51 protein-coding genes and 1 pseudogene (1 of these 52 running past the window's edge) are annotated in these 49,066 nt (G+C 69.3%); 17 read left to right on the forward strand and 35 right to left on the reverse strand.

What is annotated here, in order from left to right:
* Both AWQ71_RS10030 and AWQ71_RS10035 read right to left on the reverse strand, forming a co-directional pair.
* Nucleotides 1–753, reverse strand: partial view of a class F sortase gene (locus AWQ71_RS10030; RefSeq protein ID WP_067130151.1) — the 5' portion only. Its footprint begins 282 nt before the window's first position; only the first 753 of its 1,035 coding nucleotides appear in the window; it begins with the start codon at nucleotides 751–753; its stop codon lies beyond the left edge, outside the window.
* A 14-nt stretch (nucleotides 754–767) separates the two neighbouring features.
* Nucleotides 768–2,198, reverse strand: coding sequence for a hypothetical protein (locus AWQ71_RS10035; protein WP_067130154.1), 1,431 nt, complete (start codon nucleotides 2,196–2,198; stop codon nucleotides 768–770).
* Nucleotides 2,199–2,523: 325 nt separating this feature from the next.
* Between AWQ71_RS10035 and AWQ71_RS10040 the strand changes: the two genes are divergently transcribed.
* Entirely contained in the window at nucleotides 2,524–3,669 is a 1,146-nt protein-coding gene (locus AWQ71_RS10040) for an acyl-CoA dehydrogenase family protein (protein ID WP_067130157.1), read from the forward strand.
* A 12-nt stretch (nucleotides 3,670–3,681) separates the two neighbouring features.
* On the opposite strand, the gene AWQ71_RS42590 is transcribed toward AWQ71_RS10040, so the two are convergent.
* From AWQ71_RS42590 to AWQ71_RS10055, 4 genes are all read right to left on the reverse strand, one after another.
* Nucleotides 3,682–3,843 (reverse strand): hypothetical protein, encoded by a 162-nt coding sequence (locus tag AWQ71_RS42590; RefSeq protein WP_169806534.1) that lies wholly within the window; start codon nucleotides 3,841–3,843, stop codon nucleotides 3,682–3,684.
* Nucleotides 3,844–3,950: 107 nt separating this feature from the next.
* Nucleotides 3,951–4,727: an alpha/beta fold hydrolase gene (locus AWQ71_RS10045; RefSeq protein WP_067130160.1), complete on the reverse strand. Its 777-nt coding sequence runs from the start codon at nucleotides 4,725–4,727 to the stop codon at nucleotides 3,951–3,953.
* A gap of 44 nt (nucleotides 4,728–4,771) precedes the next feature.
* The gene (locus AWQ71_RS10050) at nucleotides 4,772–7,009 is read right to left on the reverse strand and encodes an ATP-binding SpoIIE family protein phosphatase (protein WP_067130163.1); all 2,238 of its coding nucleotides are present in this window, start codon (nucleotides 7,007–7,009) and stop codon (nucleotides 4,772–4,774) included.
* Between the two features lie 123 nt (nucleotides 7,010–7,132).
* Nucleotides 7,133–7,837, reverse strand: coding sequence for an iron-dependent transcriptional repressor DtxR (locus AWQ71_RS10055; RefSeq protein WP_067130166.1), 705 nt, complete (start codon nucleotides 7,835–7,837; stop codon nucleotides 7,133–7,135).
* A 116-nt stretch (nucleotides 7,838–7,953) separates the two neighbouring features.
* Here AWQ71_RS10055 and AWQ71_RS10060 point away from each other — a divergent pair, with 116 nt between their 5' ends.
* On the forward strand, nucleotides 7,954–8,526 hold the full coding sequence (locus AWQ71_RS10060) for a UdgX family uracil-DNA binding protein (protein ID WP_245658198.1): 573 nt from the start codon (nucleotides 7,954–7,956) through the stop codon (nucleotides 8,524–8,526).
* Between the two features lie 24 nt (nucleotides 8,527–8,550).
* Here AWQ71_RS10060 and pdxH read toward each other — a convergent pair whose 3' ends face one another.
* Nucleotides 8,551–9,195, reverse strand: coding sequence for a pyridoxamine 5'-phosphate oxidase (pdxH, locus tag AWQ71_RS10065; protein ID WP_067130172.1), 645 nt, complete (start codon nucleotides 9,193–9,195; stop codon nucleotides 8,551–8,553).
* A 170-nt stretch (nucleotides 9,196–9,365) separates the two neighbouring features.
* Between pdxH and AWQ71_RS10070 the strand changes: the two genes are divergently transcribed.
* Nucleotides 9,366–10,472, forward strand: a complete 1,107-nt coding sequence (locus tag AWQ71_RS10070; protein ID WP_067130175.1) for a citrate synthase 2 — start codon at nucleotides 9,366–9,368, stop codon at nucleotides 10,470–10,472.
* 122 nt (nucleotides 10,473–10,594) lie between these two features.
* On the opposite strand, the gene AWQ71_RS10075 is transcribed toward AWQ71_RS10070, so the two are convergent.
* Nucleotides 10,595–13,261: an ABC transporter substrate-binding protein gene (locus tag AWQ71_RS10075; protein ID WP_067130178.1), complete on the reverse strand. Its 2,667-nt coding sequence runs from the start codon at nucleotides 13,259–13,261 to the stop codon at nucleotides 10,595–10,597.
* A 126-nt stretch (nucleotides 13,262–13,387) separates the two neighbouring features.
* On the opposite strand from AWQ71_RS10075, the gene serC reads away from it, so the two are divergent.
* Nucleotides 13,388–14,500, forward strand: a complete 1,113-nt coding sequence (serC, locus tag AWQ71_RS10080; protein WP_067130181.1) for a phosphoserine transaminase — start codon at nucleotides 13,388–13,390, stop codon at nucleotides 14,498–14,500.
* A 150-nt stretch (nucleotides 14,501–14,650) separates the two neighbouring features.
* Nucleotides 14,651–15,202 (forward strand): TIGR00645 family protein, encoded by a 552-nt coding sequence (locus tag AWQ71_RS10085; RefSeq protein WP_067130184.1) that lies wholly within the window; start codon nucleotides 14,651–14,653, stop codon nucleotides 15,200–15,202.
* A gap of 151 nt (nucleotides 15,203–15,353) precedes the next feature.
* Here the strand turns inward: AWQ71_RS10085 and AWQ71_RS10090 are convergent, their stop codons facing one another.
* The 8 genes from AWQ71_RS10090 to AWQ71_RS10125 all read right to left on the reverse strand — a co-directional run bounded on the left by AWQ71_RS10090 (nucleotide 15,354) and on the right by AWQ71_RS10125 (nucleotide 22,780).
* Nucleotides 15,354–15,983, reverse strand: coding sequence for a rhomboid family intramembrane serine protease (locus tag AWQ71_RS10090; protein ID WP_067130187.1), 630 nt, complete (start codon nucleotides 15,981–15,983; stop codon nucleotides 15,354–15,356).
* 358 nt (nucleotides 15,984–16,341) lie between these two features.
* Entirely contained in the window at nucleotides 16,342–17,106 is a 765-nt protein-coding gene (locus AWQ71_RS10095) for a crotonase/enoyl-CoA hydratase family protein (protein ID WP_067130190.1), read from the reverse strand.
* A gap of 13 nt (nucleotides 17,107–17,119) precedes the next feature.
* Complete coding sequence (locus AWQ71_RS10100; RefSeq protein ID WP_067130193.1) at nucleotides 17,120–17,899, reverse strand: SDR family NAD(P)-dependent oxidoreductase; 780 nt, start codon at nucleotides 17,897–17,899, stop codon at nucleotides 17,120–17,122.
* 33 nt (nucleotides 17,900–17,932) lie between these two features.
* Entirely contained in the window at nucleotides 17,933–18,277 is a 345-nt protein-coding gene (locus tag AWQ71_RS10105; protein WP_067130196.1) for an STAS domain-containing protein, read from the reverse strand.
* Between the two features lie 64 nt (nucleotides 18,278–18,341).
* A complete protein-coding gene (locus AWQ71_RS10110; RefSeq protein WP_084258739.1) occupies nucleotides 18,342–19,091 on the reverse strand; it encodes an energy-coupling factor ABC transporter ATP-binding protein in 750 nt (249 codons plus the stop codon).
* The gene (cbiQ, locus tag AWQ71_RS10115; RefSeq protein ID WP_067130197.1) at nucleotides 19,088–19,852 is read right to left on the reverse strand and encodes a cobalt ECF transporter T component CbiQ; all 765 of its coding nucleotides are present in this window, start codon (nucleotides 19,850–19,852) and stop codon (nucleotides 19,088–19,090) included. The genes AWQ71_RS10110 and cbiQ overlap by 4 nt, the downstream gene beginning before the upstream one ends.
* A 37-nt stretch (nucleotides 19,853–19,889) precedes the next feature.
* Nucleotides 19,890–20,912, reverse strand: coding sequence for an energy-coupling factor ABC transporter permease (locus tag AWQ71_RS10120; RefSeq protein ID WP_067130200.1), 1,023 nt, complete (start codon nucleotides 20,910–20,912; stop codon nucleotides 19,890–19,892).
* Between the two features lie 68 nt (nucleotides 20,913–20,980).
* A complete protein-coding gene (locus AWQ71_RS10125) occupies nucleotides 20,981–22,780 on the reverse strand; it encodes a glycosyltransferase family 2 protein (protein ID WP_067130203.1) in 1,800 nt (599 codons plus the stop codon).
* A gap of 169 nt (nucleotides 22,781–22,949) precedes the next feature.
* On the opposite strand from AWQ71_RS10125, the gene AWQ71_RS10130 reads away from it, so the two are divergent.
* Entirely contained in the window at nucleotides 22,950–23,582 is a 633-nt protein-coding gene (locus AWQ71_RS10130; protein ID WP_067130205.1) for a hypothetical protein, read from the forward strand.
* Between the two features lie 35 nt (nucleotides 23,583–23,617).
* Here the strand turns inward: AWQ71_RS10130 and AWQ71_RS10135 are convergent, their stop codons facing one another.
* Nucleotides 23,618–24,556 (reverse strand): MerR family transcriptional regulator, encoded by a 939-nt coding sequence (locus AWQ71_RS10135; RefSeq protein WP_067130207.1) that lies wholly within the window; start codon nucleotides 24,554–24,556, stop codon nucleotides 23,618–23,620.
* A 155-nt stretch (nucleotides 24,557–24,711) separates the two neighbouring features.
* Between AWQ71_RS10135 and AWQ71_RS10140 the strand changes: the two genes are divergently transcribed.
* Nucleotides 24,712–25,503: a class I SAM-dependent methyltransferase gene (locus AWQ71_RS10140; protein ID WP_067130209.1), complete on the forward strand. Its 792-nt coding sequence runs from the start codon at nucleotides 24,712–24,714 to the stop codon at nucleotides 25,501–25,503.
* 63 nt (nucleotides 25,504–25,566) lie between these two features.
* On the opposite strand, the gene AWQ71_RS10145 is transcribed toward AWQ71_RS10140, so the two are convergent.
* The 6 genes from AWQ71_RS10145 to AWQ71_RS10165 form a co-directional block, all read right to left on the reverse strand.
* On the reverse strand, nucleotides 25,567–26,889 hold the full coding sequence (locus tag AWQ71_RS10145; protein WP_067130212.1) for an MFS transporter: 1,323 nt from the start codon (nucleotides 26,887–26,889) through the stop codon (nucleotides 25,567–25,569).
* On the reverse strand, nucleotides 26,886–27,008 hold the full coding sequence (locus tag AWQ71_RS44335; RefSeq protein WP_281195884.1) for a hypothetical protein: 123 nt from the start codon (nucleotides 27,006–27,008) through the stop codon (nucleotides 26,886–26,888). The genes AWQ71_RS10145 and AWQ71_RS44335 overlap by 4 nt, the downstream gene beginning before the upstream one ends.
* Before the next feature lie 50 nt (nucleotides 27,009–27,058).
* Nucleotides 27,059–27,832 (reverse strand): SDR family NAD(P)-dependent oxidoreductase, encoded by a 774-nt coding sequence (locus AWQ71_RS10150; RefSeq protein ID WP_067130215.1) that lies wholly within the window; start codon nucleotides 27,830–27,832, stop codon nucleotides 27,059–27,061.
* A gap of 240 nt (nucleotides 27,833–28,072) precedes the next feature.
* Entirely contained in the window at nucleotides 28,073–28,600 is a 528-nt protein-coding gene (locus tag AWQ71_RS10155) for a hypothetical protein (protein ID WP_067130218.1), read from the reverse strand.
* Nucleotides 28,601–28,737: 137 nt separating this feature from the next.
* Complete coding sequence (locus tag AWQ71_RS10160; protein ID WP_157570265.1) at nucleotides 28,738–29,211, reverse strand: hypothetical protein; 474 nt, start codon at nucleotides 29,209–29,211, stop codon at nucleotides 28,738–28,740.
* A gap of 126 nt (nucleotides 29,212–29,337) precedes the next feature.
* Nucleotides 29,338–30,477: an amidohydrolase family protein gene (locus tag AWQ71_RS10165; protein ID WP_067130224.1), complete on the reverse strand. Its 1,140-nt coding sequence runs from the start codon at nucleotides 30,475–30,477 to the stop codon at nucleotides 29,338–29,340.
* Nucleotides 30,478–30,670: 193 nt separating this feature from the next.
* On the opposite strand from AWQ71_RS10165, the gene sigJ reads away from it, so the two are divergent.
* Entirely contained in the window at nucleotides 30,671–31,606 is a 936-nt protein-coding gene (sigJ, locus tag AWQ71_RS10170; protein ID WP_067130227.1) for an RNA polymerase sigma factor SigJ, read from the forward strand.
* Between the two features lie 216 nt (nucleotides 31,607–31,822).
* Here the strand turns inward: sigJ and AWQ71_RS10175 are convergent, their stop codons facing one another.
* On the reverse strand, nucleotides 31,823–32,749 hold the full coding sequence (locus AWQ71_RS10175; protein ID WP_067130229.1) for a hypothetical protein: 927 nt from the start codon (nucleotides 32,747–32,749) through the stop codon (nucleotides 31,823–31,825).
* The gene (locus AWQ71_RS10180) at nucleotides 32,746–33,285 is read right to left on the reverse strand and encodes an RNA polymerase sigma factor (RefSeq protein ID WP_169806535.1); all 540 of its coding nucleotides are present in this window, start codon (nucleotides 33,283–33,285) and stop codon (nucleotides 32,746–32,748) included. The genes AWQ71_RS10175 and AWQ71_RS10180 overlap by 4 nt, the downstream gene beginning before the upstream one ends.
* A 249-nt stretch (nucleotides 33,286–33,534) precedes the next feature.
* Between AWQ71_RS10180 and AWQ71_RS40035 the strand changes: the two are divergent.
* Nucleotides 33,535–33,750 (forward strand): annotated as a pseudogene (locus AWQ71_RS40035) (hypothetical protein); the annotation flags it as partial.
* Nucleotides 33,751–33,841: 91 nt separating this feature from the next.
* Entirely contained in the window at nucleotides 33,842–34,675 is an 834-nt protein-coding gene (locus AWQ71_RS10185) for a phosphatase PAP2 family protein (RefSeq protein ID WP_084258755.1), read from the forward strand.
* Nucleotides 34,676–34,854: 179 nt separating this feature from the next.
* Here AWQ71_RS10185 and AWQ71_RS10190 read toward each other — a convergent pair whose 3' ends face one another.
* Nucleotides 34,855–35,214, reverse strand: a complete 360-nt coding sequence (locus AWQ71_RS10190; protein WP_218001715.1) for a DoxX family protein — start codon at nucleotides 35,212–35,214, stop codon at nucleotides 34,855–34,857.
* Nucleotides 35,215–35,359: 145 nt separating this feature from the next.
* Here AWQ71_RS10190 and AWQ71_RS10195 point away from each other — a divergent pair, with 145 nt between their 5' ends.
* Nucleotides 35,360–36,277: a sigma-70 family RNA polymerase sigma factor gene (locus tag AWQ71_RS10195; protein ID WP_067130475.1), complete on the forward strand. Its 918-nt coding sequence runs from the start codon at nucleotides 35,360–35,362 to the stop codon at nucleotides 36,275–36,277.
* A 334-nt stretch (nucleotides 36,278–36,611) separates the two neighbouring features.
* Here the strand turns inward: AWQ71_RS10195 and AWQ71_RS10200 are convergent, their stop codons facing one another.
* Nucleotides 36,612–37,598: an NAD-dependent epimerase/dehydratase family protein gene (locus AWQ71_RS10200; protein WP_067130478.1), complete on the reverse strand. Its 987-nt coding sequence runs from the start codon at nucleotides 37,596–37,598 to the stop codon at nucleotides 36,612–36,614.
* A 231-nt stretch (nucleotides 37,599–37,829) separates the two neighbouring features.
* Nucleotides 37,830–38,384: a carboxymuconolactone decarboxylase family protein gene (locus tag AWQ71_RS10205; RefSeq protein WP_067130241.1), complete on the reverse strand. Its 555-nt coding sequence runs from the start codon at nucleotides 38,382–38,384 to the stop codon at nucleotides 37,830–37,832.
* 420 nt (nucleotides 38,385–38,804) lie between these two features.
* On the opposite strand from AWQ71_RS10205, the gene AWQ71_RS10210 reads away from it, so the two are divergent.
* Nucleotides 38,805–39,650, forward strand: coding sequence for a trypsin-like serine protease (locus AWQ71_RS10210; RefSeq protein ID WP_174550695.1), 846 nt, complete (start codon nucleotides 38,805–38,807; stop codon nucleotides 39,648–39,650).
* A 117-nt stretch (nucleotides 39,651–39,767) separates the two neighbouring features.
* Here the strand turns inward: AWQ71_RS10210 and AWQ71_RS10215 are convergent, their stop codons facing one another.
* On the reverse strand, nucleotides 39,768–40,898 hold the full coding sequence (locus tag AWQ71_RS10215) for a WD40/YVTN/BNR-like repeat-containing protein (protein ID WP_067130244.1): 1,131 nt from the start codon (nucleotides 40,896–40,898) through the stop codon (nucleotides 39,768–39,770).
* Between the two features lie 119 nt (nucleotides 40,899–41,017).
* Between AWQ71_RS10215 and AWQ71_RS10220 the strand changes: the two genes are divergently transcribed.
* A complete protein-coding gene (locus AWQ71_RS10220) occupies nucleotides 41,018–42,007 on the forward strand; it encodes a helix-turn-helix transcriptional regulator (RefSeq protein ID WP_067130246.1) in 990 nt (329 codons plus the stop codon).
* A 292-nt stretch (nucleotides 42,008–42,299) separates the two neighbouring features.
* On the opposite strand, the gene AWQ71_RS10225 is transcribed toward AWQ71_RS10220, so the two are convergent.
* Nucleotides 42,300–43,145, reverse strand: coding sequence for an SDR family oxidoreductase (locus AWQ71_RS10225; RefSeq protein ID WP_067130249.1), 846 nt, complete (start codon nucleotides 43,143–43,145; stop codon nucleotides 42,300–42,302).
* Nucleotides 43,142–43,444, reverse strand: coding sequence for a hypothetical protein (locus AWQ71_RS10230; RefSeq protein WP_067130252.1), 303 nt, complete (start codon nucleotides 43,442–43,444; stop codon nucleotides 43,142–43,144). Before AWQ71_RS10230 ends, AWQ71_RS10225 begins: the two co-directional genes overlap by 4 nt.
* A gap of 73 nt (nucleotides 43,445–43,517) precedes the next feature.
* Between AWQ71_RS10230 and AWQ71_RS10235 the strand changes: the two genes are divergently transcribed.
* Both AWQ71_RS10235 and AWQ71_RS44605 read left to right on the forward strand, forming a co-directional pair.
* Complete coding sequence (locus AWQ71_RS10235; RefSeq protein WP_245658201.1) at nucleotides 43,518–44,015, forward strand: MarR family winged helix-turn-helix transcriptional regulator; 498 nt, start codon at nucleotides 43,518–43,520, stop codon at nucleotides 44,013–44,015.
* Between the two features lie 57 nt (nucleotides 44,016–44,072).
* Nucleotides 44,073–44,216, forward strand: a complete 144-nt coding sequence (locus AWQ71_RS44605; RefSeq protein ID WP_169806536.1) for a GntR family transcriptional regulator — start codon at nucleotides 44,073–44,075, stop codon at nucleotides 44,214–44,216.
* Nucleotides 44,217–44,346: 130 nt separating this feature from the next.
* On the opposite strand, the gene AWQ71_RS10240 is transcribed toward AWQ71_RS44605, so the two are convergent.
* Complete coding sequence (locus AWQ71_RS10240) at nucleotides 44,347–45,390, reverse strand: TolB family protein (protein WP_084258742.1); 1,044 nt, start codon at nucleotides 45,388–45,390, stop codon at nucleotides 44,347–44,349.
* Nucleotides 45,391–45,999: 609 nt separating this feature from the next.
* Nucleotides 46,000–46,230: a hypothetical protein gene (locus tag AWQ71_RS10250; RefSeq protein WP_157570266.1), complete on the reverse strand. Its 231-nt coding sequence runs from the start codon at nucleotides 46,228–46,230 to the stop codon at nucleotides 46,000–46,002.
* 211 nt (nucleotides 46,231–46,441) lie between these two features.
* Between AWQ71_RS10250 and AWQ71_RS10255 the strand changes: the two genes are divergently transcribed.
* A complete protein-coding gene (locus AWQ71_RS10255; protein WP_245658202.1) occupies nucleotides 46,442–47,641 on the forward strand; it encodes a sensor histidine kinase in 1,200 nt (399 codons plus the stop codon).
* Nucleotides 47,629–48,291 carry a response regulator gene (locus AWQ71_RS10260; protein ID WP_067130266.1) on the forward strand — a complete coding sequence of 221 codons (663 nt, stop codon included), beginning with the start codon at nucleotides 47,629–47,631 and terminating at the stop codon, nucleotides 48,289–48,291. Before AWQ71_RS10255 ends, AWQ71_RS10260 begins: the two co-directional genes overlap by 13 nt.
* Here AWQ71_RS10260 and AWQ71_RS10265 read toward each other — a convergent pair.
* Both AWQ71_RS10265 and AWQ71_RS10270 read right to left on the reverse strand, forming a co-directional pair.
* Nucleotides 48,258–48,647, reverse strand: a complete 390-nt coding sequence (locus tag AWQ71_RS10265) for a CPBP family intramembrane glutamic endopeptidase (RefSeq protein ID WP_067130269.1) — start codon at nucleotides 48,645–48,647, stop codon at nucleotides 48,258–48,260. The two genes, AWQ71_RS10260 and AWQ71_RS10265, sit on opposite strands and share 34 nt — an antisense overlap.
* An 88-nt stretch (nucleotides 48,648–48,735) precedes the next feature.
* A partial coding sequence (locus AWQ71_RS10270; RefSeq protein WP_067130272.1) for an integrase core domain-containing protein occupies nucleotides 48,736–49,066 on the reverse strand: 331 nt, incomplete at its 5' end.

Here is a 49,066-nt window from a genome sequence, read left to right on the forward strand (position 1 = left end):
CACGTGGCCGAGGATCACCGACGGTCCGAGCTCTCCGGGGGCGGGCCCAAGCCGGTACCACGCGGCGATCTTGGGGCGGCTCAGCGACGGCGTCTGGATCTCGCCCGACTTCAGCACACCCACCGAGCCGAGCGCGGCGTTGACGCCGATCGACGGGATGCGGATCCTGACCGGCTTGGCCGACGCCGCCTTGCCGGTCTTCGCCGGGGACGAGGACGACGACGAGGTCGTGGTCGTCGTGATCGTCAGCGGAGGCAACGGCTGGAGCGCGGGCAGCGGCGGGGGCGCGGTCGGCGCCGCGGCGGTCAGCGACGTCCCCGGACCGCCGGGACCCACGGTCGGCGGCAGGAACGACCCGGCCCCCTGCAGGGCGACCACCTCGCCCGGGACCGGCCTCGCGGTCTCCACCTCCTCCTGCGTGGGCGACAGCACGGCGAGCAGCCCGGCCATGATGGCCGCGATGCCGCCGAACGACCCGCCGACCAGCAGCGTGGCGAGCACGGGCTGGGGCAGCGGCTTGCGCGCCTTCGGAGCCGGAGCGGCCACAGGAGCCGGAGCAGCCGCAGGGGCCGGAGCAGCCGCGGGAGCCGGCATGGCGCCGGGAACCGGTGCCGCCGCGGGCACCGAGGCGGTCACCGCCGCCGGATCGGTCGCACCGCTGTCGGCGGCCGGGTCCGGCTGCCCCGCGCGGGTCTGCGCGGCGTCGCCGTCGGCCTGGGGCGTGTCGTCGTGCGCGTCAGGAGTCGAGTTCATCGCCGTCAATCCCCTCAAACCGTCCGCGACCGGTCATTGGCGTGCGCCGCGCGCCTGCGCAGAAGCACGACACCGCTGAAAACGCCCCCGAAAACCATGGCGCCGCCGGAGCCGATGAGCAGCGCCGCGGGGGAACGCGGCGTCTCCGGCGCCTCTCCGGTCTGGGCTCCGCCCTTCGGCGTGACCTTCACCTGGGGCGAGGTCGGCGTGCTCGCGGGCAGCGTGATCGTCGTGGTGATCGTCGGCGTCGGGCTGCCGATAACGACCACGCTCGTCAGCTTGCTCTGCGAAGGAGTGGGGGAAGAACTGCCGCCCGGACTCTTGCTGGGAGTGGGAGTCGGAGTGGAGCCCCCCGGAGGCGGCGACGTCACCGGCCCCGACGATCCTCCCGACGGGCTGGATGACGGCTCCCCCGACGGGTTGGAGGTGCTGGACGGGTCCCCCGAGCTCGAACCCCCGGGAGACGGCTGCTCCGTCGCGGGGTCACTGATGGTGACGTTCACCGAGACCGGCGCGCTGACCAGGGTGCACTCGGCCCGGTAGTCCTTCGGCGGGTTGACCAGTTCCCTGGTGATCACCCGGAACGCGTCGAGCTGGGTCCACTTGCCGTCCTCGACGCTCCTGATCTCAATCTTGTGCTCGCCGTACGGGAGGCCGCGGAAGCGCCACAGGGTCTGCCCGCCCTTGTTGGCGTCGTTCACCGTGCTTCCGTCGTCGTTCTTCGAGGGATCGATCCGCGGCGGCGACCCGGGCTGGCCGTCGATCAGGATGTCCACCGGCCCCGCGCGCTGGTCCTTCTGGGCGACGTACTCCACGCCCGTGCCGGTGAAGGTGAACTGCGCCCACTTGCCCGCGCTCGTCGTCCGGTGCAGGTCCAGGTGGTGGTCGTTGTTCTGGCTCTTCTGGTCGTTGAGATCCTCCCAGCCGTCGCTGTACAGGATCTCCGGGTCGTCGTCGTTGACCATGACCTCGGACGCCGGCGGCCGGAAGTCCACGAACAGCTTGCGCGGGGTCACCTTGAGGGTCCCCGCGCGGTCGATGTGCGCGAAGTCGGAGATCCCCTCGGGGAGATCGAGCGGGCTGCCCTTGACCATGGCGTCCGGCTGGTCGACGCTGCCCATGGGCCTGAGGACGCCTTCCCACGCGCCCGCGAGCTGGATGTTGCCGGTCACCTCGATCTTGCCGCCCTGGGGGAGCCGCGCGGGCGCCCCGAAGCGGGTGACGTCCCGGTAGTTCAGCTCCCACCCGACGTTGAGCGGGGCTCCGACGTTCACCACGGTCGGAACAGTGACCTTCGTCCGGAGACGCACCGTACCTGAGCCCGACTGCGCGATCCCACCGGCGCAGGCGTAGTCCACGACCAGCTCGGCGGTGCTCGCGCCTGCCGAGAGAGACGGGACCACGATGGCCGCCGCACCCGCCAAGCCCAGGACCGAGGCGGCCACAGTCCTCCGGAGACCCGTTCCCCAGCGATTCACCGCATGCTCCGATCACGAAAGCCGCATTCCGTGCGGCCATAGCAAACCGAGGGTAGATCTTATGGGTTTCACCAATCCCCCAGGAGGGCGAAAAGCGGAAAGGTGGCGTATTTGTAACCCAGCGTTCCCTTTGACCCGCCATCCGCCCGATTTGCGACGCCGTCGGCGCCCCCACGATCGCCCGTACCCCCGCCCGCCGGGTGACCCGGGACACGTCCGGCCGGTATACCTCCGAGTAACAGAATCGTATTCTGGTCGGGCGAGATGTCCCCCGGCCCGGAAGGCGTGTCCGATGCAGCGAGACCTCTTCGAGGACGAGCACCTCCTCTTCCGCCAGACCGTCCGCGAGTTCCTGGCCCGCGAGGTGGTGCCGCACCATCCCCAGTGGGAGAAGGACGGCATCGTCCCGCGCGAGGTCTGGAAGAAGGCGGGCGAGATCGGCATGTTCGGCTTCTCCGTCCCCGAGCAGTACGGCGGATCCGGCATCACCGACTTCCGCTACAACGCCGTGGTCGTCGAGGAGATCATCAGGGCCGGCGCGAGCGGCCTCGGGTTCTCCCTCCACAACGACGTCATGGCGCCGTACTTCGTCGATCTGACCGACGACGAGCAGAAGGAGCGCTGGCTGCCCGGGTTCGTGTCGGGCGAGCTGATCACCGCGGTCGCCATGACCGAGCCGGGCGCGGGCAGCGATCTGCAGGGCATCCGCACCACCGCCGTACGCGACGGCGACCACTACGTGGTCAACGGGCAGAAGACGTTCATCACCAACGGCATCAACTCGGACCTTGTCGTGGTCGTGACCAAGACGGATCCGGCGGCCGGGGCCCGTGGCACCACCCTGTTCGTGGTCGAACGGGGCATGGAGGGCTTCACCCGGGGCCGCAACCTCGACAAGATCGGCATGCACGCGCAGGACACCGCCGAGCTGTTCTTCGACAACGTCCGGGTCCCCGTCGCCAACCGGCTGGGGGACGCGGACGGCCAGGGCTTCGTCCAGCTCATGAACAACCTGCCGCAGGAGCGCCTGTCCATCGCCGTCGCCGCGGTGGCCTCGGCCGAGGCCGTGCTGGAGACCACCGTCGAGTACTGCAAGAACCGCACGGCGTTCGGCCGGAGCATCGGCTCCTTCCAGAACACCCGGTTCGTTCTCGCGGAGCTGGCCACCGAAGTCGAGATCGCCCGCCACTACGTGGACAAGTGCGTCACCGTGCTGAACCGCCGCGAGCTGACGGTCGTGGACGCGGCCAAGGCCAAGTGGTGGACCACCGAGCTGCAGAACAAGGTCGTGGACCGCTGCCTGCAGCTCCACGGCGGCTACGGCTACATGACGGAGTACCCGGTGGCCAAGGCCTGGCTCGACAGCCGAGTGCAGACCATCTACGGCGGCACGACCGAGATCATGAAGGAGATCATCGGCCGGTCCTTCGGCTTCTAGGGGTCCACCGGCTCAGCGCATGTGCTGGCCCCAGATGAGCAGCATGGCGATCACGAACACGATCATCACGCCCGCGTATCCGACTGCGCCGAGCCGGAAGAACCTGCGCACCTTGTTGAGCAACCAGGCGAACAGGAAGGCCAGGAAGACCAGCAGGATGAGTCCGGGGTCCATGCCGACCAGTATGCGGCGGATTCTCCGCGTGTGCGGGGGTAAACCGACGTCGGCCCGGCGGTTCGGGCCATACGCCGAGGTCAGCGGGACTCCGGCCGGGGCAGCGGTCAGCCGCCCGTGGTCTCCAGGATGACCCGGGCGACCAGCGCGGGATCGTCGCTCATCGGCACGTGGCCGCAGCCCGCCAGCAGCTTGGCCCGCTGCTGCGCCCACCGCCCGGCGCGTACGGCCTGACGGCGCGGCAGGAGCCGATCGCGGTCGCCCCAGGCGATCGTGATCGGCGCCTTCGGCGGCGGGGGCGGGGCCAGCCACGCGAAGCAGTTCAGCATCTCGTCGAAACCCGCGGCGTTCCGCAGCGCCTCCGTGCCGAGCAGGATCTCCTCGTCGGGAATCCTGGTCGGGTCGGCCACGAGCAGCCACAAGGAGGCCGCCCGCCCGAGGGCCGACGACATCAACGCCGCGGCCGTCCCCTCCGACGTGCTGCGCGCCGCCTTCCGCAACGCCCGCAACGCCGTGCGCGCGTACAGCAGTTCGGTGCGGGACCAGAACCCGGCGGGAGACAGCGCGACGGCGCTGCGGACGACACCGCGCGAGGCCATGTCGAGCGCCACGTAACCGCCCAGCGAGTTGCCCGCGACATGCGGCTGCGAGATGCCGAGCTTGTCGCAGAACTCCTCGATCGCGAACGCGGCCGTCTCCGCGTTGTACGGCGTTTCCGGCGGGAACGGCGGCGACGCGCCGAACCCGGGAAAGTCGACGGCGATCACATCGTGCCGCTCCGCGAGCAGATCCATGACCGGCAGCCACGCCTGCCAGTGGTGCCCGATGCCGTGCAGCAGGACGAGAGGCGGCCCCGTCCCCCGGCGCTCGTACGTCAGCTCCATACGTGCGAGTCAAGCACCCGAGGGGCGGTGCCGTACAGGACGACTCAGCGACCGCCGACCGGAATCTCGAACCAGACCGCCTTGCCCTCGCGGGTGGGACGCGACCCCCAGCGCTTGGCGAGCTGATCGACGAGGTAGAGGCCGCGGCCGCCCTCGTCGTTCTCCCCGGCGCTGCGGATGCGCGGCAGCCGCAGGTCCTGGTCGAACACCTCGACCCACACGGACTCCTCGCCGCGGCGCAGCCGCAGCGTGAACTCCTTGTCGCCGGCGACCTCGTCCTCGAAGCCGGGGACGTCCCACGACTCGTCCCACGACTCGTCGAACGGCAGCGGCGGACCGTCCATGATCAGGTCACGGCGGGGGACGCTGGCGCTCGCCGCGTGCAGCACCACGTTGGTGACGACCTCGGACACCAGCAGGCAGGCAAGCTCGGCGCGCTCCTCCGGGACCTCCCAGCGCTCGAACGCGTCGGACGCCATGCGCCGCGCCTCACCCACCATGATCGGCTGGGCGGGGAATGTCTGCTCCTCGTACTGGAGCTCGGCGCCGACCGAGCGGATCACGAGGATCGCCATGTCGTCGTCGATCTCTCCGGGGATGGCGCCGGTCGCCGCGTCGGCGATCCGCTCGACGCTGTCCCCGGCGATCTTCGCGACCTTGTCGCAGAGCATCCGCAGCGTCTCGTCCTCGCTCGGCTGCGGCTCCTCCGAGTCACGTGGGGGCCGCCGGTCGACCAAGCCGTCGGTGTAGAGCAGGAGCGCCGCGCCGGGCGGCAGGACCCGGGTCTCCTCCTTGTAGACCAGGTCGGCGTGGACGCCCTTGGCGTGGACGCCGAGCGGCTGACCGACCTCGCTGATGTCGAGCTCGCTGACGTTGCCGTCGACGATCAGCAGCGGCGGCGCGTGCCCGGCGTTGGCGAACGAGAGCTGCCGCGACCAGGCGTCGTAGACGAGGTACTGGCAGGTGACGATCGGCGGGTTGGTGATGTCCTCGCCGAAGTCGTCGCGTTCGGGGGCGGCGACGATCCGGGTCCACTCGTCCAGGCGGGCGAGGATGTCGGCGGGCGGCTTGTCGTCCTGGGCGAAGGCGCGCAGCGCGGCACGGAGCTGCCCCATGACGGCGGCCGCCTTGGCCCCGCGGCCCTCGACGTCGCCGATGACGATGCCGACCCGGCCGGCCGACAGCGGGATCACGTCGTACCAGTCGCCGCCGACCTGTGTCTGGATGCCCTGGCCGTGCGAGGCGAGCGGCGCGGCCGGGCAGTAGCGGACCGCGATCTCCAGACCGTCGAGCGCCGGCAGCTCGCGCGGCAGCAGGTGCTTCTGGAAGGACTCGGCGGTGTGCCGCTCCTCCTCGAACAGCAGCGCGTTGTCGACGGCGATCGCCACCCGGGTGGCGATCGCGCCGACGAAGTCGCGGTCGAACGTGTCGTAGTGCGGGGAGCGCCGGTCGGTGAGGTTGGACAGGCTGAGGTACATCAGGCCGAGCGTCTCGCCGCGGACGCACAGCGGCGCCACGATGGCGGAGGTCATGCCGATCTCGCCGCAGATGCGGACCGACGCCTCGCTCGGCGCGGGATAGCTGACCTGGGAGAAGTCCTCGATGAGGATGGTCTCCTGGCGGCGCAGGGCCGTGTCGGCGTAATGACCGGAGGGATACCTGACCTCGCCGCCGACCGGCAGCCACGACTCCGGCGGCGGCGACCAGCCGTTCACGTGGTGGGAGACCTTGCGGATCAGCCGGTCGCCCTCGACCAGCTCGATGAAGCAGTGGTCCGCGAACTGCGGCACCAGCATCTCCGCGACCCGGTTGAGCGTCTCCTCGACGTACAGCGAGCCGGCCAGCCGTTCGCCGATGCGCTCCAGCAGACCGAAGCGGTCCTTCTCGCGCTCGTTGCTGCGCATGGCCTCGCGTGCGGTGATCACGATGCCGGTGACCGAGCCGGACGGATGCCGCAGCGGGACGGCCTGGGCCCGCACGTAGATCATCGTGCCGTCGGCGCGCACGATGTCGAAGGTGCCCTCCCAGACGCCCCCTCTGAGCACGCTCTTGGCCAGCTCGGCGGTCAGCGGGTGGTCCTTCTCGGTGATGCCGAGAGAGAGGAGCGACTCCTTGCCCTCGTCCCCGCCCGGACGGCCGAACAGCCGCTCGGCGAACGGGTTCCAGTAGAGGACGTTGCTGAACCTGTCGGTGACGACGACGGCCATCTCGGCCTGGTCCAGCACGGAACCGGCGGTGAGGTGGTCCGCGCTGTCCTGCGAGAGGTCCCCCCAACGTTTCATCCGACGATCACCCCTTGGGGGCGGGTGTTCGCAAAGCGGACCACTGGCGCTCCTGCCTGAACAGAGGCTGGGTTCTGACGAGAGAGGAGGGGCTCCCTGTTGTGACTCACCAAACGAATTCGATCATCGTCTCGTGACGAAGACGTGCGCGGCGACGTCGCGCGGAAGTTCCACAAAGTCGATCTCCGCTTCACCGTCACCCGTCACCCGTACACCGTCATCGCTCGCCGCGAGCGTCACCTCGCGTCCGGGTTGTATCCCAACTTGCTTGAGTTTAAGCATCACGACGGGATCGCTTTGCACTTGTTCGCTAATTCGGCGCACTACAGCGGGCACATCCCTGGGTCCGGCCAGATCGACCAGGGACAGAACCTGATCGTCCTTGACCGAACCGGGCTGCTCCACGCCCAGCTCGCCGAGCCCCGGGATGGGGTTGCCGTGCGGGCACGCGGTGGGATTGTCGAGGAGACCCACCAGGCGCGTCTCCACCGATTCCGACATCACGTGCTCCCAGCGGCACGCCTCGATGTGCACCTCCTCCCACGGCAACCCGATCACCTGGGTCAGGAGGCACTCGGCGAGGCGGTGCTTGCGCATGACCCTGATCGCCAGCGTGCGGCCGAGGTCGGTCATGCTCAGATGGCGGTCGCCCTCGACCTTGACCAGCCCGTCGCGTTCCATCCGGGCGACCGTCTGGCTGACAGTGGGGCCGCTCTGCTGAAGCCGCTCCGCGATGCGCGCGCGCAGCGGAACGATGCCCTCCTCCTCCAGCTCGAAGATCGTCCGGAGGTACATCTCGGTGGTATCGATCAGGCCGTGTGCGGTCAACGTTCCTCCCGTCCTGTAATCGATGCTACGAGCTTCCGATGTGTTCGCAGCCGACCCTATTGGGGAAGCGACATGGGATGGCAAACATCGGTGCGGAACGTTTTCTTCCGGGGGAGATGAGCCTCCCCGCGCTACGTGAGGCCGCCCGCCGGTGCCAGGGATGCGACCTCTACCGGAACGCCACACAGACCGTCTTCGGAGCGGGCGTTCCGGACGCCCGCTACATGCTCGTGGGCGAGGAACCGGGAGACCAGGAAGACCGCCAGGGGGCGCCGTTCGTCGGCCCCGCGGGCCATGTGCTGGACCGCGCCCTTGAGGATGCGGGCATCGACCGCGACACCGTCTACGTGACCAACGCCGTCAAACACTTCAAGTTCCAGCCGCGCGGCAAGCGCAGGATCCACCAGAAGCCGACCGCCGCCGAGATCGACGCGTGCCACCCGTGGCTCACCGCGGAGATGAGCCTGGTGAACCCGGAGATCACGGTGGTCCTCGGCGCCACCGCCGCACGCGCGCTGCTCGGTCCCGCGTTCCGGGTGACCCGGGAGCGCGGACGGCCCCTCCCCCGTTCGGAGGGCGGCTTCTACCTCGCCACCGTGCATCCCTCGTCGATCCTCCGGGCGCCGGACAGGGACGCGGCCTACGCCGGTTTCCTCTCCGATCTCCGGGTCGCCGCCGCGCTGCCCTGAACGGCGTCGCGTGGTCCCCGGGGGTCAGGGCGCGAGGCGTTCCAGAACCCATCCCGTGCCGGCCCGCCGGTAGCGAAGCCGGTCATGCATCCGGTCGGTCTGCCCCTGCCAGAACTCCATCTCCTCCGGGATGACCCGGAACCCGCCCCAGAAGTCCGGTGTCGGCGGATCCTCCGGCCAGCGCTCGGCCAGCGCCGCGTACCTTTCGTCCAGCTCCTCGCGGGACCGCACCACCGCCGACTGGCGCGACGCCCACGCCGCGACGCGGGAGCCGTACGGGCGGGAGCGGAAGTAGGCGTCGGAGTCCTCGCGGGACACCCGGACGACGCGGCCCTCGATGCGGACCTGGCGGCGGATGGGGTGCCACGGGAAGAGCAGGCAGGCCCGCGGGTTCTCGGTGAGGTCGCGGCCCTTACGGGACTCGTAGTTGGTGAAGAAGACGAAGCCGCGCTCGTCGAAGCCCTTCAACAGGACAGTGCGCGCGGACGGCCGGCCACCGGCGGAACTGGTGGCCACGATCATGGCGTTGGGCTCGGGCAGCCCGGCCTCGACCGCGTCGGCGAACCACACCGCGAACTGGCCCACCGGGTCGTCGGCGAGGCCGGATTCGAGCAGGGGTTCGCCCTCGTAGCTGTGCCGGAGGCCGGGCAGATGAGAAGCGGTGTCCACGGAACGGTATTGTTGCGCGCTTGACAGAGGACGCCTGCATCAGCCCCTACCAGGGACAACGGCGTTTCATAGGGACCGGCGGGAACCCAGTGGAACCCTGCGGGTTAAATTGACCCGCCGGTATCTCGACATCAAGGCTTTTGACTTCACAAGAGAGGGAGGCGGCCGAAGTGTCCGACTTCAAACCCGGACTCGAAGGCGTGGTGGCTTTCGAGACCGAGATCGCGGAACCGGACAAAGAAGGGGGCGCCCTTCGCTACCGGGGCGTCGACATCGAGGAACTCGTGGGCCGTGTCTCGTACGGACACGTCTGGGGCCTGCTCGTCGACAACGAGTTCCAGCCGGGACTGCCTCCGGCCGAGCCCTACCCCGTTCCTGTCCACTCCGGTGACATCCGCGTCGACGTGCAGAGCGCGCTCGCGATGCTCGCCCCCGCGTACGGTTTCCGCCCGCTTCTCGACATCGACGACGCCCAGGCCCGCGACGACCTCGCCCGCGCCTCGGTGACCGCGCTGTCGTTCGTGGCGCAGTCCTCCCGTGGCCTGGGCCTGCCGATGGTTCCGCAGAAGCGCGTCGACGAGGCGCAGAGCATCGTCGAGCGGTTCATGGTCCGCTGGCGTGGCGAGCCGGATCCCAAGCACGTCAAGGCCATTGACGCGTACTGGACCTCGGCGGCCGAGCACGGCATGAACGCCTCCACGTTCACCGCCCGTGTGATCGCCTCCACCGGCGCCGACGTCGCCGCCGCCCTGTCGGGCGCGGTGGGCGCGATGTCCGGTCCGCTGCACGGTGGCGCCCCCGCCCGCGTGCTGCACATGATCGAGGGCGTCGAGCAGGTCGGCGACGCCAAGAAGTACGTCCAGGCCGAGCTGGACAAGGGCCAGCGGCTCATGGGCTTCGGTCACCGCGTCTACCGGGCCGAGGACCCCCGCGCCCGGGTGCTGCGCCGTACGGCCAAGGAGCTGGGCGCGCCGCGCTACGAGGTCGCCGCCGCTCTGGAGCAGGCCGCTCTGGAGGAGCTGCACGCCCGCAAGCCCGACCGCGTGCTCGCCACCAACGTCGAGTACTGGGCCGCGGTCGTCCTCGACTTCGCCGAGGTTCCCCCCCACATGTTCACCTCCATGTTCACCTGCGCGCGCACGGCCGGCTGGGCCGCGCACATCCTCGAGCAGAAGCGCACGGGCAGGCTGGTCCGCCCCAGCGCCAACTACGTCGGCCCTTCCCAGCGCTCGATCAACGACGTCCCCGGCGCGGCCGAAGTCATCGACAAGATCTGAGCTGAACACGGCCGGCGTCCCGTCGGCTGTCTCCCCGATTCGGCCCGCACATCCGGTGCGGGCCGTTTCCGTTTTCCGGCCTCTCCCGAGAGGCTTCTCCCCCGGACACGCGGACGGCGCGGTCAGGGGCGGCCGGACTGCTCGCTCGGCGGCGCGTCGGGAAGGCCCGCGCAGACCTGGTCGGCGGGCGGCCGCTCGTCCATGTCCAGCAGCCCGCACCGCACCATCGGCACTACGTGCCGCGGCGCGTCGGTCACCTTCATGACGGCGACGACCTTGTTCGCGGGGTCGTGCCGCTCGGTGTCCACGAAGTCGATCACCCCGCTCGACCCGTTCCAGGCGGCCTGTCGCGAGGTGAGGGCGAGTTCGTAGAGGACGTCCCCCTTGCTGGGCAGCGCTCCGCCCCGGTACGCCCGGTTCGCCGCCTGGTAGACCACGCTGATCGCGTCGTACGTGAGGATCAGGTTGTCGTCGGACGCGTTCGGGTGGCCGCCCCGCAGCAGGCCGTAGACGAACGCGGTGGGCGCGGCCGAGCTGCGCCGCCACAGCTCGCGGCCGGCCAGCGCCGCGTGGTAGACCTCGACCCGGCGCAGGCTTGTGATCTCGTCCCCGTGGTCGGCCACGACCTTGATGACGTCGTCGCTGGCGATGACCCGCACCGTCTCCGGCCCGCACGCCTTGCCCTCCAGCGCCCGCAGGAAGTCGAGGAACTCCGGCGCCCGGCCGGCGTAGAGGTACACGTCGGGCCGGCGGCGGCAGGCGTCCAGGGCCGCCTTGGAGATGCCCCCGCCGCCCACGCTGTAGTAGATGGGGGTGCGCACCGCGACGTGTTCCGCGCCGAGCGCGGCGACGAGGTCGTCGGCCAGGTTGCCGGTGTACTCGTCGCCGGGCGTCCGGTCCTGCACGATCACCGCCGACGGGTGCGCCACATCGTGCAGGAGCGTACGGCGGGCGAACCGGGCGACGAGGGCGGCTTCGCGGAAGTTCGTCGGCCCCGCGTGAAAGTAGTACCGGGAGGGATAGTCGGCCTCGCCGTCGATCGAGCCGTCCCTGATGTAGCCGAGGCGGTCGGCGGTCCCGGTGGTGCCGACCATCGGGATCTTCGCCTCGTCCAGCACCTGGATGGCCTCCTGGACGCCCGCCACGCTGCGCGGGAAGCCGACCACGCCGACCACGTGAGGGTCGCTCTCGGCCAGCTCCCTGATCAGCTCGGCGCCGCGCTGCCCCTGCCGGAGGTTGTCGCCGGAGTTCGCGACCAGCACCCGGAGCCGCGGCGTGCTGGTGACCGTGCGCTGGTACTCCTCGACCGCCGCCAGCTCGGCCAGCGCGCCCGCCCGCCGGCTGTCCTCCGGCACGGTGTCCCTGATGGAGTACTCGCCGGACAGCACCACGCTGACGTAGGAGCCGGCCTCCGTGGCGGAGGCGTTGTTCTGGTCGATCTTCGCGATCAGCGTGGTGACGTCGCCCGTGAACAGGCCGCCGGGGGCGGGCCCGTCGGCGTTGACCACGCCCACGCACTCCCCGTCGATCCGCTCGGCGAAGTCGAGGCCGCCGCAGTGCGCGAGCCGGTCCCGCTGGTTCTGCACCGCCCAGATGGCCGGGCCGACGACCAGCAGCGCCACCGCCGACCAGTAGCCGATCGCTCGCAACCGGCTGCGCAGCAGGCGCGGCCGATGGTCGGCGTCCGGGAGGGGGCCGCCCGCGGCCACCACCATGCGCAGGCGGGGCACCCGCCGCCGCGCCCTCCCGCGCCACCCCTTGACCAGCGCCGGGAGCCGCGCGAGGTCGGCGGGCGCGGCGCTCCGCCGCTCGTCCTTCAGCTCGTCCGGGAGCGCGGCGATGACCAGGATCGGGGCCGGCAGCCCGGTCTCCTCGGTGGTCTCCTCCAGGATCCGCAGGAACCGCTCGGTGGGCTCGCCGGACCGCCGCGCCTCCAGGAGGAGCATGCCGTACAGGCCGCGCCCCCAGCTCGGCCAGGGGATGATCCACCTCTGGTACGCCTGCCGGAGGTCCTGGCAGAAGGCGTGGATCAGCAGCCGGTCGATCTCGTCGTCGCTCGCGTTGGCCAGCCGGAGGGCGTATCTGGGCAGCCGTTCGAACCGCCGCCTCGTCAGGTACGGCTGCCGCCTGAACCAGCCGTTGAAGAACGATCCCCTGATGGACAGCACCGCCTGCAACGCCGTACCGGACAGGGCCACGAGGATGCCGAGCGCCCACGGGATCAGGCCCACCAGGTCCGACGCGCCGCCGGCCAGCCACACCGCGAGCGTGCCCAGCGGCACCCAGGTGGTGGCCGCGCGCCCGATGAAGTCCGCCGCGGTCCTGCGGTTCCGGTCGCCGCCGAACCGGGCCCTGCGCCACGCCTTGACCCGTTCCTTGAACTCGTCCTGGCCGGTGCGCGAGTGCGGGGCGGGCGGCCACCGGCCGGCGGCGCCGGCTCCGTCCCGCGCGTCGTCGTCGGCGGGCCGGTCGTCGCGCTGCCGCCTGGCCCACAGGACGAACTGGACGAGCGGGAATCGGGGCGGCGGCAGGAACGACCCGGGCACCGGCTTGCCGAGCTGCCCGTGCTCACCCGCCAGGGCCGCCACCAGGTCGTACAGCGTGCCGTACTCGCCGGACTCCGCTGACGCGTGCGGGACGACGTCCTGGAAGGGCGCGGCGAGCCGCGCGGCCGCCTCGGCGGCGCCCCCGTCCGGGCCGGTGACGACGATGATGGGAAGGGGCTGATCGGCACGCCAGAACCACGGCCTGCGGACGAGCTGCTCAATGGCGTCATGCGGATCGGCCACGACGGGTGTCTCCCGGACGGAAACGCTTGTTTCGGCTCGTGCATGATCAATTGCTGTGGCACACCATGATGTCTCACATTGCGGACCTGGGTCTAGACCATGGCCGCGGCTCACTACGCTGGATGTGTGGCTGACATCGTGATTCCCACTGACATCAAGCCCGCCGACGGCCGATTCGGCTGCGGGCCCTCGAAGGTACGCCCCGAGCAGCTCTCCGCTCTCGCGGGAGCCGGCGCGAGCATCATGGGCACCTCGCACCGCCAGAAGCCGGTCAAGGACATGGTCGGCCGGGTGCGCGCGGGCCTTTCCGAGCTGTTCTCCCTCCCCGAGGGGTACGAGGTCGTCCTCGGCAACGGCGGCACCACCGCGTTCTGGGACATCGCCGCCTTCGGCCTGGTGCGCGAGAAGTCGCAGCACCTCCAGTTCGGCGAGTTCTCGTCCAAGTTCGCGACCGTGGTCAAGAAGGCGCCCTGGCTGGGCGAGCCGACGGTGATCAAGTCCGAGGTGGGCAGCCACCCCACGGCGGTGGCCGAGGAGGGCGTCGACGTCTACGCGCTCACCCACAACGAGACCTCCACCGGCGTGGCCATGCCGATCAAGCGCGTCGGCGACGACGGCTCGCTGGTCCTGGTCGACGCGACCAGCGGCGCGGGCGGCCTGCCCGTCTCGGCCGAGGAGTTCGACGTCTACTACTTCGCCCCGCAGAAGAGCTTCGCCTCCGACGGCGGCCTGTGGATCGCGCTGTTCTCGCCCGCGGCGCTGGCCCGGGTCGAGGAGATCACCGCCTCCGGCCGCTACGTCCCCGAGTTCTTCAGCCTGCCGGTCGCGATCGACAACTCCACGAAGAACCAGACGTACAACACCCCGGCGCTCGCCACGCTGTTCCTGCTGGCCGAGCAGATCGACTGGATGAACTCCCAGGGCGGCCTGGCCTGGACGACGGCGCGCACGGCCGACTCGGCCTCCCGGCTGTACACCTGGGCGGAGAAGAGCTCCTACGCCACGCCGTTCGTCACCGACCCGGCGCAGCGGTCCAACGTGGTCGGCACGATCGACTTCGACGAGTCGATCGACGCCGCCGCCGTGGCGAAGGTGCTGCGCGCCAACGGCATCGTCGACACCGAGCCGTACCGCAAGCTCGGCCGCAACCAGCTCCGCATCGCGATGTTCCCGGCCATCGACCCGGCCGACATCGAGGCGCTGACCGGCTGCGTCGACTACGTGGTCGAGCGCCTCTGATCAGCTCCCGTCCAGGACGCCACCGGGCCGGCACGCCAGCGCGCGTGCCGGCCCGCGGCGTGCCTGGGCCCGTGCCCGGCGGGCAAAAGAAGTCATCAGACCTCCGTAGAGTTTTCTCCCGCAACGCACAGAAATGGGACAGGAGCGACGGTGACTACGACTTCGGGGGATCTGCGGGCTCGGCAGCGCAGCCTGGGATACCTGATGTTTGCCAGCAGGTGGCTGCAGGTGCCCCTCTACCTCGGGTTGATCGTCGCCCAGGGCGTCTACGTGTGGCAGTTCATGGTCGAGCTGTGGCACCTGGTCACCGGCGACTTCAGCGCCAGCGGCATGAACATCGAGCAGTCGGTGATGCTCAGCGTGCTCGGCCTCATCGACGTCGTGATGATCTCGAACCTGCTCATCATGGTGATCGTGGGCGGATACGAGACGTTCGTGTCACGGATCCGCCTTGAGGGCCACCCCGACGAGCCCGAGTGGCTGTCCCACGTCAACGCGAACGTGCTCAAGGTCAAGCTGGCCACCGCGATCATCGGCATCTCGTCGATACATCTGCTGCAGACCTTCATCAGGGCTCGTGAGATGAACACCGAGACGATGCTGTGGCAGACCGTGATCCACCTGGTGTTCATCGTGTCCGCGATCGGGCTGGCCCTCATCGACCGGATGCTCAACTCCTCGGCCCACGACCGCGACCACTGACCGACGGAAGGGCGGCTCCGGGACACAGTCGGCCCGGAGGCGCCCCAGAAGCGCCGCTGACGGCCGAGCACCGCCGCCCATCCCTCTTCCGTCACGCCCCGGGCGACGGCCACTCCTGGACGCCGTCAGACGCTCCCGGGCCTGACGCGCCTCAGACCCCGTCCCGTACGGCACGGCGGCGCAGCAGCCAGGCGGCGAGCACCCCGCCGACCAAGCCGAAGAGGTGGCCCTGCCACGAGATCCCCGGCTCGCCCGGCAGCGCGCCCCACAGGATCGAGTAGTACAGAACGGCGACGACCACGCCGAGCAGGATGTCCAGGGCGCGCCGGTCGAACAGGCCGCGCGCGACGACGTACCCGAAGTAGCCGAAGACGAGGCCGCTGGCGCCGACCGTGAGCGTGCCCGGCGGGCTCGTCAGCCAGACGCCGGCGCCACTCACCAGGACGACGATGAGGCTGGCCCAAAGGAACCTGCCGACACCGCGTATCGCGGCCAGGAAGCCCAGGATGAGCAAGGGCACCGAGTTGGCCATCAGATGACCGAACCCGTCGTGCAGGAACGGAGCGAACAGGATGCCGGGCAGACCCTCGGGTTCCTGCGCGACGATGCCGTACTGGTCGAGCGCGCCGTCCTCGACGTAGTCCACGACCTCGACCGCCCACATGGCGCCCAGGAGGACGGTCATGACGATCACGCTGCCGAGAGCGCCGCTCAGGAGACCGGCGACGCGGTCACGGGCCGACCGACCGGGAGGGGGAACCGGTTCCCCGGAATCGTTCATCTCTTCACGGTACGTGCTGTGCTTATTTGCGCTCGCTTCGCTCGCGCGGGCTCGGAGCGCCTTCAGTCGATGTCTTCCCTCGTCGCTCGGAGTCGCTCGTCCCTCGCTCCCCACTCGCTCCTCAGTCCAGACACCGCCGCGCCCCTCGCAGAGCCGCTCGTCCCTCGCTCCCCACTCGCTCCTCAGTCCAGACACCGCCGCGCCCCTCGCGGGCCCACTGGTCTCGCTGACTGGATGTACCGCGCCCCTCGCGGGTGAGTGGTTGGCGCCGTACGACTTGATGGGGCTCGTGCGGGCTCGGGGTGGGGTCCCGTCCCCTCGGCTGGCGGCCGGAGGGGACGGGGACGCGGCGACGGCGTCAGGCGCCGGTCCACCTGGGCGCGCGCTTCTCCGCGAACGCGGCGGCGCCCTCCATCGCGTCGGCGGAGCCGAAGACCGGGTTGGCGATCTCGCCCTGCCTGGCGAACATCTCCTCCCGCGACCAGTCGGCCGACTCGACCACGATCTTCTTCGTCGCGGCCAGCGCCAGAGGGGCGTTGCCCGCGATGGCGCGGGCCAGCTCCAGGGCTCCGGCGAGCGCGCCGCCCGCCGGGGTGACCCGGTTGACCAGGCCCAGCTCGTACAGCCGGGCCGCCGGATAGTGGTCGCCGGTCAGGGCGATCTCCATGGCGACGTGGTACGGGATGCGCCGGGGCAGCCGCATGATGCCGCCCGCGGCGGCGACGAGACCGCGCTTGGGCTCGGGCAGCCCGAACTTGGCCTCCTCGGACGCGACGACGACGTCGCAGGAGAGCACCAGCTCGAAGCCGCCGGCCAGGGCGTACCCCTCGACCGCCGCGACGAGGGGCTTCTTCGGCGGGTTCTCGGTGAGCCCGCCGAACCCGCGGCCCTCGACGACCGGCATGTCACCGTTGAGGAAGCCCTTCAGGTCCATGCCCGCGCAGAACGTGCCGCCCGCGCCGGTGAGCACGATGGCGGAGACGTCCTTGCGCTCGTCCAGCTCGTCCATCAGCGCGGCGATCCCCCGGGCCACCGGGCCGTTGATCGCGTTCCTGGCCTGAGGACGGTTGATCGTGACGACGGCGACGCCGCCGTCGACCTCTACGAGAACCTCGTCGGACACGTGATCCCCTTGCTTACTTGGGCTGGAAGCGGATGCCGCCGTCGAACCGGATGACCTCGCCGTTCATGTAGTCGTTCTCGATCAGGCTGCGGACGAGGTGGGCGAACTCCGACGGGCGTCCCATGCGCTTCGGGAACGGCACGGGCGCGGCCAGCTTGGCCTTGAACTCGTCGGCGTTCTTGTCGCCGATCTTGCCGTAGATCGGGGTGTCGATGATCCCCGGGCAGATCGTGAGCACGCGCACGCCGACCGCCGCGAGGTCGCGGGCGGCCGGGAGGGTCATGCCGATGATGCCGCCCTTGGACGCGGAGTAGGCCACCTGGCCGGTCTGGCCCTCGATGCCCGCGACGGAGGAGGTGTTGATGACCACGCCCCGCGCGCCGTCGGCGTCCACCGGCTCGGTCTTGGCCATCGCCGCCGCGCCGATGCGCATGAGGTTGAAGGTGCCGATCAGGTTGACGTCGATGACCTTGCGGTAGGACGCGAGGTCGTGCGGGGAGCCGTCCCGCCCGACCGTGCGGGCCGCCCAGCCGATGCCGGCGCTGTTGACCACCGCGCGCAGCGGCTTGCCGGTGGCGACCGCGGCGTCGACCGCCGCCTGCACCGACGCCTCGTCGGACACGTCCGTCTGGACGAAGACGCCGCCGAGCTCGTCGGCGATCGCCTTGCCCTGCTCCGCGTTCAGATCGGCGATGATCACGGTCGCGCCGGCGCCCGCCAGCGCGCGTGCCGCCGCTTCACCGAGGCCGCTGGCACCGCCCGAAATGATCGCTGCTGCTCCGTTGAGATCCATAGCCGGACCTTAACGCGACAACCGAATGAAGTTCTACTCAGGGTGGGTCAAAATAGCGGTGTCCACGTCGGCATAGACCTTCATGCGCCGGTCGAGCCCGGTCGTCCGCAGGATGCGCGCCACCGGCGGCTGCGGCGCGGCCAGGCAGACGCCCCCGCCCTCGCTCGTCGCGAGCCGCCACGCCTCGATCAGCACGCTCAGCCCGCTGGAGTCCATGAAGGACAGCTCGGCGAGATCGAGGACGATGGTCGCGCCGTCCTGCATGATCGCGTCGCGTACCTCATCGCGCAGTATCGGAGCGGTGAACAGATCGAGCTCTCCCGCGACGACCACGACGACGGCGCCCGAGAGCGATCGACGCGCGAGCCGCAGCTTCATCGTGGACCTCCTCAGCGAGGCCACTTTACTTCGACATCACCGTGGGCGAAGTTCACGATAGTGATCAAAGGGCCGGGACGGCGAAGCCGTACGGCAATTCGAGCCGGTGGGCGGCGAGCAGGTCGGCGTCGGTGAGCAGGGCACGGGTCGGACCGTCGGCCGCGATCACGCCGCCGGACAGGATGAGCGACCGCTCGCACAGCTCCAGCGCGTACGGAAGGTCGTGCGTGACCATCAGCACCGTCACGTCCAGATTGCGCAGGACCTCGGCCAGCTCGCGCCGGGCGGCGGGGTCGAGGTTGGACGACGGCTCGTCCAGCACGAGGATCTCCGGCTCCATCGCGAGCACGGTCGCCACCGCGACCCGCCTGCGCTGACCGAAGGACAGGTGGTGCGGCGGCCGGTCGATCGCGTCGAGCATGCCGACGCGATCGAGGGCCTCACTGACCCGCCGGTCGAGCTCGGCGCCGCGCATCCCGAGGTTGGCCGGCCCGAACGCGACGTCCTCGCGGACGGTCGGCATGAAGAGCTGGTCGTCGGGGTCCTGGAAGACCAGTCCGACCCTGCGGCGGATCTCCTTCATCGTGTCCGCGCGCACGTCCAGCCCGGCCACGCGGACCGAGCCGTGCCCGGCGGTGAGGATGCCGTTGAGGTGCATGACCAGCGTCGTCTTGCCCGCGCCGTTGGGGCCGAGCAGGGCGACCCGCTCCCCCCGCCCGATCGTCAGGTCCACCCCGAACAGCGCCTGCGTGCCGTCGGGGTACGCGTAGGCCAGGCCGCCGACCTCCAGCGAGGGAACGGGGTGAGATGTCACGAGAGGCTCCAGGAGAGTACGGCCGTCGCCACGGCGAGACCGGGGAGCAGTCCCGCGGTGCCCCACTGCCGAAGCGATGCCGACAGATCACGAATTATCGGCATCTCTCCGGTATACCCGCGGCTGAGCATCGCCAGGTGCACCCGTTCGCCCCGCTCGTACGAGCGGATGAACAGCGCGCCGGCCGACTTGGCCAGCACCGGGATCTGCCGGGCGTCCCGGGCGACGAAGCCACGGGACTCGCGGGCGATCCGCATCCGGCGCATCTCGTCCATGATCACGTCCATGTAGCGGAGCATGAACATCGCGATCTGCACCAGGAGCTGCGGCAGCCGCAGCCGCTGCGCGCCGAGCAGCATCATCCGCGGCTCGGTGGTGGCCGCGAGCAGGATCGAGGCGACCACGCCGAGGGTGGCCTTGGCCAGGATGTTCCACGCCGCCCACAGCCCCTCGACGCTGAGCGGAACGCCGAGGACCTCGACCCGCTCGCCCAGCCCGATGAACGGGATCGCGACGGCGAACACCACGAACGGCACCTCGATCACCATGCGCCGCAGCACGAAACCGGGCGGCACCCGCCCCGCGGCGGCGACGGCCGCCAGCAGGACGGCGTACACGGCGAAGGCCCAGAAGCTCTCCCGCGGGGTGGCGACCACCGCGACGGCGAATCCGGCCGCGGCCAGCAGCTTGCACTGCGGCGGCAGCCGGTGGATCACGGAGTCGCCCGGCCGGTAGAGCTGGTGGTGATGGCCCGCGCTCACGGCCGGGCCCCTCGCCGGGGCGCGCGCCTCGGAGTGATCACGCCTCGGCCTTGTCCCGGTTGCGGCGCCGCACCGTGTAGACGACGGCGCCTCCGGCGAGCACGGTCAGCCCGACCCCGGCGACGCCCGCGATCCCGAGGGACAGCCGCTCGTTCTCCACGCCCTTGACGGCATAGTCGGCGAGCGGCCAGTGCGCGACGCCGCTCTGCTGCTCGCCCGCGTTGAAGCCCTTGTCCGCGGCCACCCGCTCCAAGCCGTCCGGCGAGCCGGAAGCGTAGAAGGAGACGAACCCGGCGAGCAGCACGGCGATCAGGCCGCCACCGATCAGGATCGGCCGCAGGCCGCCCTTCGGCGCGGGGGCCGGCTCCTCGACCGGGACCTCGCCGTCGGCGGTCCGCAGCACCAGCCTGCGGCCCAGCCCGGCCGCGCCGTACACCAGGTCGGGCCGGACGGCCAGGACGCTGCTGATGGTGAGCGCGGTGATCAGGCCCTCACCCAGGCCGATCAGGACGTGGACGCCGCCCATCGCGGCGGCCACCGCCGCCACGTCGATCGGCGCGGTCCCCCCGATCCAGAACAGCAGGGTGAAGGCGAGCGCCGAGACCGGCACCGACACCGCCGCCGCGACGAACGAGGCGGCGACCACGGCGGCGCGGCCGCGTGGCGCGGCCCGGGTGATCAGGCGGAAGACGGCCCAGCCGACGACCGAGGTCACGATCGCCATCAGGGTGATGTTGACGCCGAGCGCGGTCAGCCCGCCGTCGGCGAAGAAAAAGCCCTGCACCAGCAGGACCACCGCCACACATAGGACCGCCGTGTACGGCCCGACGAGTATCGCGGCCAGCGCCCCTCCGAGCAGGTGGCCGCTGGTGCCGGCCGCGACGGGGAAGTTGAGCATCTGGACGGCGAAGATGAACGCCGCGACGAGGCCCGCCATCGGGGCGGTCCGGTCGTTCAGCTCGCTTCGGGCGCCCTTGAGGCACACGGCCACGCCCGCGGCGGCGAAGGCGCCTGCCGCGATGGAAACGGGAGCGTTGAAGAACCCATCGGGTACATGCACGGCGAGCCTCCGAAATGCGCGTCTGCCACAACTTTAGGACATGGCCTAGCAGTTGCAAACAGTTCGCATTAGCGGCTGCGATGAAGGAGCCTGCGCAGGACGGTGAGCGGCGTGACGGCGCGCACCGAGGCGCTGAGCCTGCGGTTGACCGCTGTGGCGTAGGGCCGGGCGCTCCACCGCGCCAGGCCGCTCCACCACGTCGCCGGGGCCGGCAGCCGCTCCAGATCTCCGATCTTGACGGGGAAGCGGACGGGCGGTCCGCCCACGTCAAGCTCCAGGTAGGTGTCCCAGGTCCCGGCGGCGGGCCATCGGGTCACCGAGCGGAACGTCCCCGCCGCGGTCTGCGTGGCCGCCGCGCGCCACTCGCGCCCGGAACGCCGCTCCCGCCAGATCAGGTGGCGTACGGCAACCGCGGCGGGCTCGCCCGCCACCTCGACGACGCCGTCCACCCGCAGCCCGTCGCGCACCCACCCCGCCTCCGCGAGCCGTACGGACACGGGGACGCGGGCCAGATGCCCGCCGACGTCCACGCTCAGATTGCCGTGCTGCCGGGTGAGGTACGGCAGCGCCACGATGCCGGAGGTGAAGCGCGGCGCGGGACGGTCGAGACCGGGCGCGCGCTCGCTCCCGAGCCGGGCCAGCCTGCGGACGCCCTCGCAGTCGACGGCGGCGTACACGTCCCACATGCCGGAGGGCAGCGCGGCCACCGGGATCGAGACGCTGAACAGGTCGGCCACCCGCGTGATCGGGACCCGCCTCTCCCGGCGCGAGGCGCGCTCGCGCAGCAGGAGGGAGGCCTCCCCCTCGAACCCCTCCAGCGAGACGTGCCCGCCGATCACCAGGCGGTCGCCGTCCCATTCGAGCGTGGTCAGCCGGTGGTGGAGGGCGGCCGTCTCGACGCGGGCCAGCCGTACGAGCAGGTCGAGGTCGTGCAGGGACTCGACGCGCATCCGGTCGGCGGCGCCGAGCCGTTCGATCACACCCTCGGTGAGCCATTCGGCGCAGATGTCGGCGGCCTCGAAGGCGATCTTCTCGCGGTCGGCCTCGTCTGCGGCCAGGAGGGGCGCGCCGAGCTGGCCGAACACGTCGAGCCGGAAATGCCGCAGCAGCAGGTGGTCGCGGAGCGGACCGGGCGGGATGTGCCGCGCCATCAGCCCGATCGGCACACGGGCCATCCGCAACCAGGCGAGCGGGTCACGGCTGCCCTGCTCCTGCATGATGCTGCCACCGTCCGGCCGGGAGACCAGGTGGTAGCAGTCGTAGTCGGAGACGACCGAGATCACCTCGGCGTGGCAGTACGCGTGGGAGGTGAAGACCATGTCCTCGCCCACCCGCAGCGTCTCGTCGAACCGGATGCCGTGCCGTTCGAGCATCTCGCGACGGAAGAGCTTGAAGCAGAGCAGGCTGTTGTAGATCGTGCTGCCCAGCAGGGTGACCTGGTCGGCGCTCTCGCGGAACATCGACTCCGGCGCCCGGCGGCCGTGGCCGACGATCTTGCCGAGGACGATGTCGGCCGTGTTGCGGTCGGCCGTCGCGAGCATCCGGCTCAGCGACTCCGGCCCCAGGTAGTCGTCCGCGTCGCAGAAGAAGACGTACCGGCCGCGGGCGTGGGCGAGCGCGCGGTTGCGCGGGCTGCCGGGAGTGCCGGAGTGCTCCTGGTAGATCACTCTGATCACGCCCGGGTGGTGGGCGGCGTACAGGTCCAGGAGCGACCGCGTGTCGTCGGACGAGCCGTCGTCGACGACCACGATCTCCTTGCTCACGCGCTGGATCAGGAGGGAGACGAGGCACCGGTCGAGGTACGCGCGGCAGTTGTACGTCGGCACCAGGATGCTGACGTCGACCGGGCACTCACTCTCCGTCTCCATCACGAATCATTATGTGACGGCGGCCCGCGCCATAAGGCGCCAATGGCCATGTCTTGACCTTTCACCCCGATCCCGTACGGCGGCGGAGCGAGCGCAGGTGGCGGACTGCGAACCATATGGCGCTCTCGCGCGTCTCACTCGCAGGCCTCTTGATCGTTTTGGAGCCGCCGTGTCGTCGCGCCTCGCTGTCATCGCCGTATCGCTCGTCTCCGCCGTGATCATCGCCCTGTCCGCGGTGGCGATCATGTTCGTCCTCAACCCGGAGTCGGCTCCGCCCGCCCTCCCGGAAGCGGGCCGCGACAGGAGCGACGGCCCGAACCTCGTGATGGAAGAGCGGTCCCCACCCGCCGTCGGCCAGGAACCCGCGCTCGGTCAGGAGCCCTCCGTCGGTCAGGGTGCGGCCGCCGGTCAGGACGCGGCCGAGGAGAGAACCGAGGCCGGCGTCCGGCAGGCGGCCCAGACCACGCTCGACTTCTACTCGTCCGGCGCGTACGGACAGTTCTGGGACTCCTGGACCGCGGACGCGCAGAAGCTGATCGCGCGGGACGACTACCTCCGCATGTTCGAGCTGTGCAAGCCGATCGCCGAGGACCTGCGTTTCGAGATCAAGGGCGTCACCCTCGACGGCGACGGCGCCGATGTCCAGGTGACCCATTTTCTGGCCGCGTTCACCTACCGGTTCAGGTACGAAGGCGGACGCTGGCGGTACATCCCCGAACAGCAGGCGCAGGCGGACTACACGTCCAAGACCGTCGACCAGATGGCCGCCGAGAGGCGGGCGTCACGCGGCTGCGCCGACTGATCCGGCCGCCCCGGCGACCGCGGTCACCCATGAGGTCAGCCGGGCATCCGTACGCGGAGGGCCGGGACGAACCAGTCGAGCATCGGCACCGGGCTTTCCGGGGCCCGCCATCCGTTGATCACGGCGAGCAGGCGCAGGTACCGGTCCCTGCGCGGGTCGTTCGCCGCCTCCAGCCGGTCCAGCAGCCGACGGCGGAGGTCGAGGTCGTCGGGCCGGCCGAGACCCCGGGCGTACTCGTCCATGACGGCCGCGACCACGGCGTCGGCCCGAGGCGAGGTGGGCGGGACACCCGCCGCCAGGGCGGGAGCGACGAGGTCCCGGACCGCCGCGACCGGGTCGCGACGGACGCCGACGCTCCGGCCCTCGGCCCGCTCGGCGGCGTGGTGCTCGGCCATGCGCCGGATGCTCGCGCGGAAGTCCGGGTCCCGCGACATCTCGACCAGTTCCACCCATGCCTCGACCTGCTCGATCTCAGGGTCGTCGGGCAGCTCGGGGGTCATCGAACGCCTGATCCCGGCGAACTCCGGATTCGCGCCCAGGTCGCCGAAGACGGTGTCGAGGAAATCGTCGATCAGGCGTCGGCGCTCGTCCTCGGAGAGCCTGGCCAGCTTGTGCATGAGATCCGTCTCCTCAGCTGTGGACCCGCGTCTGGCCACCGCCGTCAACACCGCGCGCCGCAGTCGGAGCGTACGGATCTGCACCGCGAGGGCGTCGGCGTGCCGCGCCGCGACCTCCGGGAGCGACATCCGGCGGTCCACGACCTTCCGGATGGTGGGCAGGTCCACGCCCAGGTCGCGCAGGGTCCGTACGAGCTCCAGGCGGGCGACGGCGTCCACGTCGTAGCGGCGGTAGCCGGCCGGGGTGCGGTCGGCCGGCGGCACGATCCCGCGATCGGAGTAGAACCGGATGGCCTTGACCGTCAACCCGGTGCGCCGGGCCAGGTCACCGATCGAGTAGAGCGCGTCGCCGTTCATGCCCTCACCCTCGCGTCTCCCCTTACTGGAGACTCAATCCTGATCGCTCAGATCCTCGCGTTCTGAACATCCTCGGCCACCGTTGACAGGCTGAGAGTCGGCGGGGGTCTCGTTCGAGCAGGCGGGAAGAGACCACCGGGCGGTATCTTCGCCCGATGTCGGCAGCACCGCGGAAATTCGACCCGACCGCCTGGCAGCGTTGGCAAGAGGCTCCGTGGGGCCGGTTGCGCTACGCGGTCGCGGAGGCCAACCTGGTCCGCCACCTCGTCGAGCTCGGCCCGGGACCGCTGAGAGTGCTGGATCTCGCGGGCGGCGACGGCGGCGACGCCGTCCGCCTCGCCGCGCGCGGCCACCATGTGACGATCGTGGACCGCGACCCGGCCATGCTGGAGGTCGCCGTCCGACGGGCGGCGGCCGCGGGCCTGCCCGAGAGGATCTCCTGCGTCGAGGCCGATGTCACGGCACTCCCGTCCGGCATCGCCGTGGCGGAGTTCGACGTCGTGCTCTGCCACAACCTGCTGCAGTATGTGGCCGACGTGGGCGCCACTCTCGCCGCGGCCCTCGAACCGCTGCGACCCGGCGGACTCTTCTCCATCATGGCGGTCAACCGGCACTCGGAGCCCCTCACAGTGGCGGCCAGGCAGTCGGATCCGGGCGCCGCGTACCGGGCGCTCGACGCCGACCGGACGCGGAGCCACACCTTCGGCGCGACGTTGACGCTCTACACCGCCGAGGAGATCGCCCGCCACCTTGCGGATCTCGGCTGCCCGGCCGTCAGCCACTACGGCATCCGCGGCTTCTGCGACTACATCCCGGACGACGAGCGCAAGCACGCCCCTGGGTTCTACGCCGAGCTTGAGCGCCTGGAGTTGGCCGTCACCGATCGCGCGCCGTACAAGCACATCGCCCGGCTGTTCCAACTGATCGGCACCGTGCCCCGCCGCTGACTTCACTGGCGTCCGGCAGTACCGGCAGGCCGTTCATCGTGGGCCTCGGGTCCGTCCTGAGGCTCACCCGGGGTCGGCGGTGGCGGCCATCGCCTGGTCCAGGGTCGCGGAGGGCGGCTCCTCCAGCTCGGACGGGGTGCGGTAGTCGCGCAGCGGGCGGTTGACCAGCGCCACCGCGACGACGGCCAGCGTGGCGGTCAGGCCGCCCACCAGGAGTGCCACGGGCGCGGAGGTGACGGAGGCGAGCAGGCCACCACGGAAGTTGCCGACCTGCGGGCCGGCCGAGCCGATGACGTGCTCGACCGAGGCGACCCGCCCGCGGTACCGGTCGGGGGTCTCCAACTGGACCAGCGCGCCTCGGGTGACCACGGAGACGGTGTCGGCGGCACCGGAAATCGCGAGGCAACCGAGGGCGAGCCACAGCGGCCCGGCCAGGCCGAAAGCGGCGAGGGCGAGCCCCCAGACCGCGGCGGCCGCGAGCTGGACGACGCCGCTTCGCCGTAGCCGGGTGACGGTCCCGGAGAACAGACCGGCGCCGAGCCCGCCGACGGCGATCGAGGAGAGGAAGAGCCCGAGCGTGCGCGGGTTACCGTCGAAGCGGGCCTCGTTGATCAGCGGAAAGAGCGCGATCGGCATCGCCAGCAGGGTCGCGGCGAGATCGGTCGCGAAGCTTCCCCACAGGGTGGGGCGCCGCAGGATGATCCGCCAGCCGCCTTGCGCCGGACGGCGGCGTCCGCCCCTCCCATCGCTCGCGGGCAGGTCGTCACCCTTCAGGGCGGGCATCGCGGGCATCGCGGGCAGCCGGATCACGGCGATCAGCGACGCGGCCTCGGCGAGCGCCTGGACCGTGTACGCGACGGAATACCCCCACTGGGCCAGCAGCACGCCGCCGAGCGCGGGCCCGACGAGCATGGACGCCTGGAAGACGACATTCTGCAGGGCGAGTCCGGCGGCGACCTGGTCGGCGGGGAGCAGCCGGACGGGGAAGGTACGCCGTGCGGGGGCTCCGAGCGCCGAGCAGCCCGACTCCGCGGCGATCAGGGCGAGCAGCAGCAGGACGGACCGGTTGCCGGCCGCTGCCTGTGCGACGAGCCCGGCGCCCATCACAAGCTGGCCCGCGGTGGTGACCCGGACGAGCGCCCTGCGGTCGAGGGCGTCGGCCAGCGATCCGCCGACCAGTCCGAGGAGCATCAGCGGCACGCCGGACGCGAGGCCGATGGCGCCCGTCCAGAGCGGGCTGTGCGTCAGCTCCCAGACCTGCGCCAGCACGGCCACGGTCGCGATCTGGTGACCGAGCGAGCCGAGCGACGACCCGAGCCACAACTCGCGGAACGGCCGGCTGGAGCGGAGCGGACGGACGTCCATGAGCCGTTCACGCCAGGTCATGGACGTGGCTCCAGCGCGGCCGCGGAGGCGGTGTCTCCGTCGAGGTGGGCGAGGATCCGGTCACGTGAAGAACGGCGTCCCGGCGACTCGGGCGACGCCGCGGGGTCCGGAGATGTCATAGCGCTAATATAACAGTGCTTATATAACCTGCTCGCCCGGGCGGGCCGCCTCAGTCCACCGGTCCGCCGGCGACGTAGAGGACCTGCCCCGAGACGAAGCCCGCCGCCGGACTGACCAGGTAGGAAGCGGTGTGCGCGACGTCCTCGGGCCGGCCGACCCGGCCCACCGGAATGGATTCCGCCGCCCTGCGCTGGAACTCCTCGAACTCCAGGCCGAGCCGCCGGGCCGAGGCACGGGTCATGTCGCTCACGATGAAGCCCGGCGCGATGGCGTTGGCTGTGACACCGTGCCGTCCAAGCTGGAGCGCGAGCGACTTGGTGAAGCCGATCAGCCCCGCCTTCGCGCTGGCGTAGTCCACCCGGGCCGCGTCTCCGACCGCGGAGATGCTCGACATGGTGACGACGCGCCCCCACCCCGCGTCGATCATGTGGGGGACGACGGCGCGGGTGAGGAAGAACGGGCCGCGCAGGTTGACCCCCAAGACCATGTCCCACTGCTCGGTCGCCATCTCCACGAGGTCGGCACGCGGGCCGACGCCGGCGTTGTTGACCAGCACCGTCGGCGGCCCCAACTCGGCGGTGACCCGCGCGACGGCCTCCCCGACCAGGCCTTCGTCGGCGACATCGGCCCCGATCGCGAGAGCCGTACCGCCTTCGCGGGCGATGGCCTCGACGGTGTCGGCGCAGTCCGCCTCGTTCAGGTCGATGACCGCCACCGCCAGGCCGTCCCTCGCCAGCCTCCGGGCCACAGCGGCGCCGATGCCGCGAGCCGCCCCGGTCACGATCGCTGTCTTCTTCGTAGCGGCACGAACCGTATGTGTCACGCGGCGATTCCACGCCACTCAGGCTCGGCGGCCAAACGATTTAGCGTGCGGCCTAATAGTCAGTTCCGAGCTCGGCGTCGAAGACCTCACAGGAACCTGGTTCGCCCTGGGGCGGAGGAGTCCGTACGCCGCCGCGGGTCGTCATGAGGCGACCGCGGGCGTCGGCCAACAGCCTTTCCACATATGTGCGTGCTGTCCGGCACAGTTCTCCCCGGAAAGGCCGGCAATTCGGCGCCGAGCTCACCTCATTCCTGCGACGCTGAACACCGTCAATCGCTCGTCCTCTGCCAGCAGCAGCCGCTTGCCGTCAGAGCTGAACCCCAGGAAGCTCCACGCGTCCGTGTGTCCGGGAGGCGGCAGCACCTTGCCCGTCCGCAGGTCCGCGAAGATCCCCACCCCCGGCGCCGAGGTCGACGTGACCACGTAACTGCCGTCGTCCGACACCATCGGCCACTCCTCGTAGATCGTGTACGCCGTGAGCCGCCGTGGCACCACCCTTTCCTTGCCGTTCAGCGTCCGCTCGACGAACAGGCCATCCGACTTCCGGAAATAGAGGAAATGCTTCCCATCCCCGCTGACCAGGAACGGCGCCCGCACGCCGGCGTTGACCGCATCCTTGGGCACCTTGGCGAGCGCCTCCGGCACCTCCACCACATCTCCGTTGGTCAGCACCAGTTGCCAGGCCTGCGTTCGCTGCGCGTACGCGATCGTGACCGGCGCGGCAGCCGCCGCCGGCGATCCGATCAGTGTTGTGCCGGTCAGGAGCAATGCCGCCAGAGCTGTACGAAATCTCATGGTTCATGAGATGCCAGAAGCCGCCCGATTGTTGCCGGCCGCTTCCGCGGTTCGAGACCGGCCACCATTCGCCTCGAACGAGGGCCCGAACCGTTCAAACCACGCGGGTGTCAACACCAGCCTCCGCCATCCAGGGAAGACTCCACGTACACCTCGTAGCCATCGCCGCGCTCCTTCCTCATCGCGTCCGAGAACCCCAGCGAGAGCTCGACCTCCCTCCCTCCGACCGATTTGGTGAAGCAGATCAGCCCTTCACCGTCATCATTCGGAGGGGGTGTCCACCCATCCTTTATCGCGACCTCTCGATAGAAGGACAACACGTCAGCTTGCGGAGCAGAAAATCGGTAGGCCTGTTGGACGGTCGTTATCCGGTCATCGCTCTCGCAGTAGCTACTGCGTCCCTCCTGTGGTGTCGCGCCCGCCGGATGAGCGTCGAGAATGCTGAGCGTCGCCAAAGAGGCGGCGAGCCGGTCATCGTCGGCGGTGCATCCATAGGTCAATGCCAGGAGAGCGAGAGGAGCGACCAAAAAAGCGCCCCACCCGATACAGGCGGCCGCAAGAACCGCAATTACCCAACGCGCCATGATCGAGAGATTAGTGCCACCGCACATTCGCACAACAGGTACGGCTTCAGCCATCCTCGAATGCATCACACCGTGACTCCACGTGAGATCACGTGATTCACACCACCACCGCGCCCGACTCCTTATCTAGCGGGGTTGGCGGACGCCCCGGCGCCACACCTCGGCGATCGCAGCGGTGGCGGTGATGTCGCGGGTCGGGTCGCCGTCGACGAGCAGGAGGTCGGCGCGTAGTCCGGGGGCGACGCGACCGCGGTCGGCCAGCCCGAAGTGGCGGGCGGGCACGCTGGTGGCCGCGGCGAGCGCCTCCGCGTTACTGAGCCCCGCTTCGGTGAGCAGGGCGATTTCGCGGTGCATGGCGGCACCGTGTACCGGGGCGAACGGGTTGGCATCGGTACCGGCCAGCAGCGATGCGCCGGCCCGGTGCAGGGTCCGGGCAGCGTGGACGGCGTTGTCGGCGCAGCCGGGCAGCGCGTGGTCCGCCGCCTCCGCCTGCCCGGTGATCGCCTCGAAGTACGCCAACGTGGTGACCACGAACACGCCCTGTGCGGCGATCCGGGCGGCGAGTTCGTGCCCGGCCGGGTCATCGGGCCCGGTATCGGCGTACACGTGGGCCAGGCCGTCGATGCCGGCGTCCAGCGCGATCGTGGCCTCCCGTGCGGTGATCGCGTGGCCGATGGTCGTCAGCCCGGTGGCGTGGGCGGCCTCGACCAGCGCGGCCACGATCTGCCGCGTCAGCGCCGGCAGCCGGGCACCGTGCACCGCACCGTCGTCGACCACGATCTTCAGGTAGTCGATCCCCTCGGTCCGCCGCGCCTCGACGAACCGCCTGGCCTGCCCGGGGTCCGCGACGGTGTCGAACCCGCCGACGGCATCACCGAACGCTTCCACCGTCGAGGCGTCGAACCCGGCCATCAGCTGACTGGGGTGCCCACCCGGGGCGGTGGCGAGCATCCCGGCGCTGCGCAGGTCCGCCACCTCGTCGTTGCCGGCGGCCAACTCACGCTGGCGGGCCAGGTTGCCGGGCAGGCAGAACATGTCCAACTCGGTGGTGACGCCGTGGGTCAGCGCCTGGGCGAGGCTGCCGTCGAAGGTGTGGGTGTGCGCGTCGATCAGGCCGGGAAGCAGGGTCTTGCCGGATCCGTCGACCTCGACGTCGGCGGGGTGGCCGTCGGGCTCGGCGATCCGGTCCCCGTCTATGAGGACGTCGGCCCTCGGGACGGTCCGCTCACCGTCGAACACCCGCACATCACGGATCAGGGTACGCATCGATCCTCCTGGTCTGCGTAGATTGCCGAGGCGGGCCGCCTCGGTGGTTACGTGATCCAAGAGGCGGGACGGGCCCGCGAGTGTGACACGACAAGCCGCACCTGAGATGTGGATCACATTGGCCCTCGCCTGTGTCACATTCGCGGAGTCGGCGCACCTCTCATCATGCGAGCCTGGAAAGGAGGCCTCCACCATGACCAAGGGGCAGGCAGCCGACGTTGCGGCGGCCGACCACGCCACACAGATCTTTGTCGGCCATCGGGAGCTGCTGTTCTCGGTCGTCTACAACATGCTCGGCAGCGTCGCCGACACCGAGGACGTATTGCAGGAAACCTGGCTGTCCTGGGCCACCCGGACCCGGGCGAGGAACGCCGAGCACGTCGACAACCCCCGCGCCTACCTGGTTCGGGTCGCGGTGAACCAGGCCCTGGCCAGACGAGCGGAGATCGACCGGCGGCAGGAGACCTATGTCGGGCAATGGCTACCCGAGCCGGTCGTCACCCCGCTGGCGGACACCGGCGGCGCCGCCGACGCCGCCGACACGGCGGTTAGGGCCGACTCCGCCTCGATGGCGCTGCTCGTTGTGCTGGAGACCCTCACCCCGGCCGAGCGCGCCGTCTTCGTGCTGCACGAGGTGTTCGGCTACGCCCACACCGAAATCGCCGACGTCCTCGGCCGCAGCCCCGCCGCGGTGCGCCAGCTAGCGCACCGCGCCCGCGAACACGTCCACGCCCGACGCCCCCGCTACCACGCCGACCCCCGCCTGCGCCGCGAGGTGACCGAACGGTTCCTGTCCGCCGCGCTCGGCGGCGACCTGAAAGCCCTCCTCCAGGTCCTCGCGCCAGATGTGACGCTGTGGACCGACGGTGGCGGGAAGGGCCCGGCCACCAGCCTGCACCCCATCCACGGCCGCGACGCCGTCGCCCGAACCCTGCTGACCGTCGCCGCCAACGCGCGCGACCTCGACATCCGCTATCGGCGAGTCAACGGCGATCCTTCAGCGGTGCTCTTCAACTGCGGCTCCCCGATCGCCGTCCTGGTACTGGACCTGACTCCCGACAGCCACCACGTGCGGGGAATCTACTCCGTCACCAACCCCGACAAGCTCACCCGGATCGACGACCGGTAACACCACCTCGGGGGCTCGCTCGAACAGCTCGACAGGCGACAACAAGCCTGGCCTCCCGCCAGCGAAATCCCAGATTTGTCCGAACAAAGACAAGGCCCCTGACCGCGAACCCGCTGGTCAGGGGCATTCAGCATCCGAGTCGCTTTAGGGGAATCGAACCCCAGACCTACCCCCCACGCGACCACGCTGATCTGCAGTCCGTCAGTGTCGGGGCGCTCACCGCGGACGGGACGTGGGCCAGGGTGCGACGACGAGGCTTACCGAGTTCTTGTAGTGGCCGCCGAACGCCTCATGCACGTACCGCGTGTCGGGGACGCTTACCGGTTGGAGAACATGCTCGTTGTAATTCCAGCCGTGCAGATCACGAGAGGAGGGCTCGGGAGGCGCCTCATAGTACGACTCGATTGTGACGTGTCGCTGCCGCAGTATGCGCTTGACCTCGGCAACCGTCTGATTCGCCAGATCTACTCCCTCTAGAGCCTCACCGCGAGCGGTCGGATCGCCCGCGACTTCGTACCGTTCGCCGGGCCGGGCGGCTCGACCAAAGATGATCACGACAGGGCCGCGCAGGTTGAGGGGAATGCTCACCCCGGCCTGGCACCACATGTTTCCGCAGTCGGTCCCCCCAATAATTTTGATCCAGTCGCTGATGTACTGATCCTTTATTTCGCGTCCATCCTGGTGGAGGATTGTCACCTTTCCAGGAGAAGATACGGAAAGCATCGTGCCAACGAGGCTTGGCGATGAGGGCTTTATCTGTAGGTCGACGTTCAGCCCGTGCGCAGCGAAATCCTCGCGGTAGCGCCGGGGGTCGGCGTCAGGATCCACGATCCGGACATCGATGTAGTCGCCGTTCCTGGCGAACGCCAGAGCTTTGGCCGGTCCCAAGACGAGAGGGCCTCCATCACTGGGTTGCATGATGATCGGCAGCACGACCGTCGCTGCCACCAGTACGGCGGTGACGGGAATCAGCGTGAGCAGGTGTCTGCGGAGCCAGCGCCGCTTTGCCATCTGAGGGGTCCGAGTGGTGTTGCCGATGATGTCGTCCAGAGCCGCAGACATCGCTACCGGATCCGCGCGTACGTGACTCGCTGGATCATGCGCCTGGAGCAAGCTCTTGAGCTGCTTGAGATCGTTGGTCATATGACGCTCCTCCCCAAGGACGGCTGCCGGTCGGTGATGGGCTGTGACTCCTCCACAAGCAGGTGCCGTAGTCGTCTGCGTACGCGGTGCAGGCGCATCGCGGCCGTCGCCCTGGAACAGCCCACGACCGCTGCGGCCTGACGGAGGTCGAGTCCTTCCCAAGACATCAACAGCACCAACTCCCGATCGGCGTCGCTCAAGCTGTTCAGCGCGGCGAGCGCCGCTTGACGAGCGGCGAGGGTGGCAGCGTGGTCTTCTTCAGCGCCATGGCGCGTCAAGTCCTCGCTCAGCGAATCGGCGATGGCGTCCCGTCGGTTGTCCCGTCTGATCAGGTTCAACGTGAGATTGCGGGCGGTCGTATACAGCCAAGGCAGCGGCTGATCCTGCGGGACCCTGTCGTACTTCTCCCATGCGACCTTGAACGTCTCGGCGGCTACGTCCGCGGCATCGGCAGGACCGACTCGCCGCCACGCGTACCGGAGAACCGCCTCGTAGTGCTCTTGGAACATGCTGGTGAAGCTGGCCTCATCACTCACACTCCGTCCTTTCCTCGCGTTCCGCTGCGATCTGCGCATCTACCTGGTAGATGTCGCGAAGCTCACGAACATCACCAGCCACCGCAAAACACTGACGATGCGGCGACCGCGGTCACATTTCTCCGCGGAATCGCGCGACGAGCTGGAGCCATGCCAGGCGACAAGCGGGTGGCGTGCCGGCGGCCGACCGGATCGAGCAGGCCACGCGGGAGGGTCGGCACGAGGGGAACAGGGTGAGATCGGCTTCGCCACCGCATCACCTCGGGCCAGTACGCCCCAGCGGCGACGTTGCCGCCAGAGGCGATCACGTCGGCGGATTTCTACGTGGCGCGGAACACGATTCGGCGGGCGTTGACGACAGCATTTCTGCCAGAGCATCGAAGACGATCGGGTGACTTTGCGGGACCGGTCCGGGCCGCGAGCGACTTCGGGCCGCTCTCCACAATTACGCCGATCCACAAATGACGCTCGACATCGAAATGTTACGTTGAACCGGACTCCAAGGCCTGGCGAATTGAATGCCCACTACTAAATCATGGCCAGCTATGGTGACCGCATGAGCCCGCCGCCGGATCGCGGAGACTCGCGGCGCGAAGTTACCACCGGCCGATTTTCGCGCCTGATCGAGCGTGTCCGATCGGGCACGCTTGTCGGAGACGTGCATGGGCGCCCCGCCGTGCTCGTTGAAGTGATTGTCCTGCTGCTCGGGTTTCTGTTCTTCACGTACTTTCACGGCCTCGCCGGCAAGGACGCCGCGTCTGCCACCGCCAACGCTCTTGCCCTGCAGTCCGTGGAACGCGCCCTCCACCTGGACATCGAGCAGCTGGCGAACGAGTGGCTCACCGAACATCCGGCCCTGATCCAGCCGGCGGTGTACTACTACCGCTTGTACTACGTCGTGCTTGTCGGTGTGCTGCTATGGGTCTTCATCCGGAACGCCGATATCTACATCAAGGTCCGCCGGACCCTTCTCGCGATAATCGTCCTCGTTCTGCCGGTCTTCTGGGCGCTGCCCATGTCGCCCCCACGGCTCGCCCTGCCGGGTGTCGTCGACATCATCGCTCAATACGACATCCTGGGGAGCCATCCCTCACCGGGGACCGGGAGCGGCCAGAATGTCTACTCGGCCATGCCCAGTCTGCACGTGGGGTGGTCGGCGTGGTGCGCGTATGCCGTGTGGTCCGCCCTCCGGGCCTCTCACCCGCGATTGGCGCTGTTGTCGTGGGTGTTCCCGCTCGGCATGGTGGCAGACGTGCTCGTTACGGGAAACCATTACGTGCTCGACATTGTCGGGAGCGGCGTGTTGCTCGTCGCCTCCATCGCCGCCGCATCGGTGTGGGGCCGCCTCGTCGAACGCCGGCGCCGGGCGAGATCCGGCATTCGGGCTTAAGCTGCACGCTCAGTGATCCTGGGCGCTGATTCGTCGGGGTCAGAGCCAGAATATGGGTCATTGAGGTAGAGGCCGCAGGCGCAGTCAGACTCGTCACCACCCTCTGCCACGCGACGCGTTCGACGTCGCGATGCGCACGGCAGCACGCCGCAAGGTCACCAGTAGACCGGTTTCCGGGTTCACACGTGCGGGCTGAGATCCCAGAGATTGTCGGCCGAGGCGAGGCGCAGGACCAGGGCGACGACGGCGACCAGAAGAAACGCGATCGGGAACGGAATGGTCGAGTACCAGCTGACGCGTAGGTGAGCGAAGATCGCGCAGACGAAGAACAGCACCAGCCCGATCGCGGCGGCTACGCCGACGAGCGGCACGGCGATGCCGACGATCAAGCCGATGGCGCCGGCGAACTTCAGGGCTCCAAGCGGCAGCAACCACGACGGCGGGACTTCGACCTTGGCCGCGTCGGCCACCGCGCTCTCCACCCGGCGGAAGTCCAACGAGGCCGCCCAAACGTTCAACGCGGCGGCGACAACCGCCACGGCCACATACCCGGTGAACATCGCACTTTCCTCCGTCCTTCCTTTGGCCAGGGGCCCAGCGCAGCCACGACCCAGCACCGAGTCACCAGTTGCACGGTTCGCCCGTCATCGATATGACGGTTCTGCGGGCTGAGAGGTGACCACGTTGGAGGATCCGGACCGGCTGGCCGAGTGCTTCGAAGCACATCGCGGGCGGCTGCGCGGCGTGGCCTTCCGAATGCTCGGTTCGCTTGCCGAGGCCGACGATGCCATTCAGGAAACCTGGCTACGGCTCAGCCGCGCCCGAACCGGGGACGTGGAGAACCTGGCCGGCTGGTTGACGACGGTGGCCGCCCGCGTCTGCCTGGACATGCTGCGCACCCGGGCCGCGCGCAAGGAACAACCGCTGGACTCGGCACCCGTCTCGGCGATCCCGGACCCAAGCCGCCGTGTCGACCCTGAACAGGAGGCACTCACCGCGGACGCGGTGGGGCTGGCGCTGCTGGTCGTGCTGGATCGCCTCACACCGGCTGAGCGGATCGCGTTCGTGCTGCACGACATGTTCGACGTGCCATTCGCCGAGATCGCCGGCATTGTCGGGCGCAGCCCGGGCGCCGCCAAGAAGCTCGCAAGCAGAGCACGGACCCGGGTGCGCGGCGGGACCATCAACCACGCGGACCTGACCCGGCGGTGGGAGATTGTCGAGGCCTTCCTGGCGGCCGTCCGCGAGGGCGACCTCCAGGCTCTGCTGGCGCTGCTCGACCCCGACGTTGTCCGGCGCGCAGATTCCTGGGTGATCCCGGCCGCCGAACCTTCCGAAGTCCGCAGCGCGCAGGCAGTCGCGGAAGGAACGGTGCGTTACGGCCGGACCGCGACACGGTTCGCCCGGCCGGCGCTGATCGACGGAGAGCCCGGCCTCGTCGTCGCACCCCACGGCCGGCTCCGCATCGCGCTGACCATCCACATCGAGAACGACAAGATCACTGAGATCAACGTGATCGGCGAACCGAGCCGACTCGCCGAACTCGCCATAAGCATTGCCGGCTGGGGCCACCGGCCACGCGCAAGGCCCTCGACCGCCTGAGCCGGAGCCTCGACGGTGAAAGCGAGCGATAGACGACGTTGCTGTGCATCGCTGCTGCACGGAGATCCAAAAGACCCCCTGCGATCGCAAGGGGCTTTTGAACTGCGAGCCGCCTTGGGGAATCGAGCCCCAGACCTTCTGTTTACAAGGTCCCCAAACGACATCCAGGAACGTTCAGACCAGTTCGCCGTGCAGGTCGCGAACGATCCGCCCGTTCGCATGAGTCCAGCTCAGTCCGAGGTCGTGCGGCTTGGTGGCTCCCAAGTCGGTTCGCCTTCGCCCCCATCACAGCGCCACAAGGTCAGGCTCAGCCCTCGTACGAGGTCACAAGCCGTCAGTCGAGAGCGTCGAGCAACTCGCGCTCGCGCTGGCCGCTGAGGCCGGAGCGTCTTGCCCGGTCCAGACCCTGCTCACGTTCCCACAGCAGCGTGTCGGTCAGCATTTCCGCCCGGGGCCGATGACGGAGCCCCGCGGCGCGAGCCGCAGCCCCGCTCCGGGCTGAGAATCCTTCCCAGCCCGGCTCGACCAGCCACATCGGCAGCGACTCGGCCCCCATGTACTCGGCCACGCCGTTCGCGAGCAGCCACGCCGAGTCGGCGGTGACCACCGGACCAGTGTGCCCGCCGATAGCGCGGGACAGCTCGATCCACTCTGCGAACGGAACGACCGGACCGACAGCGTCGTATGTGCCGACGACTCCCGTCTCCGCGGCGTCGAGCAGCCAGGCCGCGAGGTCCCTCGCGTCGATTGCCTGTGTCGGCGTCGCCGACGCGTCGGGTACCAGCATCGGCCCTTGCGGATCGCGTGCGGCACGGGCCACCCAATAGCCGGAGCGTCCGCTGTGATCACCCGGACCACCGATGAGGCCGGCGCGTGCGATGAGAAGGCGGTCGCCCACCGCGGCCGCCGACGCCTGCTCGCAGGCGACCTTCGCCTCGCCGTACAGCGCGCGGTCGACCTCGCTTTGATCGGCCGGAGCGAGCAGGGCCGTGGACTCGTCCGCGTCCGGCATGGCGTGGGAGGCGTAGGCACTGACGGATGAGACATAGGCCCAGTGCCTGGCCCTGCCACCCAGCGCGTCGAGCGCCCCACGAACGAAGCCCGGCTGCCATGACACCTCAATGACCGCATCCCATTCGCGGTCGAGCAGTGGTTCGTACGCCGAAGGATCGCGCCGGTCGGCGGCCACCAGCGTCGCCCCCTCCGCGACCGCTCCGCTTTCACCGCGAGCAAGGCACGTCACCCGATGACCGCGCTCGATCGCCTGCCGTGACAGCTCGCGGCCCACCCACGCTGTACCGCCCAGAATCAAGATCTCCATCCCGACACCCAAGCACCGTGAACACCGAACACCCAGACGGGTTCACTCAAAGCGGACCCGATGCGCTGACAGCGGACCCGATGTCGGCGATACGCCTTGCCCTGATCGAAGTGGAGAGCGGCATTCGTCCGGACGAACAGGCGGCCGGCGTTTCCAGGTCGCGATCTGCACCTCATCGGGGCCGCTGCCAAGGGCAGCCCCGATGAGGCCGGTTGCGGGCGAAGGAGCCGGTCAGCCCTGCATAGCCTCGATGCTCTTCGAGTATCCGAGCGAAAGGAGCGTATCGGCCATCGGTTCGTAGTCGGCTCGTGCCGGGGGCGCGAATGTGCCCAGACCGTCGACGTACCTGTTGAACATGCAGAACGTGGCGGCGATCAACACCGTGTCGTGGATCTCCGGGTCGGTGGCACCCGCGGCCCGCGCCGCGTCAACCGCCTCCTGGGTTACGGCTCGGCCGCTTTGCTGCACGAGCGCCGCGATATCCAGCAAAGCCCGCATCTTTGGCGTCACGTCCGCGGCATGCGGATTGGTGCAGGCCTGCTCGACCTGTGAAGCGCCGCCAGGAAGCTGCCTCGCCGCCATTACGCCGTGGATCGTGCCGCAGAAGTCGCATTTGTTGAGTCGCGACACGTACGCGGCGATGAGCTCGCGGTCTCCACGCGACAGCGTGTTGTCGCCGGCGAGCAGCAGTTCGGTGAGCTCGTTGAGGGGACCGGCCGTCTCAGGCCGGTAGATCATGAGGCCGAGGATGCCAGGGGCGTCGTTGTTGAGGGAGATGTATGCCACTCTTCGGATGATCTACCTCGGACAGGCCGTGTCCACCCCTGCCACGAATCTTCACCATTCGTTAATGGACACATGTCGGCGGCCCATTGTCACGATCTTCGTCTGGCCGGCGCACAAGCTCTACCCCCCAGGGCGACCGCCCGGAAGTGACATGATCAACGACGCCTCGACCGAGCAAAGCTTGCGGTGGCCGGTGTCGCGCCCATCGCTGTACGCCGGCGGGACGAGGCCGGGACGCCCTGGCCGGCACCGCCCGCCTGTTCCCCGGCACACTGACGCCGGTCGCACCTCCGGAGGAAAGGCAACAGTAATGATGCACGTCAAGTCGCACCCTTTTTCGTAGCCGGTTCCCGAACACATGCTTGACATCGCATAGAGAGTCATGGAACAAAATCCAGAACAGAAAGGACTCTCCCCCCAATGCGAACTATTCGACACGCCGTACTGGCTGCCGTCGTCGCCCTCGTCGCCATGCTGTCCCTGGCGGTGCCGGCGTCTGCCGTCACCGGCGGTGAACCCGACGGCAACAAGCACCCCAACGTCGGCCTGATCCTCTTCTACCAGCCGGACGGCAGGTTCCGCTGTTCGGCCACCCTCATCTCGCCGACTCTGGTGCTCACCGCGGCCCACTGCACCCAGGGCACTCTCGGCAAGACGCTCGTGACCTTCACCTCGGTCATCGCCGAGCAGCCGCCCGCGCCGTTCCCGACGGCGGCGGACCCGAGCAAGGGGTACACGGCCAAGGAGCTCGCCAATGCCGGCTACCTCTCCGGCACGGCCTACACCCACCCCGAGTACTCGGACTTCACGGACAAGAACAACTGGAACGACGTGGGCGTGATCGTCCTCGACAAGCCGGTCTCGGGAATCACGCCCGCCAAGGTCGCTCCCGCCCGTTACCTCGACCAGTTCAAGCAGCCGCTGCTCAACAAGACGATCTTCACGTTCGTCGGGTACGGCACCGAGGTGCGCAAGCCGGACGGCGGCCCCCAGAAGCCGCAGCCGATGAGCTACCCGATGCTGCGCCGCTTCGCCGAATCTCAGGGGCAGAAGCTCACGGACCAGATCCTCCAGGCCAACGGCAACCCCAACGACACGCACGGCACCGGCGGCACCTGCTTCGGCGACTCGGGCGGCCCCGGGTTCCTCAACGGCTACGTCGTCACCGTGACCAGCTACGGCTACACGGACAACTGCCGTTACCTCGGCGGCTACCAGCGCGTCGAGATCGCCGGCGTGCAGAAGTGGCTCGCCACCTTCGCCTGACAACCGCACCGTCTGTAACCGTCTAGCACGGCAACGCCGGGTCCTCCCCATCTCCGCGACGAGATGGGGAGGACCTTTTTCGCGGTTTCAGGCCCGGCGTCTGAGCGGGTGCGGGCGCTACACCTCTTCGGCCACCCCCAGGTACATCACATTCGGCTGCGCGGGGTTGAAGGCGATGGAGGTGACCCGGTCGTAGGAGTTGTGGTTGATGGTGACGCGGTTCTTACGGGATTCGTACTTGTAGATGTCGGTGCCGATCGACGACCATCCGGTCCCGAAGTCGAAGTAGAGGACGTCCGAGTCCTTCGGGTGCGGGGCGAGCAGCGGCCCGTTGGGAATCGTGACCGCCCGGTCCTGGTCCACGACGGGGGTGAAGTTCCTGCCTCCGTCGTCCGAGCGGTAGATGTGCCGGCCTCCGGACGGCACGCCGGCATCCAGCTCCGCCAAGTTGAGCCCCATCGCCCAGACGACGTTCCCGGCGGCCGGGGAGATCGCGGCACTGAACACGTTGACCTTGTCGCCGGGCTTGGTCATCCCTTCGGCTGAGGCCCAGGTGCGGCCGCCGTCGAAGGTGACGCGGGCACCGGTGTCCGAGGCGCCCAGCACCACGTGGTCCAGGTCGTGCGAGTCGAACACCGCGGTGTAGGACATGCGGGTATTGCTCGGCGACCAGGCCGGCACCCCGACGGGCTGCCACGTGCGCCCCCCGTCCTGCGACTCGTACAGCTGGCCTTCGAGGTCGGACACCCGCAGGCGGTCGCCGTTACTCCGGTCCACGCCGAGCCCGATCAGGTCGCCGGCCGGCGCGGTGAGCGGCGTGACGCCCTCGGGTGTGGTGAGCGCGAGGTTGCCGTCGCGGTCCCAGGCGTAGGCCCGGCCGCCCCGGGCCGCGACCAACTCGATTTGCGAGCCGCTCACCTCGCCGGTCACCCTCCAGGTGCAGCCCGCGTCGTTCGAGGCCAACAACTGCTTGTTGGACATGGCCAGCAACTGGTTCGGACTGTCGAGCGCGACAAGACCCGTGGTGTAGACGATCGGCCGCACCGGCTTGCTGGTGGGCGCGATCTTCTTGCCGTCGTTCCACGCATACGTCACAGAACCATCACTGCCGACCGTCTGGCAGGTCGGCTGGCTCCAACCGAAGCCGTCGAAGCCGTCGCCGGAGGGCTTGTCCCTCGCTAGGGCGGGTGTGGCGGCCGACAGGACCGTCAGCGCGGTCGCGAGTCCGATGGTGAATGCCTTCTTCAACACTGCCTCCCCGACAGGTACGTCTTACGAGTCCGTTCCTATCGGTGAGTTCGATGCTCAAGCTAGGTCTGATAGCGGCAGATTTACGCCATTGCAGGCATCTGACACACTGATCGATCATGAACGCGGACGACAACGCGCTCGCGGCGGTCGGGGTGGATGCCGAGGACGAGCAGATCTACCGCGACCTGCTGCGCCGGCCGCGCGCCACGCTGCCTGAGCTGGCCGCGCACACCGGCCGCACCACGGTGGCCCTGCGCCGGGCGTGCTCGCGGCTCGAGTCACTCGGTCTGGTCAGCCGCATGGCGGGGCGCCCGGTCCGGTACGTGCCGACCAGGCCCGACGTGGCGGTGGCCGCCCTCATCTCCCGCCGCGAGGAGGGGCTGGCCCAGGCCAGGCTCGCCGCGCTCGCGCTGCTGGCCGAGACACCGCGAACGGAGAACCTGGCCCCCGAGGAACTGGTCGAGGTCGTGCAGGGGCAGGCGGCCGTGGTGCAGCGGTTCACGCAGTTGCAGCAGACCGCGACCGAGGAGCTCCTGGTGCTCGACCGGCCGCCGTACGCGCAGGACCCCTCCCAGCAGAACGTCCCCGAGATGGAACGTCTCGCGCACGGCCTCCTGGTGCGCGGCATCTACGACGCCTCGGCCCTGGAGATCCCCGGCAAGCTGCGCCTCGCCCAGGAGTCGGCAGCGGCCGGAGAGCAGGCCAGGGTCAGCCCCGATGTGCCCATGAAGCTGGCCATCGCCGACCGGAGGACCGCCATCCTGCCGCTGAGCGCCGACGCGTCCGCCCACGCGGACAGCGCGGTCATCGTGCACTCTTCGTCGCTGCTCGACGCGCTGGTCACCCTGTTCGAGGTCTTGTGGCGGTCGGCGTTGCCGCTGCCGATCTTCGACGCGCGCTCCCGCCCGGCGGACCTGCCGGATCCCGAGCTGTTCGTGTTGCTCGCGGCCGGGCTCAAGGACGAGGCGGTCGCGCGCCAGCTGGGGGTGAGCCTGCGCACCGTGCACCGGAGGGTCAGCGAGCTGATGGACCGGCTCGGCGCCCGCACCCGCTTCCAGGCCGGCCTGCTCGCGGCACGCCGCGGCTGGTGGGACGCGGATTCCTGACCGCCCGGCAAGGCCCCTGACCGCGAACCCGCTGGTCAGGGCCTTCCACATCCGAGCCGCCTTGGGGAATCGAACCCCAGACCTTCTGTTTACAAGGAAAGGGCAGGCACCTCGTCAGGGACGCGCGGCCCTGTTCCGCCCACTCATCCGGCTCCCGGATCTCAGCTACATTCCCGCGATCGCCGCCTTGAGCGTCATCGCCGTACGGTCGTCGGGCGGCTCTCGACGGATGGCCTGCTCAGGACGGGTCGTTCGCGTGCCGGTTGCGGGGCTGAGGCACGCATGGCAGTGCTCAGGCGCCGCGGATGCGGTCGGCGAAGTCGCGGGCGAAGTCGGCGAACGGCCGGGCAGAGTGGCCCATGACGTCGGGGAAGTCCGGCGTCGTGAAGTCCCCCCAGCCGCCCGCGTAGGCGGTGCCGTACTCGGCGTTGACGGCGGCGACCCAGTCGGGCAACCCGGCGCCGAGCATGGCCTGGTAGGACTCTCGCTCGCTCAGCGAGTGATAGCGGATCGGCGTGCCGAGCACGGTTTCGAACTGCTCGGCGGCTTCCTTCAACGAGATGCTGGCCGGGCCGGTCAGAGTGTAGACCTGGGCGTCATGCCTCTCGGGCTCGGTTAGCACGCGCGCGGCGAAGTCGGCGATGTCCCGCACATCGATCATGCCGACCCGCCCCTCCCCCACGTTTCCAAACAGCGTGTCGCCGTTCACCGAGCCGAAGAGGTTCTGCATGAAGAAGTGCGGCCTGATGATGGTCCAGCCCAGGCCGGAGGCCATGAGCTCGGCATCCGACAGAGCGTGGAGACGCCCGTTGCGGGTGGGGGCGTCGTGGCCCGCACCGACGGCAGACATGCGCACGATGTGACGCACCCCCGCCCGGCGAGCGGCCCAGATGGCGTTCATGGAGGCGTGCGGCGCCTGCGGGCCCATCGCCGTGAGCAGCCACAGGGTGTCGACCCCCTCGAAGGCCGGGCCGAGCGTGCGGGGCTGGTCGAGGTCGCCGATGACGACCTCGGCCCCGGTGATGTCGCGCGCCTTGCCAGGGTCACGCACGAGTACCCGGACGTCGTCCGTGGTGGGCAGGGAACGCAGGAGCGCGCCGGAGACGTTGCCGGTCACCCCGGTGATCAAGATGGTCATCGTTCGTCCTCGTCTTCGATGGTGGTGCCTTCCTCGGCGGACGCCACGTGGTCGATGGCGTCGAAGAAGGCCTTGATTCCGGGGAGGTTCGCGCCCTCCGCCCGTGAGCTCGAGAAGTCCTCGGGGGTCTGCCAGTGCACGATGTCCAGCCATTGGTCGCCGGGCGGGCGGACCAGGCGGACACCCGGGAAGCTGGGACGGCCGGCCCGGAAGTCGGCGAGCATCGCCGGTCGCGCGGCGAGCGGCCGTTCCACGTGCTCGGGCACCACATGGAACCGGGCTAGTTCTACGGTGGTCATCACGTCCCCTCCTCGTGAGCAGGTGACATCGAGAGTATAGTAAGAATTAGTGACTATCAAGAATGGTGACTAATTGAGTGATGGACAGGTGACCCCGATGCGGCGCAGCGAACGCAAGCAGATCGACCCCGACCTCGGCATCATGGCTGGCCAGACGCTGTTCGCCATGCAGAAGGAGCTGTTCGCGACCCTCAGCCGACAGGGACATCCCCACCTCAAGCCTCGGCACGGAGCAGTGCTGGCCTACCTCGACGAGGAGGGCAGCCGCGCGACGGATCTTTCCCAGCAGTCAGGCCAACACAAGCAGGTAATCGGCACGCTGGTCGACGAACTGGTCGAACTGGGCTACGTGCGCCGCGAGCCCGATCCGCAGGACCGGCGGGCGAAGCTCGTCGTGCCCACCCCGCTCGGGCTCGACGAGATGGCCCAGTCGGACGCCATCGTGGCGGCCATCGAGCGCAGACACGCGGAGACCCTGGGCGAGGAGGTCTACGCCGTCTTCAAGCAGGCATTCCGCCAGATCGCCAACCTCCAACGCACCCACCCCACCCAGAAACTCTCCACGGACTAGCCGAGGCATCGTGCGGCCCACCGCTCGGCTGAGGTCTCCTATCGCTATCAGGAGATCGTGAAGAGCTTGCGCGGCCGGATCAAGCGGGGCGAACTCGGGCCGGGCGACGCCCTTCCCAGTGAGGCCGAGCTTCGCTGGCTGTTCTCTGCGGCTCGCAGCACGTACGGCAGGTGTTCGCTGAGTTGGAGAGCGAGGGGCTGATCGTGTCCCGGCACGGCAAGGGCCGGTTCGTGCGCCGCACGCCCGCGGTGTGACGTATGGACGGATCGTGATGGGACGCGGAGCCCCGCGCCGATGACGGAACGCGGGACCATCTCCGCGTCCCGACTGATCATTTCAGAGCGCTGAAGTGCGGGTAGATCTGGGATTTCCTGCCGAGCTTGAGCAGAGTCTCGGTCACCCGGCCCTTCAGGTCGACGATCCCGATGCCGGCCGCGGTGGAGATGAGCAGGTGCTTCTCGTCGTACCAGCCGAGGGTGGTGGGCCGCGGGCCCGCGACGATGGGAATTCTCGTCACGGCCTTGCCGGTCACCGCGTCCCACACACAGGCGGCCTTCTCCAGCGGCAGGCAGGCGGTGACGAACTGCTTACCGGAGGGCGAGAAGACGCCGCGCCCGTCACCGCCCGGCCTGCCTCGCACCTGGTATTCCCTGGTGGCCTTGCCCTGGAGGTCGTACAGGCGGACGGTCGTGCCGCCGAGCCTGCCGTTCCTGACCAGGAAGCGGGTGCCGTCGTGGTTCCACTCGAAACCGCCGACGGTGACCAGCGCCTTGTGGATCTTGAGGAAGCGGGGCGTGAAGTCAGGCAGATCGAGGATCAGGACTCCTGCCGAGCGGTCGTCTTGGCGGGCCAAGCTGACGGTGAACAGCAGCTTCTGGCCGTCCGGCGACCACCTGGGCCAGCGCATCTGGGGATACTGGGTGCCGCCGTTCTCGGTGTCGGCGGGAGTGTATTCGGTGAGCTGAATCGCGACATCCCGGCTCTTGCCGGTGGTCCGGTCAAGGATCCGCAGACGGTCCTTGCCCGGCTCTCTTGGCGACTCCAGTCGCGCAACCGTCCAGCGTCCGTCGGGGGAGACCGCTACCTCCCCGTAGTCGGTCTTGATGAACCGCCGCCGGTCCGGCTGCCATGCCCACAACGCGAACGGGTTTCCCTGGGCCTGGACGTTGACAGTGCCGTAGGACGTGAGCTGGATAGGGCGGCCGTTCAGGTCGGCGACGACCGCAGCCTTCCCCTTTCCGACCTGGCCATTTCCCGCCTGTTCCGTTACACCAGGTAATGGGCCTCTGGTCGGCTGGGGCGGGGGCACGGCAGCCGAGGTGGTGGTGGTGAGCGCGAGTGCGCTTACCAGGCAGGACGCGAAACGGCCGAGCATGTGATCTCTCCTGGCTGCCGGAAAGAAAGCCTTACCAAGATCAGGATAGGTCCGCCCCTGGGCCCGCTGTGGCGATTCATGACAAATCGATCAGTACCAGGAATTAAGTGGTATTCCTTTGACAGCCGCGTGGCTTCAGGTCCTCGGGCCCGGCGCTCACGCGGAATGGGTCCACTCGCCATCCGATGATGGGGCTGGCCGCCAGCGGGAATGCTGTATACAGCAGTGGGATACGGCAACACCGTCTTACACGATCACATGCCAGCGTTGCTGACTGGGCGCGCGATCTGGCCAGACAGCGTCTTGAGAAGCTCCTCCCTCGCCGGTGGGCGCATACGCAAGGCATCGCCGCGCAGGCGGCCTCGCTGGCTCCGATCCTCGGTGACAACACCGACACCCTGAGCGATGCCGCCCAGGCCGACGAGACGCAACCGTGCTGTATCTCGCTGCTGTACGAACGTCGAGAGGCCCTTCCCGATCGCGGGAAGGGGCCTCTGAGCTGCGAGCCGCCTGGGGGAATCGAACCCCAGACCTTCTTCGTTCCTGGCCGTGCTGTGGCGAGCCGTTGCCAGGCCGGTCATCCCCACGTGCCCGCTCGTTGGCGGGATCTCAACGGTGGCGACGGGCTCGGATGTTGTCGATGACCAGCAGGATCACGCACGCCACCCCCGTCATGCCGAACGCCAGCCGTACCAACGTCGACATCCCGGAAAGCGAAGCCACCATGTTCGCGGCGGCGGCGAGCACCAGGAGGCACCACAAAACAGCACGCAGCACGAGGCGGCCGAAGGAGAGCGGGCGTCGCCGTGGGGCAGGCTGGTCGCGGTAGGGATCGGGCACAGCGGTGTTCCTTTCGTGGATGGGCGTTCCTCACGCTAGAAGTGGCCGCTGTGCTGCGAAAGGACACATGCGCCCGCGTCCAGGTGGTGCAGGCTCTACCTTCCGCCGCTTCCTCCCGTTGCGCCATATTTGCTGACATAGGGTTCGGGTGAGGAGAGGGGTTGCCATCAGCGACAGCCGCGGCACAAGCCCGCGAGATGTGTTCGAGGCTGTGGAACGGCTCGCGGGTGGCCTGGGAACGAGTCTGCTGGCGCTGTTCACCTCAGCCGGGCTGACCGTGGTGGCTGTGGCGAGCCTGGCGGGGGTGGGCCTGCTGCTCCTGCCGTTCATGCTGTCGCTGGTACGGCTCGTCGCCGAGCGCGAGCGTGGGCGGCTCAACCGATGGCAGTACCAGGTGATCAGCCCCTACGCTGACACGCGCCCGACAGGCTGGGCTGCCCGTCTGCGCGCGGCCGCGAGTGATCCGGCGACTTGGCGCGATCTACGCTGGCTCGCCTCTCACGCGAGCCTGGGTCTCCTGCTGGGGTTGGCGGGGGTCGTCCTGCCGATCATCGCCGTCCGCGATGCGAGCTTTCCGCTCTGGTGGTGGCTGCTCCCGATCGAGGAGGCCGGGGCGTCGTTGGGCTTCCCGGTACGCACATGGCCGGCGGTTCTGGCCGTCAGCCTGATGGGCATCAGCTGGGCTGCCATCCTGATCGGTCTGGGCCCGGCGATGGCGCGCCTGCAAGCACTTCCCGGGGTGCGGCTGCTCCGGCCGCACCCGTCGGCTGACCTGTCCCAGCGCATCGCGCAGCTCACCGTGACCCGTGCCAGCGCCTTGCAAGCCCATGCTGCCGAACTGCGCCGTATCGAGCGCGCATTGCACGATGGCACGCAGAACCGGATCATCGGCGTGGCCGTACTCCTCGGTGTGGCCCGCGATGCGGTGGTACGGGATCCCGCCAGTGCAGAGGCGGCTCTCGAACGCGCTCAGAGCGCCGCCGAACAGGCCTTGGGTGAGCTTCGCACCGTGATCCGCGGGATCTTGCCGCCGGTGCTGGAGGAACGCGGCCTGGCCGGGGCGCTGACTTCGCTGGCGGCCGACTGCCTCGTGCCGTGCGAGGTCACGGTGACTGAGCTGGGTCATCTGCCCGTCGCGGTCGAGACCACGGCCTACTTCATTGCCGCTGAGGCCCTCACCAACACCGCCCGGCACAGCCGCGCCACCACCGCCGCCGTCAGCGTGAACCGGGTCGGCGACCTACTGTCGGTCCACGTGCGGGATGACGGCATCGGTGGAGCCGCTGTCAGTGCAGGCTCGGGGCTCACCGGGATACGGCGACGCGTCGAGGCCCACGACGGGACCATCACCCTGACCAGCCCCATCGGGGGGCCAACCGTACTGGAGGTCGAGTTGCCGTGCGCATCGTGATCGCGGAGGACGACGCCCTACTACGCGAGGGGCTCACTCTGCTGCTGACCGCGCGGGGCTTCGACCTGGTCGCGGCCGTACCGACGCCAGAGGAGTTCCTGGCGGCGGTGGCCGAGCATCGCCCGGACATTGCCGTGGTCGACGTGCGCATGCCACCGACCTTCACGGATGAAGGCATCCGCGCCGCCGTACAGGCACGTCGACTGCATCCGCCGCTTGCGGTGCTGGTCCTGTCCGCCTACGTCGAGCAGTCCTTCGCCGCCGACCTGCTCGCCGACGGGGTCGGCGGCATCGGCTATCTGCTCAAGGAGCGAGTCGGGCGGCTCCAGGAGTTCTTGGACGCCCTACACCGGGTGGTCGCCGGTGGCACCGCGATCGACCCGGAAGTGGTCGCCCAGCTCTTCACCCACCAGCGCGCCATCGACGTCATGCGGCCCCTCAGCCCACGTGAACGTGAGGTGCTGGCGCTCATGGCCGAAGGGCTGGGCAACACCGCCATCGCCGAACGCCTCTTCGTCACTGACAAGGCGGTTCACAAGCACATCCGCAACATCTTCCTGAAGTTCGACCTCCACCCGACGGACCAGACGGACCGCCGGGTCGCGGCCGTGCTGCGCTACCTCGACAGTCGTACGCCGTCCCGTTCATGAAAGGCACCAGAGCGCCGTACGGCCAGCACCACCACAAGGAGCGCCGTCGTGACCCAGACGGGAATCTGACTGAGCAGCGGATCCACCTGGACCGCGGTGTTCGCTCCCAGCCCCGAAGTGATCAGCACCGCGAAGGTGTTGTTCGAGCTGTGCGCGATGACCGCCGGCCACACCGAGCCCGAGCTCAGATCCAGCCAGCCCAGCACGATCCCCGCCAGCATGCACGACACCGTCATCGCGACCATTCCGGCGATGCCGCCATCGTCGTAGTTGAACCCGCGGAGCACCAGCGGCGCATGCCAGAAGGCCCACAACGCACCGCTGATCAACAACGTGGGCCACATGCCCAACGGCATGAGCCTGGGCAGCAGGTAACCCCGCCATCCCCATTCCTCTCCGAAACAGGGGATCAGCTGTCAATCCCCTGAAAACGTGGAGACGGTCCTATGCCACAGCGGCCCTCAGCAGGGCCGTTGAAGTGTGCCTCTTCTCGGCCATCTGACGCTCGAATGCGATGGGCGGCAATCCGTCGTTGGCGCTGTGCCTCCTCCTTGTGTTGTAGAAGTCGTTGATCCAGGTTGCGATCTTCACGCGAGCCTCGGCCCGCGTCCGGAAGCGCTGCCGATACACGTACTCGACCTTGAGCGTGCTGTTGAACGCCTCGGCCGCGGCGTTGTCGAGAGCGCATCCCACCCGGCCCATCGACTGCACGACGCCGTGCTTGCGGCATTCGACCTGGTAACAGGCAGCGGTGTACTCCGACCCGCGGTCGGAA

The organism is Microtetraspora malaysiensis, from assembly GCF_001528665.1.
In the GTDB taxonomy this organism is placed as follows: domain Bacteria; phylum Actinomycetota; class Actinomycetes; order Streptosporangiales; family Streptosporangiaceae; genus Microtetraspora_A; species Microtetraspora_A malaysiensis.

Coding starts and splice junctions, on each gene's coding strand:
- AWQ71_RS10135 (WP_067130207.1), bottom strand. CDS start 24,556: ATGAACGGCGACGCGCTCTACTCGATCGGTGACCTGGCCCGGCGCACC.
- AWQ71_RS10265 (WP_067130269.1), bottom strand. CDS start 48,647: ATGCCGTTGGGCATGTGGCCCACGTTGTTGATCAGCGGTGCGTTGTGG.
- AWQ71_RS10145 (WP_067130212.1), bottom strand. CDS start 26,889: ATGACCTGGCGTGAACGGCTCATGGACGTCCGTCCGCTCCGCTCCAGC.
- AWQ71_RS10165 (WP_067130224.1), bottom strand. CDS start 30,477: ATGCGTACCCTGATCCGTGATGTGCGGGTGTTCGACGGTGAGCGGACC.
- AWQ71_RS10185 (WP_084258755.1), top strand. CDS start 33,842: ATGAGCCCGCCGCCGGATCGCGGAGACTCGCGGCGCGAAGTTACCACC.
- AWQ71_RS44335 (WP_281195884.1), bottom strand. CDS start 27,008: ATGACATCTCCGGACCCCGCGGCGTCGCCCGAGTCGCCGGGACGCCGT.
- AWQ71_RS10125 (WP_067130203.1), bottom strand. CDS start 22,780: ATGGAGACGGAGAGTGAGTGCCCGGTCGACGTCAGCATCCTGGTGCCG.
- sigJ (WP_067130227.1), top strand. CDS start 30,671: ATGACCAAGGGGCAGGCAGCCGACGTTGCGGCGGCCGACCACGCCACA.
- AWQ71_RS10200 (WP_067130478.1), bottom strand. CDS start 37,598: ATGGAGATCTTGATTCTGGGCGGTACAGCGTGGGTGGGCCGCGAGCTG.
- AWQ71_RS10220 (WP_067130246.1), top strand. CDS start 41,018: ATGAACGCGGACGACAACGCGCTCGCGGCGGTCGGGGTGGATGCCGAG.
- AWQ71_RS42590 (WP_169806534.1), bottom strand. CDS start 3,843: ATGGACCCCGGACTCATCCTGCTGGTCTTCCTGGCCTTCCTGTTCGCC.
- AWQ71_RS10060 (WP_245658198.1), top strand. CDS start 7,954: ATGAGCCTCCCCGCGCTACGTGAGGCCGCCCGCCGGTGCCAGGGATGC.
- AWQ71_RS10100 (WP_067130193.1), bottom strand. CDS start 17,899: ATGGATCTCAACGGAGCAGCAGCGATCATTTCGGGCGGTGCCAGCGGC.
- AWQ71_RS10160 (WP_157570265.1), bottom strand. CDS start 29,211: ATGGCGCGTTGGGTAATTGCGGTTCTTGCGGCCGCCTGTATCGGGTGG.
- AWQ71_RS10240 (WP_084258742.1), bottom strand. CDS start 45,390: ATGCTCGGCCGTTTCGCGTCCTGCCTGGTAAGCGCACTCGCGCTCACC.
- AWQ71_RS10225 (WP_067130249.1), bottom strand. CDS start 43,145: ATGACCATCTTGATCACCGGGGTGACCGGCAACGTCTCCGGCGCGCTC.
- AWQ71_RS10230 (WP_067130252.1), bottom strand. CDS start 43,444: ATGACCACCGTAGAACTAGCCCGGTTCCATGTGGTGCCCGAGCACGTG.
- AWQ71_RS10175 (WP_067130229.1), bottom strand. CDS start 32,749: ATGACCAACGATCTCAAGCAGCTCAAGAGCTTGCTCCAGGCGCATGAT.
- AWQ71_RS10105 (WP_067130196.1), bottom strand. CDS start 18,277: ATGAAGCTGCGGCTCGCGCGTCGATCGCTCTCGGGCGCCGTCGTCGTG.
- AWQ71_RS10045 (WP_067130160.1), bottom strand. CDS start 4,727: ATGGAGCTGACGTACGAGCGCCGGGGGACGGGGCCGCCTCTCGTCCTG.
- AWQ71_RS10210 (WP_174550695.1), top strand. CDS start 38,805: ATGCGAACTATTCGACACGCCGTACTGGCTGCCGTCGTCGCCCTCGTC.
- AWQ71_RS10050 (WP_067130163.1), bottom strand. CDS start 7,009: ATGAAACGTTGGGGGGACCTCTCGCAGGACAGCGCGGACCACCTCACC.
- AWQ71_RS10090 (WP_067130187.1), bottom strand. CDS start 15,983: ATGAACGATTCCGGGGAACCGGTTCCCCCTCCCGGTCGGTCGGCCCGT.
- AWQ71_RS10040 (WP_067130157.1), top strand. CDS start 2,524: ATGCAGCGAGACCTCTTCGAGGACGAGCACCTCCTCTTCCGCCAGACC.
- AWQ71_RS10140 (WP_067130209.1), top strand. CDS start 24,712: ATGTCGGCAGCACCGCGGAAATTCGACCCGACCGCCTGGCAGCGTTGG.